Origin of the sequence: Streptomyces sp. NPDC058653 (assembly GCF_042716895.1) — a bacterium.
GTDB lineage: Bacteria > Actinomycetota > Actinomycetes > Streptomycetales > Streptomycetaceae > Streptomyces.
Map to the genome: position 1 here is coordinate 1 of NZ_JBHXRM010000012.1, position 57671 is coordinate 57671.

Genomic DNA, 57671 nt, shown 5'->3' on the forward strand with positions numbered 1-57671 from the left:
AAGGCTTCATCGTTCGACTTGCATGTGTTAAGCACGCCGCCAGCGTTCGTCCTGAGCCAGGATCAAACTCTCCGTGAATGCTCAACCAAACCCCCCACAATGTAAGGGGTTGGTGACACCACGAGAGCGGAACAACCGGGCCGGAATAAGACCCGGTGTTCACAGCGTCCTCGCTGTGTTTCTATCAAAGGAACCCAAACCCAACCCACCATCAAGTGGACCAGGCCCGGGGTATCAACATATCTGGCGTTGACTTTTGGCACGCTGTTGAGTTCTCAAGGAACGGACGCTTCCTTCGGTCCCGTCTCCGGGCCCCTCCGGGCTTTCCCTTCGGTCTTGCTGTCCTGCGTTTCCGACTCTATCAGACTCTTTTTGCGTCTCACTTCTCATGGAGAAGGAGTCTCAATTAAGAGGTCCGATGGCCTTTGGATTGGCCTTTTGCCTTTCGGCGAGGCCGACATTATCAGAAACAACGGGGTCGAACTAAATCGGCCGCTGCGATTCGGAAGATGTGTCGGAGAGCTTCGCGGGAATTCGATTCCCGCTCGAAGCTGAGTAGAGATTAACCGTCGCTCCCGAGCCTGTCCAGCTCCGAGGCAACCCTTCAAATCTACCTCCCCACACAGACCATGTCAACGATCGGCACGGATCCCTGTGGAGTGAAGTGGAGACTAGCAGCTCAGGAACGGGCAACGCACATCAGGCTGCCGTGGGCAGCTGGGCGCTCTGGTCGGCGCTCTCCACGTCGCCCGTGTAGCCCGCGCGGGCCGCTCGGCCGCCGAGCACGTACACGTACGCAAGGAAGGCCAGCTCGGCCAGCACGCCGATGGCGATGCGTGCCCATGTCGGCAGGCCGGAGGGGGTCACGAAGCCCTCGATCACGCCCGACACGAAGAGGATCAGAGCCAGTCCGATCGCCATGCCCACCGCCGCGCGTCCTTGTTGGGCAAGTGCCGTGCGGCGTGTGTACGGGCCGGGGTCGATCAGGGTCCAGCCGAGTCGGAGGCCCGTGCCCGCCGCGACGAAGACAGCCGTCAGTTCGAGCAGGCCGTGGGGCAGGATCAGGCCGAGGAAGGTGTCCAGCCGGCCGGCGGACGACATCAGACCGATGCCGACGCCGAGGTTGAGCATGTTGAGGAAGAGGATCCAGATCACCGGGAAGCAGAGGAAGGCGCCGAGGACGAGGCACATGGCGGCGGCTTGGGCGTTGTTCGTCCATACCTGGGCCGCGAACGACGCTGCGGGGTGACTTGAGTAGTAGGTCTCGTACTCACCGCCGGGTCGGGTCATCTGTCGAAGGTCGTCGGGAGCCCCGATGGCCGACTGGACCTCGGGGTGCGCCGCTATCCACCAGCCGATGACCGAGGCGACGAGCACCGAGAGCAGGGCCGCGGGTATCCACCAGTGCCGGGAGCGGTACATGGCGGCGGGGAAACTGGCCGTAAGGAAGCGGGCGGCGTCACGCCAGCCCGCGCGGCGGGTGCCCGTGACCACCGAGCGAGCCCGCGCGACCAGTTGGGTCAGGCGCGCGATGAGCATGGGGTCAGGGGCGCTGGACTGGATCAGGGAGAGATGGGTCGCCGTGCGTTGGTAGAGAGCGACGAGTTCGTCCGCCTCGGTACCTGTGAGGTGTCGGCCTCGGCGCAGGAGAAATTCCAGACGGTCCCACTCGGGTCGGTGGGCCGTCACGAAGACGTCGAGATCCATGGTCGGCTGCTGCTCCAGGCACTGGGTGCGTACGGTCCGTACTACTGCGGCACGTTGCAGGCCAGCTTGGCAGACTGAGCTGTCCGGGGGCAGAGAAGGTCGGCGAAGGGTGAGCACCGGTGAATGAGCTTGTCACGGGCGACGCGGTCGTACTGGGGCTGCGCCCCGCGCGGCTGCCGAGCCGGGCATTGGCCGTGGTCATCGACCTGGCGGTGGTGTGGGCCGGGTACATCGTGGTGACGATCGTTCTCGCGATCGCGACGGATTCGCTGGACACGGCCGCCGTGGCGGCGCTGGCTGTCGCCAGCTTCCTACTGATACCGGTGGGTGTGCCGATCGCCGTGGAAACCCTCAGCCACGGGCGGTCGTTGGGGAAGCTGGCCTGTGGACTGCGGGTCGTGCGGGACGACGGTGGGCCCATCCGCTTCCGGCACGCGCTGGTGCGCGGGGCGATCGGTGTGGTGGAACTGCTCATGTCCTTCGGGGTCATCGCGTGCGTCGCCTCGCTCGTGTCGGCGCGTGGGCGTCGGGTCGGGGACCTGTTCGCCGGGACCCTGGTCGTACGGGAGCGTGTGCCGACCGATCGGGCTCCTTCCGTACCTCCTCCGCCTCCGTGGCTGGTCGGGCGCTTCTCCGAGCTGGATCTGTCGTCCGTGCCCGACGATCTCTGGCTGGCCGTACGGCAGTACCTGACGCGGATGACGCAGCTCGACCCCGGCGTCGGCTGGTCGATGGCGCAGCGGCTGGCCGGCGATATGGCTGCGCGTACGGGTGTGCCGCTTCCGCACGGCGTGCCCCCGGCGGCGTATCTCGCGGCCGTGGTCAATGAACGGCAGGCGCGGGACGCGCGGCGGGCGTTCGGCTCCCCCTCGGGGACGGCTGGCCGGTCCGCGCCCGGTTCGTCGACCGGCCGTGTCGAACTCGCGATGCCGCCCGTGCGGCGACCCGAGATCGCCGAGCCGCAGGTAGCGCGGCCCGCGGAGATGGTGCAGGAAGCCGCGGAGGCAGGGCGTGAGCCGGGAACCGCCGCTCCCCCGGCTTCCGGGTTCGCGCCACCCTCTTAAGAGGCACAGACAGGCGCAGCAGCTGTTTCCGATCCCCGGGCTTGTGGCGAACTGCTGGGGCGCCGGGTGCGCGGCATGGAGCTGCGTGATGGCCTGGAGACGCCCTGTCCAAGGACGCCGTCTCATTCTGACTATCAAGTCCGTTGGCGTCATGCCTACAAGCTGGCTCGCAGGCACCTCGTCAACACAGGTCCACCAATAGTGCCGGGGAGTGCCGGGGTAGCGCGGCATGAGGTGAACATGCAGGTGAGGGACCTGGTCTCCTACCACAGCCGCGTAGACGTGTTCGGCTTCCTCGTCTGTGAGATCAGCAAGCCCACCGCGTGCCGACGCGGTTCCACCAGTAGATATCCCCGGTTGACCGCTTCCGACTGTCCAGGAGCCCGCTCCTGCTCCCCCGGGGCCGCTCGGTAGCGCCGTCCCGCGCTTGCGTGGGGCGGTGGGGGCCGTTCTCATGGTGTGGGAACGGGTGCTCAATCCTCACGTGCCACCGACGGCTGGAGGCAGAGATGGGCAGCGTGGAAGCGGAATCCTCCGGGAGTCCCGGGACGCCTCCGGTGCAAGCCGGTGAGATGCGACTTGAAGTGGTGCTCCTGCCTGTCTCCGATGTCGACCGGGCCACGCGGTTCTACGGATCGCTCGGCTGGCGACTGGATGCCGACCTGACCGTCGAAGAGGGCAATCGGGTGGTGCAGTTCACCCCGCCGGGTTCCCTGTGCTCGATCGTCTTCGGCGAGGGCGTCACCTCGGCCCCGTCCGGTTCCGCGCAGGGCATGCAGCTCTCCGTGTACGACATCGACGCGGCCCGGTCGGATCTCGTCGCGCGCGGAGTGGACGTGAGCGAGGTGTTCCACGACGTCACGGGCGTCTTCCACCATGCCGGGACCCGGGGACGCGTGGACGGGCCGGCTCCCGAGCACGCGGACTACGGTTCCTTCGCGTCGTTCGGCGACCCGGACGGCAACGGCTGGTTGCTCCAGGAGATCAAGACCCGCCTGGCCGGCCGCTGATACCGAGAGGCCGATGCCTCACGGCGTACGACCGTTTGGACGGGAGGGGTCGAAAAGGCTGTCGACCCAAGCGGATTCCCAGCGGGGGAATGCAGAGGAGGACTCGGCAATGGCTATCCCAGCGAGCAAGCCCGAACTGCTCGGCCAGACCGTCGTTGTCATCGGCGGTAGCGCCGGAATCGGGCTGGAGACGGCCAGGCGTGCCCGGACCGCGGGTGCCGAGCTCATCCTTGTCGGCCGCGATCCCGGCCGGCTGGAGCGCGCGGCCGAAGAACTCGGCACGCCGCGCACGGAGGCGTTCGACGCAACCGATCCCGCGGCCTTGGCGACGTTCTTCGGGGAGCTTCCGACCCCGGTCGACCACGTGATGGTGACAGCCGGTGGCCCCGCCTACGGGCCGCTGCTCGACATGAGCGCGGCAGAGGTACGGGACGCGATCAGCGATCACGCGGTGCTGGAGGTGGAGGTCGGGCGCAACGCCGTCGGGCGGCTGAACCCGGGAGGCAGCCTGGTGTTCATGGGCGGCACCGGAGCACGGCGCGTCGGCCGGGGTCTGGGGGCTGCGTCCGCCGCCACCAACGCACTGCCTCCGTTCACCGCGGCCCTCGCGCTCGAACTCGCCCCCGTACGCGTCAACCTCATCGCCGCCGGCTTCGTCGACACCCCGCTCTCGGCTTCGTTGCTGGGCGACGAGATCGAGGAGCGCCGCGCCGAACTGCGCGCCACGCTGCCGATCGGCCGTGTCGTCGGACCCGCGGACGTCGCGGCGCTGGCTGTCCACCTCATGGTCAACACGGCGTTGACCGGCGGGACTTACGACATCGACGGCGGTCAGCAGTTCGTCTCCTGACGAACACCCCACGGACAACGGAGCCGACTCGGCTGTCAGGGCAGGGCCGACGGCGGGGTTTCCAGGTCTTCGAGCTCGATGCCCGGTGCCGCGAGGACCACGTCGCCGGCGATGTGGACGCTGTGCTGTTCACCGGTGTCCAAGGCGCTGACCTGGTACTCGTCCACGGTGAGCGGTCCATTGTCAGTGGCATGCGCTTCACTTCTCAGTAGCGCCCAGGACTGGTCGAGAGTCCGGGGCGCCAGCACCGGGTCCGTGAAGGCGACAAGACGGACTCGGGTCGCGGGGGAAGCGGGGACGAGGCGCAGAAGACGGGTGGTCGCGATCAGAAACGCGGGGGATGTGCCGGTGAAGGCGTGGGCGCGGACATTGCCTTCGGTGGCTTCGGTGCCGGAGGGGTCGGTGCGGACCCAGGTGACGCCGTCGAGTGCGGCGCCACGGACCTGCCAGCTCGCGGCGTGCAGTTCAAGACGGATGGGACGGCCGAGTTCGTCGAGGGTGAGGTCGACGGAACCGGCGTGGTCGCCGGTGGGAGCGGTGATCTGGGAGACGTAGCGCCAGCCGGACGGGCCGGGCGCGCAGTGGAAGTGTTCTTCACCCAGGGGGGTGTGGTCGTGCGGATCGTGGAGCGAGTAGCGGCCACGGGGCATGTGCGGAAGTCCTTCGGTGTCCTCCGGGGCCGTGGTGGCGTCGTGAGGGCGCGGGGCGGTGCGGCTCGCGTACGCGGGAACCACCGGGGACCGGTGGCCGGCTGGACCAGCGGGGGGAAAGCGGGGCAGGCCCCCAACACGGGGGTGTGGGGGCCTGCCCGTACCGCTGGTGTCAGCGGCGGTGTTTGTGGATCAGTAGCGGTAGTGGTCGGGCTTGTACGGGCCTTCGACCTTCACGCCGATGTACGCGGCCTGCTCGGGGCGGAGCGTCGTGAGCTTCACGCCGAGCGCGTCGAGGTGGAGGCGGGCGACCTTCTCGTCGAGGTGCTTGGGCAGCACGTAGACGTCGGTCGGGTACTCCTCCGGCTTGGTGAAGAGCTCGATCTGGGCCAGCGTCTGGTCCGCGAACGAGTTGGACATCACGAAGGAGGGGTGACCGGTCGCGTTGCCGAGGTTCAGCAGACGGCCCTCGGACAGGACGATCAGCGTCTTGCCGTCGGGGAACGTCCAGGTGTGGACCTGCGGCTTGACCTCGTCCTTGACGATGCCGGGGACCTGCGCGAGGCCGGCCATGTCGATCTCGTTGTCGAAGTGGCCGATGTTCCCGACGATCGCCTGGTGCTTCATCTTGGCCATGTCCGCGGCCATGATGATGTCCTTGTTGCCCGTCGTGGTGACGAAGATGTCGGCGATGCCGACGACGTCGTCCAGCGTCGAGACCTGGTAGCCGTCCATGGCCGCCTGGAGCGCGCAGATCGGGTCGATCTCGGTGATGATCACGCGGGCGCCCTGGCCGCGCAGGGACTCCGCGCAGCCCTTGCCCACGTCGCCGTAACCGAAAACAACGGCGACCTTGCCGCCGATCAGCACGTCGGTGGCGCGGTTGATGCCGTCGATCAGGGAGTGGCGGCAGCCGTACTTGTTGTCGAACTTCGACTTGGTCACGGCGTCGTTGACGTTGATCGCCGGGAAGAGGAGGGTGCCGTCACGGTGCATCTCGTAGAGACGGTGGACACCGGTCGTGGTCTCCTCCGTGACGCCGCGGATCTCGGACGCCAGGCGGGTCCACTTCTGCGGGTTCTCGGTGAGGGTGCGGTTGAGCAGACGGAGGATGTAGCCGTACTCCTCGCTGTCCGCCGTCGCCGGGTCCGGGGCCTCTCCGGCCTTCTCGAACTCGACACCCTTGTGGACGAGGAGGGTGGCGTCGCCGCCGTCGTCCAGGATCATGTTCGGGCCGCCGGTGGAGGAGTTGGGCCAGGTCAGGGCCTGCTCCGTGCACCACCAGTACTCTTCGAGCGTCTCGCCTTTCCAGGCGAAGACCGGGATGCCCTGCGGGCTGTCCGGGGTGCCCTTCGGACCGACGGCCACCGCGGCGGCGGCGTGGTCCTGGGTGGAGAAGATGTTGCAGGAGGCCCAGCGGACGTCGGCGCCGAGCGCGACCAGCGTCTCGATGAGGACGGCGGTCTGCACGGTCATGTGCAGGGAGCCGGTGATGCGGGCGCCGGCGAGGGGCTGCGCCTCGGCGTACTCCTCGCGGATCGACATCAGGCCGGGCATCTCGTGCTCGGCGAGGGTGATCTCCTTGCGGCCGAACTCGGCAAGCGAGAGGTCGGCGACCTTGAAGTCCTGTCGGTTGGCGACAGTGGTCATAGCGAGCTGCTCCTCGTAAAGGGGTCGAGGGTGGGTACGGCTGACTGTGCGGCGGCGGGCATACGAATGCCCGGACGTACGCAACGCAGTCCGTCGGAGGCCCTCTCTCCCTCGGCCGGTCCGCGCCGCAGACCGCCCGACCGCCATCAGCAGCGACGTCTGGCTCTGATGACGAATCTACACCGATCGGCCCAGCCGCCCCACAGCGCACCGGTGCCGGGCCCCCGTACAAGCCACGCCGTGAGTGGTCCCAGAACCCGGGCCTCACGGGCTTTTCGTCGTGCGTCGCGCGGTCGTAGGGGCGCCTCATCCGTAAGGAGGCCCCGGCGCGAGGTGCGCCGGGGCCTCCATACGGATGCGAGCGGGTGATCAGTGGTCCTTGTCCGCCTCGGCGGTCGCCCCGGGAGCAGCCTCGGGGGCCGGGGCGGGAACCGTCTCCGGCGCCGGTTCCGCGTCCGTGCCTCCCGGCGACTTGGCCGGGTTGGTGCCGGCCGCTGCCGCCGCCTCGCTGTAGATGTCCGGCTCCAGGTAGATCACACGGGCGATCGGGACCGCCTCGCGGATCCTCGACTCGGCCGCGTTGATCGCGTGTGCGACCTCGGCGGCGGTGTCGTCGTGCTCGACCGAGATCTTGGCCGCGACCAGCAGTTCCTCGGGGCCGAGGTGGAGCGTACGCATGTGGATGATGCCGGTGACGACTTCGCCGTCGACCATGGCGGCCTTGATCTTCTCCACGTCCTCCAGGCCGGCCGCCTCACCGAGCAGCAGGGACTTCGTCTCGGCCGCCAGGACAATGGCGATCACGATCAACAGGATGCCGATGCAGAGCGTGCCGATGCCGTCCCAGACACCGTCGCCCGTGGCGAGCGCCAGGCTCACACCCAGGAGAGCGAGGATCAGACCGACCAGCGCGCCGAGGTCCTCCAGCAGAACGACGGGGAGCTCGGGAGCCTTGGAGTGCCGGATGAATTCCTTCCATGAGCGCTTGCCGCGCGTCACATTGGATTCGACGATCGCAGTGCGGAACGAGAAGGTCTCGGCGATGATCGCGAACACCAGGACGCCGACCGGCCAGTACCAGGCCTCGATCTCGTGCGGGTGCTTGATCTTCTCGTAGCCCTCGTAGATGGCGAACATGCCGCCGACGGAGAAGAGCACGATGGAGACGAGGAACGCGTAGATGTAGCGCTCACGGCCGTAGCCGAACGGGTGCTCCGGGGTCGCCTCGCGCTTCGCCTTCTTGCCACCGAGGAGCAGGAGCCCCTGGTTGCCGGAGTCGGCGAGCGAGTGGACGCTCTCGGCGAGCATCGACGACGAACCACTGAAAAGGAACGCCACGAACTTGGCTACTGCGATCGCGAGGTTGGCGGCGAGCGCCGCCACGATCGCCTTGGTTCCGCCTGACGCGCTCATGGGTGCGGTGGTTCCCTTCCTCGGTCCCCGGCCCTGGCGCCGCGGTTACGGCGGGACATTGTTGCAGTCGCCGAAGTGGACCGTGCGGGAAGCGTTGATTCAGGCGATAACGGTGGCACGGAAGACCGTGCCCGTACCGGTCAGTTCGGTCTTTTCGCCTGCGGGGACGAAGACCGAACCGCCCGGCGCGAGGTCGAAGTCGTTGGCGCGCGGTGTGCCTTCGGTGCAGAGGAGGATCTGCGGGGTGTCGGCGGTGAGTTCGCGGGGCTCCGCGAGGGGCGCGAGGACGTAGCGGGACAACCGGAATTCATCGATCGGGGTGTCGTACAGCTCCTCGCCGGACGGTGACGCCTCGGGGCGGAGTACGCCGGGTTCGGTCGCCTCGAAGCGTACGACGCGGAGCAGTTCGGGCACGTCGACGTGTTTCGGGGTGAGGCCGCAGCGCAGGACATTGTCCGAGTTGGCCATGATCTCGACGCCCAGTCCGTTCAGATACGCGTGCGGGACGCCGGCGCCGAGGAAGAGGGCTTCGCCGGGCTGGAGTTGTACGTGGTTGAGCAGCATGGCCGCGATGACGCCCGGGTCGCCGGGGTAATGGTGGGCGATCGACGCGAATGGCGAGTACTCGCCGCCGAGGCGTGCCGCGGCTTCGGCGGAGGAATGAACTGTGTGGGACATCTCGTCGGGGTCGGCGGTGAGCACGGCGGTGAGGACCTCGCGCAGCGCACCTTCCTCGGGGTGTGCGTGCAGGAGGTCGACGTACGGCTTGAGGGAGTCGACGTCCAGCCCGGCGAGGAAGTCGGCGGTCTCGACCGGGGCTCGGAAGCCGCAGAGGCCGTCGAAGGGGGTGAGGGCGCAGATCAGTTCGGGCTTGTGGTTGGCGTCCTTGTAGTTGCGGTGCGGCGCGTCGATGGGGACGCCCTGGCGCTCCTCCGCGGCGAAGCCCTCCCTCGCCTGCGCGAGATTGGGATGGACCTGGAGGGAGAGAGGGGCACCCGCAGCAAGGAGTTTGAGGAGGAAGGGGAGACGTGGACCGAATTTCTTGACGGTGGGGGCGCCGAGTTCCGCCTCGGGGGCGGCTGCGATGAGTTCGGAGAGCGGATGTTCAAGGGGGGTGGTGGTGCGGTTGATACGGGACGGGGCCCCCGGGTGGGCGCCCATCCACATCTCGGCCTGGGGCTCGCCGGTGGGGGCGGTGCCGAGCAGCTCCGGGATGGCGGTCGTGGAGCCCCAGGCATAGGGGCGCACAGTGTTGGAGAGGCGGTCCATGGGGTGCTTCCTAGTCGCGTGACGGTGGCGTGCGTTCAGCGTGAGGGTGGGGAGGGGCAGCCGGTCGGGGTCATTCGTGGTTGCCGGAGGCCAGGGCCAGATAGACGGCTGTGAAGTCGGTGATGGCGACGAGTTCCGCGAGGGCTTCGAGTTCGCTGCCCTCCCGCGGCTCCAGTTCGCTGATGGGCGTCTCGTGGCTGATGGCGAGTTCACGGGCGGCCGGCGCGGCGGTGAGTCCGCCGATGGGGCGGTCCCGGAGCAGCACGACGCGGGCCCGCAACGCCTGGGGCTCCTCGACGCGGTCGCGGAAGAAGTCGTCGGGGTCGGCGGCGCCGCCAGCGAAGTCGCCGCCCAGGAGGAGGCCGTGTGCGGGCAGGGCACCCGGAAGCTCGGCCGCGAGCGCGGGGCGGCCGGACAGCTCGGCGAGTACGGCGGCGAAACGACGCCCGGCGGGGGCGGCTGTCGTGCCTTCTGTCCAGATCAGCGGAAGGCTTTCGGCCAGTTCGGCGGCGAGGGTCTTGGCCGGGTTGCTGTACGTCGCGATGGCCGGGCCGCAGCGCTCCGCCGTGCTGTCGAGGCGGTCCGCGACGAGGTGAAGTGCGTCGGCGGAGGCGGTGAGCAGTCCGACGCGGTCGAGAAGTGAGAGAAGGGGGGTGAACAGCGCCCAGAGGGCACCGGGGCTGGCGGCCTGGGTCTCCTCGTACTGCTCCTGCGGTGTCGGCGCCATGGGTACGGCGAGACCACGGGAGCCGCCGACGGACTCGCTGAGCGGGGACTGGCGCGGGGCGACGGCGACGACGGTGCAGCCGCGACGGTAAGCCTGCTCGGCGAGGAGGGCCAGACCGGGTTCGCCGCCGTCGGTCGTGGCGATCAGGAGGAGGTCGACGGAGCCGGCCCAGCCGGGGAGCGCCCAGCGCAGGGCGCCTGCGGCGGGAGCGACGCCCGTGGGGCGCAGCAGTGTGACGGGGGCGGCCGCTCCGGCGAGCGCGCCGAGCAGGTCGGCGACGCCGAGTGCGGCGGTGCCGGAGCCCGCGAACAGTACGGCGCGGGGGCGGCCCTCCGGGTTGAGCTGCCCGATGCCTGCCTCGGCGGCGTGCCGGACGGCGGTACGGACGCGTGCCCCGGCCTCTGCGGCGCCGAGCAGGAGCCCACGGTGGTCGGCGCGGGCCAACGCGTCCGGCGCGTCGAGCAAGGACTCGTCGAGCATGGCGGGTAGGTCTCCGATCGCCGGGCGCCGTGGGTGGCGCGTGAGCACGGGCGTTGGCGGGGGCGTTGAGGCCGGCGCCCTAGGCGGGGCGGCGGGCCTCGTCGACCAGGAGGACGGGGATCTCGTCGCGGACCGGGTAGGCCAGACCGCACTCCTTGCTGGTGCAGATCAGCTCGGGGGTCTCGTCCGCGGTGTGGTCGCTGAGCGGCGCGTGGCAGGCCGGGCAGGCGAGGATCTCCAGGAGGCCGGCTTCGAGCGGCATGTGGTGGGTGTCCCTTCGAACGAGCTGAGGTGCGCGGAGTGATGCGGGGTGGTGCGGATCGAGCCACGTCAGCCTACCGCCGGAGGGTGACGTGGGGCTCGCTCCGGGCGGTGGGGCCGACGCCGAGGCCCGGGGGGTGCGGGGACGGGCAAGGCAGCGGGCCCTCTGCCCGGACCCGCGCCCCCGGGAACCGGAGCAAGCGCAGGGACCCCGGGCCTTCGCCTTCCGGCGCCGGGGTGCCGGGGCCGCCCCGGCGCCCCGACGCCCCGACGCCCCGACGCCGGGAGCTTGGCCACCGGCCGCTCCAGCGCCCCGGGAGTCTGGGTTCCCGGCTCCTCCGGTCACCCCGCAACCGGAGCGTGCGCAGGTCCTATCCGGGACCAACGCCCCCGGGAGCCCTGGCGCTCCGGCATTCCCGGGAGTCGGGCGGATGCAAGTCGAGCCCCGGAGCGCGGGCACCCGCCCTCTCCGGGCACCCCGCAACCCGAGCGTGCGCAGGTCCCGCCCGAGGCCGACGCGCTCCGGGAGCCCTGGCGCTCCGGCGTACCCGGGAGCCGGCCCCGCCCTCTCCCGGGTACCCCGCAACCGGAGCGTGCGCAAGGCCCGCGCCCTCCGGGCGCCTGGCCGCTCCGGCGCGCCCGTAGCCCGGGCGCGCTGAAGATCCCGCTCCCCCGGTCCCGCTCCCCCGGACCCCGGCTGCCTTGTCCGTCGAGGACCTGTCCCCCGGCTGCCGGTGGCCCTCGGCACGCCAAGTGGGCGCAGCGACCCGCCAACCGGTTGCCCCCCCCAGCACGCCAACAGTGCGCCTCGTCCTGGCCGGACGACCGGGCCGCCCGGGCTCAGGCTCGGATCAGGGCCAGTGCCTCGTCTCTGATCTTGGACATCGTGGGTTCGTCGCGGGCCTCCACGTTGAGGCGCAGCAGTGGTTCGGTGTTGGAGGCGCGGAGGTTGAACCACCAGTCGGGGGTGGTCACCGTCAGGCCGTCCAGGTCGTCGAGCGTGACGCCCTCGCGGTCGGCGAAGGCTTCTCGTACGGCCGCCAGGCGGGCCGTCTGGTCGTCCACCGTGGAGTTGATCTCGCCCGAGCCGGAGTACCGGTCGTAGGAGGCGACGAGTGCGGACAGCGGGCCGGGTTGTCCGCCGAGTGCGGCCAAGACGTGGAGGGCGGCGAGCATGCCCGTGTCGGCGTTCCAGAACTCGCGGAAGTAGTAGTGCGCCGAGTGTTCGCCGCCGAAGATCGCGCCGGTGCGGGCCATCTCCTGCTTGATGAAGGAGTGGCCGACGCGCGTACGGACCGGGATACCGCCCCGCTCCCTGACGACCTCGGGGACCGACGAGGAGGTGATCAGGTTGTGGATCACCGTGCCACCGGGGTGTTTGGCGAGTTCACGCTCCGCGACCAGGGCCGTGATCGCCGACGGGGACACGCCCCTCCCCAGCTCGTCGACGACGAAGCAGCGGTCCGCGTCGCCGTCGAACGCCAGGCCCAGGTCCGCCTTTTCGGACAGCACACGGGCCTGGAGGTCCACGATGTTCGCCGGGTCGAGCGGGTTGGCCTCGTGGTTGGGGAACGTGCCGTCCAGCTCGAAGTACATCGGGACCAGCTCGACGGGCAGCCCCGCGAGGACCGTGGGGACGGTGTGACCCCCCATGCCGTTCCCCGCGTCGACCACGACCTTCAGCGGGCGGAGCGCCGAGAGGTCGACCAGGGACAGCAGATGGGCCGCGTACTCGTTCAACGTGTCACTCTGCGTGAGCGTTCCCGGCTTGGCCGCCGGTTCCGGGGGCCCCTCCACAAGCCACGTCTCGACCAGCTCGCGGATCTCCACCAGGCCGGTGTCCTGGCCGACCGGGGCGGCGCCCGCGCGGCACATCTTGATGCCGTTGTACCGCGCCGGGTTGTGCGACGCGGTGAACATCGCGCCCGGGAGGTCGAGCGCCCCGCTCGCGTAGTACAGCTGGTCGGTCGAGCAGAGCCCGATCAGCGTGGCGTCCGCCCCGCGCCGGACGGCGCCCTTGGCGAAACTCGCCGACAGATGGGGCGAGGAGGGCCGCATGTCGTGACCGACGACGATCGCCGTGGCGCCGGTGACCTCCACGAACGCCGCCCCGAACAGCTCGACGAGCCGGTCGTCGAGCTGGTCCGGGTACACGCCACGTACGTCGTACGCCTTCACGATCTGGGCCAAGTCGGCCACGGCCACCCCTCCTGAGGTCTCTGCGGACAGTCAGCACAAACTACCCGCACCGCCGAGGGACCCGGAGGGCGCGACCCCGCGCCGGTCATGGCACCTACGGCAGCATCCACTCCAGTACGAAGGTGCTCTGTCCGACCACGATCAGGCACATCACCAACAGCAGCCCGAGGCTCCACGGCAGGACCTTCCTGAGGAGGTCCCCTTCCTTGCCGGCGAGACCGACCGCGGCGCACGCGATGGTCAAGTTCTGCGGGGAGATCATCTTGCCGAGCACGCCGCCGGAGCTGTTCGCCGCCGCCAGCAGCTCGGGCGAGAGCCCGGATTCGCGCGCGGCCGTCACCTGGAGGGCGCCGAAGAGCGCGTTGGCCGAGGTGTCGGAGCCCGTGACGGCGACACCGAACCACCCGAGCACCGGCGAGAGGAACGCCAGCCCCGCGCCCGCCGCGGCCACGAAGTGACCGATGGTGGCGGCCTGTCCGGAGAGGTTCATGACGTACGCGAGGGCCAGCACCGAGACGACGGTGAGGATCGCGTACCGCAGCTCGTGCACGGTGGCCGCCCATTCCTTGAGCGCGTCCTTGGCCTTGAGCCCGATCACCCCGGCCGTCAGAAGGCCCGCGATCAGGACGAGCGTGCCGCCGGTCGAAATGAGCGGCAGCGAGAAGACGTTGGCCCCGACGGGCTTCCCCTCGGAGTCGGCGACGTCGAGGAAGGGCCAGTCGAAGGACTGCGTCGCCTCCGCCAGCAGGTCCTTGACCGGCGGGATCTGCGCGAGGGAGAAGATCACCACGATCAGTCCGTACGGGGCGTAGGCGCGGACGACCTCGCGGCGGTCGTCCTGGACGTCCAGGTCCTCGCTGCGCGCGCCCGTCAGTACGGAGGTCCGCACGGCCTCGTCGGCCGGCTTGCGCGCGCCCGGCACGGCGAGCAGCGCGGCGGCGCCCACCAGCGCGGCCCCGATGTCGGCGAGTTGGGCGGAGACGTAGTTGGAGGCCACGAACTGCGCGACGCCGAAGGCGAGTCCGCACGCCAGGGCGGGCGCCCAGGTCTCGCGGAGCCCCCGCCGGCCGTCCACGAGCCAGACGAGCACCAGGGGGACGACAACGGCGAGCAGCGGCGTCTGGCGGCCGACGACGGAGGCGACGGAGTCCAGCGGCAGTCCGGTCACCTGGGCCAGGGTCACCACGGGCGTGCCCATCGCGCCGAAGGCCACGGGCGCGGTGTTGGCCACGAGGGCGACGACCGCCGCCTTGACGGGGTCGAAGCCGATCGCCACGAGCATCACCGCGGAAATGGCGACCGGAGCGCCGAAGCCGGCGAGCGCTTCGAGGAGGGCGCCGAAGCAGAAGGCGACGACGAGGGCCTGGATGCGCGGATCGTCGGAGAATCGCCCGAACGAGCGGCGCAGGATGTCGAAGTGCTGGGTGCGGACCGTCATCCGGTACACCCAGAGCGCGTTGACGACGATCCACATGATCGGGAAGAGGCCGAAGACGACGCCCTGCGCGCCGGCGGAGAGGGTCTGGCCGATCGGCATCCCGAAGGCGAGCCAGCCGACCAGGGCGGCGACGGCCAGACCGATCAGTCCGGCGCGATGAGCCTTCATACGGACGGCGCCGAGCAGCACCAGCACGGTGACCAGGGGAAGCGCGGCGACCAGGGCGGACAGGCCGAGTGAATCGGCGACGGGTTCCAGTTGCTGTTCGAACACGACAGGGCCTCCGAATTCCGCGATGCGGAAAGTGATCTCTCACGGCTGGAGGAATGATCGTGTCCACGACAAACGAGGTCAATGGCCCGTGCAGGATCCGTCACGGAAACTCACGGGGAGGGTCCGGCGCGACCGCGAGCCCCGCCCGTACGAGGGTCAGGACCGGGCCCGGACTCCGCGGACGGGTCCGCGACGGGGATCAGACGTCAGGAATCGGGGGAACGCAGCACGCGTAGATGTCCGCGACGCCCGCCCTCCGCCTGATCCGTCCCACGCGGTCCGTTCCCGCCCGGTCCACCGGGCCCGCCGGGGCGCTCCGGCGGGCGCGCCGCCTCACGTACCGCGTTCGCCAGGGCTTCGAGATCGTCGCCGCTGGGCCGGGTCGGCGCGGACGGGTCCGTGAGCCGGACGACCTCCCAGCCGCGGGGCGCGGTGAGTCTCTCACTGTGTTCCGCGCACAGGTCGTAGCAGTGGGGCTCGGCATACGTGGCGAGCGGACCGAGGACCGCGGTCGAATCGGCATAGACGTACGTCAGTGTCGCGACAGCGGAACGGCCGCACGCGGTGCGCGAACAGCGACGTACAGGGCTCACGATGTTGGACGGTACCGCACTCTTGAGCGGGCCGCGACGACTCACCCTTACCTCACCCCACCGTGTCGTGATGCGGCGTTCACCCCTTCCGGCACTCGCGCAACTACCCTGACCTGCACGGGAAGAGGAGTGACCGATCAATCACCGTCAGTGATCCAGTCATTACTTGGGGCAAATCCCGCCAATGAAGGCGAGTTCCACGATCCGGCGGACGTAGCGAAACGAGCCCAAGCTTGGCCGGAATGCTCAATTTGCGACATGACGTCCGGTGGGCCCGTCAGGCACCGTCGCGGCGTCCCCCGGAGAGCTACCCTGCGTCAGTGATGGACAGTCCCGTACCGCAGCAGCCGGCCGAGCCGAGACCGCGTCGCCGAGACCGCCACGGCCGCGGAATGCGAGGCCCCGTGGCGCCGCCGCAGGTCCCGCTCTCGGCGAGCCGCTCGGACTCGTTCCGTGATCTGGTACGCGACTCGGTGGAACGGCTGGAGCGGCGCTGGCCCCAGCTGGCGGAGATCGACTTCCTGGTGCTCGACGTGCCCGGGGCGGACGACGAGTCCGTACCGCTCGGCCGGTCCGTCCCCGAGGCGAAGGACCGGCCCGCGCGCATCGTCGTCTACCGGCGGCCCGTCGAGATCCGTACGAAGAACCGCGAGGAGCGCGCCATGCTCGTCCACGAGGTCGTGGTCGAGCAGGTCGCCGAACTGCTCGGGCTCGCACCGGAATCCGTCGATCCGCGGTACGGCCAGGACTGAGCGCGCCCCGAGGACGCGGGCCGGGAGGACGCGGGCCGGCGGGACTCCGCGTCCCGCCTGTGCCGCGTCACTTCAGTACGGAGAGGTCTTCCCTCGTCGTCGGCACGGACACCATGCCCCGGTCGTCCGGCATCGTCTGCACCGTGAACAGCGGTACGCCGTCCGTCGTCTCCGCCAGCGTGCGCGCGGCGTAGACCGGACCGCCCGACTCGGGTTCGACGGTCAGCGCGTACGAGCCCTTGAGCCCTGCCGGCACCGGCGGGGTCACGGCCAGCGTCGTACCGCCCTTGACCGTGTACGTCTTGACGACCTGCTCACCGCCCCCGCTGCCCGCCGAGGCCGTGACCTTCACCTTCCCCGCCGCGCCCGGCGCGGTGAGCGACAGCGTCGAGCCCTTGGCGCGGTTGTCGGCGACCGTCGCGCGCTCCGTCACGGCCCCTGTCGCGGGGATGAAGGCGACCTCCTGGTCGGTGCCCTTGCCGCGTACGACGCGCAGCGCGGCGACCACCGGGGTCTCGCCCGCGCCCTCCGCGGGTCCGATCCGCACGGAGCCGGCCTCGCCCTTGGTGACGTCCCCGAGGTCGAGCGAGGCCGTCATGCCCGACTTCACGTTGAGCGTCTCGCTCGCGCTGGCCGGGACGATCGTGCCGCTCTTGCCCGCCAGTTGCACCTTCAGCTCGGCGTCGTCCTCACCGGGCGCGAACACCACCAGTCGTACGGAGGTGGCGTCCGCGGGGACTCCGGGGAGCACGGCGGTGGGCGCGGCGTCGGCGGAGGCGGCCAGCCAGTCGCCGCCCACCTTCTCCTCGACGGCGTTCACCACGGCGCCCACGCGGCCGGTGCGGGTGCTGACATGGACGGTGACGTTCGGCTCGGCCTCCGCGGTGAGCGTGGAGAGCAGGACGGGGACGCTGGAGCGTGCCGGGACCGGAATGCCTTCTCCGGTACTGGACTTGAGCGTGCCCTCCTTGCCGTACAGCGCGATGTCGGCGACGGCCGGCGTGTCGTCCGGGTTGGTGAGGTGGACGTAGTCCTGGCGCGTCTTGTCCGTGGAGGCGCCGGGGAACCAGAAGTCGGTGTCGGGCGGGGTGCAGCTCATGCCGAGCAGTGCGCGCGATTCGGCGCCGGTGACCGTGGTGGTCTGCTGGGTGGTCCAGCCGGGCGCGAGAGCGCCTGTGGCGGACCCGACGAGGGCGGGGGCGTCGGCGGCGTTCTTCGTCGCCGAGACGGGCTTGCCTGCCGCCTTGAGCGCGAGGAACGGCTTGACCTTCGCGTCCGCCCCGTCCGTCGCGGGCTTCTCGTCGCCCTTGGCCGGGTCGTCCTTCTTCTCGTCGTCCGTCGTCTCCTCGTCCGGCTTCTTCTCGTCCTCGGCGGGGGCCGTGTCGTCCAAGGGCGCGGCGGGCGGGGCCAGTTCGGCCGCACCGTCCGTGCCTCCGCCCGCCGTGCCTGCCGGGGTGAAGGACGTGTACACCGTCTCGGCCAGCTCCGACGTGCTGGGCGCGGGGCAGAGCAGACTGCTGCGCTCCACGGGAAGCCGCGCGGGCGCCTTCGCCGTCGCGATCGTGTCGTCCCCGTCGGGCGCGGTGACGGCGGCGAAACCGGTGACCGCGGCGAGTGCGGTGGCGGCCGCGAGGAGAGAGAGAGTCGTGCGGTTCACTGGTTGCTGCTCCCGTCGGGACGCTGCTCGTTCTCGTTGCCGTCGGTGTACGGCTGTTGGGTGCCGGTGTAGGGCTGGGACCCTTCCTCGTACGGCTGTTGGACGACGTATCCGTACTGGTCGTACTGGACCGGTGCCTGCTGCTGGTACTGGTCGGCCGGGTACTGCGGGTACACCTGGTATCCGTCGGCGTCGTACTGGGGAGCGCCGTCGTACTGCGCGGCGCCCTCGTACTGAGGAGCGGCTCCGGCGTCGTACTGCTGCGCGCCCTGGTAGGCGGCGCCCTCGTACTGCTGCTGGTCGCCCTGGCCCTGGTACTGCTGTTCGTTCGTGTACGAGCCGTAGTCCGCGCCCTGGTAGGACGTCTGGCCGTCCCACTCTCCGTACGACTGCTGGTGCGGTACGGCCGCGGCGGTGACGTACGGGTCCTCCGCGGGCATCGGCGGTGCGACCCCGCCGACCCCGCCGACCCCGTCGCCCTCGCCGACACCGGCGCTGGCCGCCTCGGTGGCTTCCCCGGGCCCGGCCGCGCCTTCCGCGTTCTCCGGCCCGCCCTCGCCCTCGGCCTCCGCCTGCGCCGCCGCCCGCAGCCTGCGCGCCCGCCGTCCCTCGCCCGACACGGGCTCCGCGGGCACGTCGGCGCCCTCCTCGGGCAGGTCGTCGTCGATCTCCTTGCGCCGCCCCGGCAGGGCGAGCACGAGCAGGACGACGGCGAGCGCGCCCTGCGCCCAGACCCACGCGGTGTGGGTGAACGTGTCCTCGTACGTGAGGTCGAGCCGGCCGCCCTCGGCGGGGAGCTGGAATCCCTGCGCCCAGCCGTCGACGGTCGTCTTCTCCAGGACGCGGCCGTCGAGCGTGGCCTGCCAGCCCTCGGCGGCCCGGTCGGCGATCCGCAGGACCCGCCCGGCCTTGCCGGCCGGGATGTCGGTGTGGGCCTCGACCGTGGACGATCCGACGGGCAGTGGCTCGGCGTCGTTCTCGCCCTCGACGATCGTGGCCCGGGAGATCTGCCGGTCGACGCGCCACAGCGCGCTGCCGTCGAGCTGGCTGAGCCGGCTGAGGCCGGGGGTGGCGTCGAGCACACGGGACATCTGCGCGGGGGCGCCGTCCCGTACGAGGACGTAGCGGATCGCGAAGCCGCTGAGCTGGTCGGTCTGGTCGGCGCCCGAGCCCGCGACGAGGCGTCCGACGACCTTGTCGAGCCCGGGGTCGCTGCCGCCGGACTCGGTCAGTTCGGCGTCACCGATCCGGCCGCCCGAGCCGCGTACCAGGGAGTACGAGACCTCGGCGGGTGACGTGCCGCCGAGGATCAGGGTGCGCGGCTGGTCGCGGGTGATGCTCTCCTCTGCGACGAAGGCCGGCACCTGCACGGGGTCGCGACGCTCCAGCGGGCCCGAGGCACCGCTGATCATCCAGCCGCCCGCCGCGAGCAGCGGGGCGGCCCCGGCCGCGAGCGCGATGACCGCGGCGACGGGCTGGCGCCAGCCGAAGCTCTGGCTGGCGACGCGTTCCTTGGCGCCCTCGGCGCCGATGACGGACGCCGCGATGAGCGCGAGGCCGTAGACGAGGGTGGCGGGTCCCGCCCAGCCGGAGTTGTTGGCGAGGACGGCGAAGACCAGGGCCACGAGGGCGGCCACCCAGGCCGCCCGTACGGCGAACTGCCGTTCGCCCCGCAGCAGTGCGGCCAGTGCCGCCAGCACGACGCCGATCAGCAGGAGCCCGCCGGCGGCCTTCGGGCCACCGGGGCTCAGGCCGAGCAGATCGAGGGCGGTGGCCTGTCCCGTACCGAATTCCAGTCCCGCCTCGCGGAGGAGGTCGGACGGTGACGTCAGCAGCGACAGCGACCAGGGGGCCAGGACCAGCAGCGGGGTGCCGACGACGGCCAGCAGGCGCAGCCCGTACGCGACGAGGTCGTCACGCCGCAGGACGAGGACCACGACGCCCAGGACGAGCGCCATGGGCCAGACGACGGGCGTGAAGGCCATCGCGAAGGTGAGCAGGAAGGTGTACGCCCAGGTGGCGCGCCAGCTGCCGCGCGCGGCGCTCTCGCCGGCGCGGAAGCCGTACGCCGCGACGGCGGCCCGCGCGATCAGCGGCAGCACGATGGCCAGCACGGCGGTGCCGAGGCGCCCGGTGGCGAGCGCGCCGGTGGCGGCGGGCAGGAAGGCGTACGCGATGCTCGCCCAGGCCCGCAGGAGTTTCGACTCGATCAGCGGACGGGAGGCGAAGTACGCGGTGACTCCGGCCAGCGGTACGGAGCAGACGAGCAGCAGGGTCAGCGCGAAGCCGGTCGATCCGAGGAAGAGCGCGGACAGGGCGGCGAGAAGCGCGAGGTACGGAGGCGCGGTCTGGGTGCCGCCCGTGCCGACGGGGTGCCAGCCGTCGGCGTAACGGGACCACAGGTCCCCCACGTCGGGGGGCGCGGGGAGCAGCGCGCCGCCCGCGAGCGCGCCGCCGCCGAGCAGTGCCCGGCAGGCGACGAGGGAGACGAGGAGCAGTACGGCGAAGAGGACGGGGCCCGGCCGGCGCGCGAGGCGCTTCAGCCGCGCGAACTGCTCGACCTCCAGAAAGTCCGCGTCGTCCCCGCCGGGGCCCGACTCCACCGCGCCGTGGCGTGAGCCACCGGCCTCGGTCTCAGAGCCGCCACCGAGGCTTCCAGCTACTTGCTCGGCCGTTGCCCGGACGGTGGCGCCGGGTGGCGGGAAAAGCGCGCGGAGTTCGCTCGGCTCGACGACGCCTTTGCCTCGTCGTTTTCGCGCGCCGATGATTCTGCCGGGCCGCAGGAGCGTGCCGAACAGGCCCATGACCTCGTCGACGGCCTGTCCCGGCGCCTTGCCCACCAGGTAGGCGACGGTGCGCAGGAGTGTGCCGACGACGAGCCGCAGCAGTACGTAGGGGAGGATCCCGCTGCGCGAGTTGACGAGCATGGTGTAGACGGCGCCGGCCTTGTCGACCCGGTGCGGGTTGACGACGGAGCGGCCCGCGCAGTCGACGGTGCGGCGCTCGCGCGCGGCGGCCTCGGCGTGTCTGAGGACGGCGTCGGGCGCGACGAGGACCCGGTGGCCGGCGGCGTGCGCGCGCCAGCACAGGTCGACGTCGTCGCGCATCAGGGGGAGTCTGCGGTCGAAGCCGCCGAGCTCCTCCCACACGTCACGGCGGATGAGCATGCCCGCGCTGGAGACGGAGAGCACGGTGCGGACCTGGTCGTGCTGGCCCTGGTCCTGTTCACGCCGGTCGAGGCCGGTCCAGCGGCGTCCGCTGTTGGCGATGGAGACGCCGACCTCCAGAAGCTGCTTGCGGTCGTACCAGCCGCGCAGCTTGGGGCCGACGATCGCGGCGTGCGAGTCGTTGTCCACGACACGCAGCAGCTCGGCGAGGGCGTCGGGGTCGGGCGCGCAGTCGTCGTGGAGCAGCCACAGCCACTGCACGGGCTCGCCGTGCGGCAGTTCGGGCATGTCGTACGCGTCGTCCTGCCAGGTTCTGGTGACCGGGTCCCAGCCGCTCGGCCGTTTCAGATAGGGCAGATCGTCGGGCGTGAGCACGCCGGCGGTGCGGACCGCCTCCTCGACGGCCGTACCGAAGCTGGTGCGGCGGGCGAGGTGGACGACACGGTCCGGGCCGAGCGATTCGGTGAGCAGCGTGGCCGATTCGTCGGCGCTGCCGGTGTCGGCGGCGATGACGTTCTGTACGGGGCGTTCCTGGCCGATCAGCCCGGTGAGGGCGTCGGGGAGCCAGCGGGCACCGTCGTGGGAGACGAGCACTGCGGTCACGACGTGCCGCGGGTACTCCGGTGCGGTGGCGGGAACGAACGCGGCTGTGGTGGCGGACATCGAGGTAGGGGCCCTCCGGCCGGGGGGTCGCCCCGACGGGGCGTTGGGGCGTCTCGGACGGGGCCCCACACTAACGGTACGAACAGGCGCCGGGTCGCCGAGCGCCTGGACAAACCGGACCATGCGGGAGGGAGCGCCGGGTCCGGCGGCCTCCGGCGGTCACGACAACGGTCCGCCGCCTGCGAAGAGTGCGCAGCCGACGGACCGTTCGGAGAATGTCGCGCGAGGTGTCACGCGGGCTATCGCGTGGGGCGCGAGCGGAGATTGGCTGGAAGTGTTCAAACCGCGGCCTTCTTGAGACGTCGGCGTTCACGCTCGGACAGACCGCCCCAAATACCGAATCTCTCGTCGTTGGCGAGGGCATACTCCAGGCATTCGGAGCGGACCTCACAGGCGAGACAGACCTTCTTCGCCTCGCGGGTGGAGCCGCCCTTCTCGGGGAAGAAGGACTCGGGATCGGTCTGGGCGCACAACGCGCGCTCCTGCCAGCCGAGTTCCTCGTCCGCGTCCTCGACCAGCAGTTGTTCGAACAGCTCGGTCATGTGCGCCCCTCGTCTGTCTTTACGTCCCCGTGCTTGCGGCCGCTACCGTTTTCGGCCGAACGACACGAGTGAAATTACAAGTGTGCGGATACGAGCCAGTCAAGCCGAGATCTGCTATTGGTCCCGGTATTCACTCTGCGGAACCAAGGCTATGCGGAAAGTGTTCAAATCACCAAAAACCTGACACATGCCACTGGCCTGCCCGCATCCACCCCTCCCAGAGGGAGACGCCGGGAGTTTCGTCAGTGTTGCGATTCAGCCACCGAAGCGATCCGAATCACAGTCTGATCACGGGACCTTGACGGTGTTTGCGAGCACGGCTGCTGCGCCATGTCTCCACGTCAGCCGGTGCACAAACCTTTCTCCGAACTCAGTAACCGGATGAGGTGAAACATTGGCGCCAAATCGGTCACTGAGTTGACAGCCGGGAAGCCTTCCCGCCACCTTTGAACGCATGCCGATCACCTCAGCGCCGTACGCGGTCCACACCCGTGGGTTCCGCAGCGCTGTCCAGGCGCGCTGTTGCTGTTCCTGTTGTCCCTGCTGTTGAGCCACTGACGCTCCGGCCGGACATGTAGTTCACGCGGTTCGCACACTTCTTCCGCGTATCCGCGGGTCCCGTATCACCGCTCCCGCTCCCCGCTCACCTCCCGTCAGCTCGTTCGGGCCTTCTGCCGAGGAACCTCCACACCCATGAACAGCGACAGTGACCTTCACATCGCAGGCGACATCCTTGAGGTGCCGCACCTTCTCCAGCCCGCCCGTGAGCATCCGGGCACCGTGGCCGAGTTCGCCGGTCTGGCCCGCGCCATCGCCGCCGACCGCTCCCGGTGGGCGGCGCTCGTCGAGTACGACGCCGTGAGCCGTTGGTACCACCGGCTCGGCGCCGGTCCCGGTTACGAGGTCTGGCTGCTCTCCTGGGTGCCGGGCCAGCGCAGCGGGCTCCACGACCACGGCCGCTCGTCCGGGGTCCTGACGGTCCTGGAGGGCGAACTGACGGAGCGTACGGAGCGGGCGACCCGGAGCCTCGGCGGCGGCGCGCAGCGGGTCTTCGCCCCCGGATACGTCCACGAGGTCGTCAACGACTCGATCGAACCCGCGGTCAGTCTGCACATCTACTTCCCGGGTCTGACCGAAATGCCGATGCACTCCGCGCGCTGCGCCCCGGCGGCCCAGGATGTCGTACCCGCCTGACAAACTGCGGAGCATGCGCATTGTGGTTCTGGCCGGCGGTATCGGTGGTGCCCGTTTCCTGCGTGGCCTCAAGCAGGCCGCGCCGGACGCGGACATCACGGTGATCGGCAACACCGGTGACGACATCCATCTGTTCGGGCTCAAGGTCTGCCCGGACCTCGACACGGTGATGTACACCCTCGGGGGTGGCATCAATGAAGAGCAGGGCTGGGGACGCGAGGGCGAGACGTTCCAGGTCAAGGAGGAGCTCGCGGCGTACGGCGTGGGGCCCGAGTGGTTCGGCCTCGGCGACCGCGACTTCGCCACCCATATCGTCCGTACGCAGATGCTGGGGGCCGGCTATCCGCTGAGCGCGGTCACCGAGGCGCTCTGCGCGCGCTGGAAGCCCGGCGTACGGCTCCTGCCGATGTCCGACGACCGCGTCGAGACGCATGTCGCCGTCGATGTGCCGGACAGTCCGACCGGTGAGCGCAAGGCCGTGCACTTCCAGGAGTACTGGGTGAAGATGCGCGCCTCGGTGGAGGCGCACGCGGTCGTGCCCGTCGGCGCGGACCAGGCCAAGCCCGCGCCGGGCGTGCTGGAGGCCCTCGCCGCGGCCGACGTGATCCTCTTCCCGCCGTCCAACCCGGTCGTCAGCATCGGCACGATCCTGGCGGTGCCGGGGATCCGCGAGGGGATCGCCGACGCCGGGGTGCCGGTCGTGGGGCTCTCGCCGATCGTCGGGGACGCGCCCGTGCGTGGCATGGCCGACAAGGTCCTCGCGGCGATCGGCGTCGAGTCGACGGCCACCGCCGTGGCGCAGCACTACGGTTCGGGGCTGCTGGACGGCTGGCTGGTCGACACGGTCGACGCGGCGTCGGTCGCGGAGATCGAGGGCGCGGGAATCCGCAGCAGGGCCGTACCGCTGATGATGACCGATCTGGACGCGACGGCCGCGATGGCGCGTGAGGCGCTGGCGCTGGCCGAGGAGGTGCGGGCGTGACGTCGTACGGAGACGGGCCGTCCGGAGGCGGGCGGTCCGGAGACGGGCCGTCCGGAGGCGGTGACGTGGGAGCGGCGTCCTTCGGTGTCCGGGCGCTCGACGGGCTGCCGGAGGTCCGGGCGGGCGACGACCTGGCGAAGCTGATCGTCGCGGCCGGGCCCGGTCTGGCCGACGGGGACATCCTTCTCGTCACGTCGAAGATCGTGTCCAAGGCCGAGGGCAGGATCGTCGAGGCGCGGGACCGCGAGGCGGCGATCGACGCGGAGACCGTCCGCGTCGTCGCGCGGCGCGGACCGCTGCGGATCGTGGAGAACCGGCAGGGTCTGGTGATGGCCGCGGCCGGCGTCGACGCGTCCAACACCCCCTCGGGGACAGTGCTGTTGCTGCCCGAGGACCCCGACGCGTCCGCTCGCGCCGTCCGGGACGGGCTGCGGGACGCGCTGGGCGTGGACGTCGGGGTGATCGTCACCGACACCTTCGGCCGGCCCTGGCGCAACGGGCTGACGGATGTCGCCATCGGCGCGGCGGGCGTGCGGGTCCTGGACGATCTGCGCGGCGGTACGGACGCGCACGGCAATCCGCTGAGCGCGACGGTCGTGGCTCTCGCCGACGAACTGGCCGCCGCCGGCGACCTCGTGAAGGGCAAGGCCGCCGGGCTGCCGGTCGCGGTGGTGAGGGGCCTGGCCCACCTGGTGGGCGAACCGGCCGAGGGCGCGCGGGCGATGGTGCGGGTCGCGGCCGACGACATGTTCCGGCTGGGGACGTCGGAGGCGGTACGGGAAGCGGTCACCCAGCGGCGTACGGTCCGGGAGTTCACCGACGAGCCCGTCGATCCGGGCGCGGTGCGGCGGGCGGTGGCCGCGGCGTTGACGGCGCCGGCGCCGCATCACACGACGCCGTGGCGGTTCGTACTGCTGGAGTCGCCCGAGTCGCGGACCCGGCTCCTCGACGCGATGAAGGAGGCGTGGATCGCGGACCTGCGCGGCGACGGCAAGTCGGAGGAGTCCGTGGCCAGACGGGTGCGGCGCGGGGACGTGCTGCGCGCGGCGCCGTATCTGGTGGTGCCGTGCCTGGTCGCGGACGGCGCGCACACGTACGGCGACGAGCGGCGGGACACGGCGGAGCGCGAGATGTTCGTGGTCGCGACGGGCGCCGGTGTGCAGAACTTCCTTGTGGCGCTGGCCGGTGAGCGGCTCGGTTCCGCGTGGGTGTCGTCGACGATGTTCTGCCGCGACGTCGTACGGGACGTGCTCGAACTGCCCGCGAGCTGGGACCCGATGGGCGCGGTGGCGATCGGGCACGCGGCGGCGGAGCCGAAGCGGCGGGCCGCGCGGGCGGCGGAGGACTTCATCGAGGTGCGCTGAGCGGCTGCCCCGCAGCTCCGCCCCTGCCGGCTACAGACCCTGCCGACTACTCCAGACCCTGTCGGCTACAGGTGGGCGATTCTGCCGACGGGCATGCGGGGGGCGCGGCGGGGCGGGGTACGGCCGGTGAGGAGGATCAGCCGTACGGCACGGTGTCGCTGTCCGGCGTACGGCTCCAGCAGTTCGAGCATCCCGGCGTCGTCGGTGTCGGGGCGGCCGGCGAGCGCGTAGCCGATGATGCCCGGCAGATGGAGGTCGCCGACCGTGACCGCGTCCGGGGCGCCGTTCGACCGCTGAATGACCTCGGCGGCGGTCCAGGGGCCGATGCCGGGGATCAACTGGAGGCGGGCGGCGGCGGGTTCGGGCTCCATCGTGGCCGCCTCCTCCAGCCGGCGGGCGACGCGGACGGCGCGCGCGACGGTGTCGGAGCGTTTGGCGTCGACACCCGCCTTGTGCCACTCCCAGGACGGGATCATGGCCCAGGTGCGGAGGTCGGGCATCACGTACATCCGGCTGTCGCGGCGGCCGTCGGGGGAGTCGCCGTACGGGCCGGGGGCGGGCTCGCCGTACTTCCGTACGAGATGGCGCCAGGAGCGGTTCGCCTCGATCGTCGTGACCTTCTGTTCCAGGACCGAGGGGATCAGCGACTCCATCACGCGGCCGGTGCGGCACAGGCGCAGGCCGGGGCGGCGGCGCTGGGCGGCGGCGAGGAGTCTGTGGCGGGGGACGAAGGCGTCGGGGTCGTCCGACGCGCCGAGCATCTCCGGGAGGCGCTCCAGCAGCCAGTCCGCGCCGTCGCCCCACGCCTCGGCTCGTACGCCGCCGTCACCGGCCCTGACGCGGAGGGTGCCGGGCCCTTCGGGTGTCCGGGTGGCACGGACGGCGGAACCGTCGGGAAAGATACGGAAGGTGGGGTCGGCGGGCCCGCGACGCAGCGGCCCGAGGACGAGCCCCAGCTCGAAGTGGCCCCGGGGCGCCCAGAGGCGGGTTTTGGGGGGTGCGGTGTCGCGGCTCGGCCGTGGGGCGGGCAGGGCGGGGGTGGTACGGGGGCGGGGGGCGAAGCGGCCTGCCACGGGGGTCCTTGGGGGTCGGGGTCTCTGAAGAGGGTAGGCGGTCCCACCCGCGCCCCTTCCCCCAACCCCGCCCCTCCCCGAATCCGGGGGCGCCGCCCCCGGACCCCCGTGGCCGGGGAGACGAAGGGCGGGCTGCGCCGCCGGGGGCCGGCCGAAACCGGGGCGAAGCCCCGAACCCCGTGCCGGGGAGCGTGTGACGCGCCGCCCGCGTACCCGGCGCACAGTTGGAACCGGGGCACAGCCCCGGACCCGGCTGCCGGGAAAGCCCGGACGCGAGCCGCGCCGCCCCCGGAACCCCGTGCCGGAGGGGGCAGGCCGCGCCGCACGCGTCCCGGGCGCCCAGCTCAAACCGGGGCTCGGCCCCGGGCCCCGCAGGCTTCGCGGCCCCCGTTGGCCGCGACGCCAAAGGTCACCGAATCCGGGTGGGACGTGCGGTACGTGCGCGTAAGCAGGTCCGCCCCCAGACCCCCGGGAGACCCCGTTACTCGTCCGAGGAGAAGCGGATCGAGTGGGGTGGGAGCGTGGTGTCGCACCAGACGCGGGCTCCCGCTTGGAGTTCGTTGTCCGGGCCCACCGTCGCGCCGTCTCCGATCACCGTGCCCGACAGTGTCGTACGGGCTCCCACCCGCGCTCCCACGCCCACCAGCGAGTCCGTGATCACCGCCCCGGGGCCGATCACCGCGTGCGGGAGGATCGCGCTGCCCGAGATGCGGGTGCCCTCCGCGATGCTCGCGCCTTCGCCGATCACCGTGCCCGCCGTGAGCTTCGCGTCCGGGGCGACCGTGGCCGTCGGGAGGATCAGGCGGTCGCCGCAGCGGCCGGGGACGGCCGGCGAGGGGGCGACGCCCAGGACCAGGTCCGCCGAGCCCCGGATGAAGGCCTGCGGGGTGCCCAGGTCCAGCCAGTACGTGGAGTCGACCATGCCGTGCAGATGCGCCCCCGACTCCAGCAGACCCGGGAACGTCTCGCGTTCCACCGACACCGGGCGGCCCGTCGGGATCGAGTCGATCACCGAGCGGCGGAAGACGTACGCCCCCGCGTTGATCTGATCGGTGACGATCTCCTCCGGTGTCTGCGGCTTCTCCAGGAACGCCGTGACCCGGCCGCTCCCGTCCGTCGGCACCAGCCCGAACGCCCTCGGGTCCTCGACCCGTGTCAGGTGCAGCGAGACGTCCGCCCCCGACGACTCGTGGGTGGCGACCAGCGCGCCGATGTCCAGGCCCGTCAGAATGTCGCCGTTGAAGATGAGCACCGGGTCGTCCGGCCCGGAGTCCAGGCGGGAGGCGACGTTGCGGATCGCGCCGCCGGTGCCGAGCGGCTCGCGTTCGGTGACGTACTCCAGACGGAGGCCGAGGGACGAGCCGTCACCGAAGTACGGCTCGAACACCTCGGCCAGATACGACGTCGCGAGGACGATGTGCTCGACCCCGGCCGCCCGCGCCCGTCCCAACTGGTGTGCGAGGAACGGGACGCCGGCCGCCGGGACCATCGGTTTGGGCGTACGCACCGTGAGCGGCCGGAGCCGGGTGCCCTTGCCGCCGACCAGGAGGATCGCTTCAGTCACCTTGTTCGTCTCTGCTTCCTGCTGGGGTCGGCGGTCCCCCGTGCAGGGGATGACGAGCCAGTCTAGGAGCGCCCCTGGTACTTCGCGGCGGATACCCGGACCGTGCCCAGCTTGCCGTACAGCCTGTTGCCCGGGCAGTCGGTCACGAACCCGTCCCGGTGACCCGAGACCGCGTTCATGCTGACCTTCCTGCCCTTCTTGTACTTGTTGCCCCCGCCCGAGATCAGCGTCACCTTGCCCTTGGGGTTGACCCCGGACAGGCCGAGCTTCCACGCGCTGAGCTTGGCGATCGCCCTGGTGACGGCCGCCGGCGGGTTGACGGTCGAGTACGACCCGAGGACGGCGATGCCCGTGCTGTTCGTGTTGAAACCGAGGGTGTGCGCGCCCATGACCGGCTTCGTCACGCCTCCGGCGCGCCCCTCGTAGATGTTTCCGCACTTGTCGACGGCGAAGTTGTAGCCGATGTCCCGCCAGCCGCTGCTCGTCACGTGGTAGCGGTAGATACCGCGGATGACGGAGGGCGCCTGCTTGCAGGTGTAGTTGTTGCCCGTCGCGCTGTGGTGGACGAAGGCCGCCTTCACCGTCTTCGTGTAGCCGAACTCGCGTTCGCGGAGCTTCTCGTTCGCGCCCCACCCCTGGCGGGAGACGATCTTCGGGCGCGGTGCCTGGTACGGCTTGGCGGCGGGTGCGGTGCCGGGGTCGGCCCCGGTGCCGGTGCCGTTGCCGGGTCCGGTGCCGCCGCCGGGTCCCGTGCCCGGTGCGGGATCGGCTCCCGTACCGCTCTCTCCGCCCGCCGGCGTGGCCGGATCGTCGGAGTCGGAGTCGGCCGCGACCGTCTCGCCGCGCGACGCGTCGGCCTCCGTCACCGGCAGTTGCTCGGGCGCCTCCCCCGGGTCGACCAGTTCCAGGCTCAGCCCGTGCGGCAGCGGCGGGCGGCCGGGGCGGGCCTCCGGGCCGGCGTCCGGGTCCTCGTACGCCTGGACCCGGACCTGGACGCCGTCCGACGCGCCGACCCACAGCGGCGCCGTGGAGCCCCGCACCGTGCCGGACTCGCGTTCCGACGTACCGCGGTCCGCGCCGTGCTCGGCGTTGTGCGTCTCCAGGCGCTGCCAGCGGGACCAGGTACCCGTCCCGGCGGAGCGGTTTCTGACCTGGACCGAGCCGTGGAGTTCCTCGTCGGCGTCGTCCCAGACGACACCGACGAGCGAGAAGGGGTGGACGTCCCGCTTGGACAGCCCCTGCTCGGTGGCGACACCGGAGGAGCGTTCGGAGCTGAGCGGGACCAGGGGCAGGGACTCGGTGGAGCCCGGCACGGGTGAGCCCGCCCGGGCGTCCTGGGGAGCCGCCACCGCCCCGGAGGTGAGGGAGAGGGGGAGGACGAGTGCCGCGGCACAGGCGACGCCGATCGAGGAAGACAGGAATACACGCATGTGCCGATCGTGCGGCCGGGGAGCCGGAGCCGCCTTCCGGGAGCAGCCGCGGAAACTGACGGGCCATCGGACCAACCGGTGGACGGCGTCACCGGTACGGCGGTGTGCGCCGGACCGCCCCGCGTACCCTTGCCCGCGTGAACGCCAGCGACCGCACCCCCGCCGACCTGCTGCGATCCGCCCTCGCCACGGATCCGGCCCGCCCCTTGATCACCTTCTACGACGATGCCACCGGTGAACGCGTGGAATTGTCGGTGGCCACCTTCGCCAATTGGGTGTCCAAGACCGCCAACCTCCTCCAGGGCGACCTCGCCGCCGTGCCCGGCGACCGGCTCGCGCTGCTGCTGCCCGCGCACTGGCAGACCGCGGTCTGGCTGCTCGCCTGTTCGTCGGTCGGGGTGCGCGTCGAGATCGGCGGCGACCCGGCCGGCGCCGACCTCGTCGTCACCGGTCCCGACACGCTGGACGCGGCCCGCGCCTGCCGTGGCGAACGGCTCGCCCTCGCGCTGCGTCCGCTCGGCGGCCGCTTCCCGAAGACACCCGAGGGTTTCTCCGACTACGCGGTCGAGGTGCCCGGCCAGGGCGACCGTTTCGCGCCGTTCGAGCCGGTCGACCCGGACGCGCCCGCGCTCTCCGTCGGCGGTACGGAACTGACGGCGGCCCAGATCGTCGAACGCGCCCGCGCGGACGCCGGGGCCCTCGGGCTGACGGCGCCGGGCGCCCGGCTGCTGTCCGGGGGGCCGTACGACACCTGGGACGGACTGTCGGCCGGTCTGTACGCACCGCTCGCCGCGGGCGCCTCGGTGGTGCTCTGCCGCAACCTCGACCGGCTGTCGGCGGAGGGGCTGGTCAAGCGGATCGAGAGCGAGCGGGTCACGGGCACGGCGGACGGCGAGGGGTGAGCGTTCGGGATAGCGTCCGGTCGGCGACACGGTGACTTGACGGCCCGACGGGTTCCGGCGCGGAACGCCGCCAGCGGTAGATGATCGTCGGTAGTTCTAGTTCAGTACACAACCAAGTGTGCGATTCAGCCGTCTACCCCTGAAACCGGCGGCGCCGTACGCCGCCGACGCCATGAAGGATGGACTTCGCCGTGACCGACAGCGCTGGCACGCCGCCCGAACGGGACCCCCGGGCAGACGACGAGCCGCCGACCGCGTCTCCCGGGTCGGACGGCCACGCGAACACGGACGCAGGCTCGAACGCGAACACGAACGCCGACGCGGGCTTGGACGCGAACACAAGCTCGGGCTCGAACGCGGACGCGGGCTCGGACGACGAGCCGACGGGAAAGTCGCAGGAGAGCGGAGAGGTCGGGGAAGGCGCGAGCGACGAGCCCGGTGACGCCGGACCCGACGGGCCCGCGCCCGTCACCGGCGAAGCCGCCGCCGTCGCGGCCGGCCCCGTCGGGAGCCACCTGCTGAAGGACGAGGACCCCGGCGACCCGGACCCCGACGCCGCCACCCCGCGCAAACGGCACTGGCTCCGCTGGACCGCCCTCGGCACCTCCGTCGTGGTCCTCGCCGCCGCCGGTGCCGGCTGGTGGTTCTACCAGAAGCTCGACAGCAACATCACCACCGACACCACCGCCGCCTCCGAGCTGCGGACGTACGAGAGGGAACGTCCCCGGCCCATCGCCGTCGACGCCAAGAACATCCTCCTCATCGGCTCCGACACCCGCGCGGGCGCGGGCAACGGCAAGTACGGCCGCGACGACGGCGGCTCGCAGCGCTCGGACACCACGATCCTGCTGCACCTGGCGGCCGACCGGCAGAGCGCGACCGCCGTCTCCCTCCCGCGCGACCTGATGGTCGAGATCCCGCGCTGTCTCACCTCGGACGGCAGGCGCTCCAGAGCCCAGTCCGCGCAGTTCAACTGGGCGTTCCAGGTCGGCGGTACGGCGTGTTCGATCCGTACGGTCGAGAAGCTCACCGGCATCCGTATCGACCACTACATGGTGATCGACTTCAGTGGCTTCAAGGAGATGGTGGACGCCGTCGACGGTGTCGAGGTCTGCCTCAAGCAGCCCGTCGACGACGTCGACGCGCATCTGAAGCTGCCGGCGGGCAAGCAGACCCTCAGCGGCGAGGAGGCCCTCGGTTTCGTACGGGCGCGCAAGACCATCGGCGACGGCAGCGACACCGAACGGATGGAGCGCCAGCAGCAGTTCCTCGGGTCGCTCGTCAAGAAGGTGCAGAGCAACGGTGTTCTGCTCAATCCCACCCGGCTCTATCCGGTGCTGGACGCGGCGACCAAATCGGTGACGACCGATCCGGGTCTGAACACGCTCAAGGATCTGTACGACCTGGCACGTGGACTGCGGAATGTACCGACGGAAAAGGTGCAGTTCATGACGGTCCCGCGCCAGCCCTATGTGAATGACCCGAATCGTGACGAACTCGTACAGCCGGACGCGGGTCGGCTTTTCTCGCAGCTGCGCAAGGACGAGCCCGTCTCCATCGCCCCCGCCGGGGAGAAGGAGAGCACAGAGCGTGACGGAGGAAGTTCGAAGACGGATGAAAAGGCGGACGACACGGGGTCGTCGAACGCCACTCCCACACCGAGTTTCCCGGGCACAAATGCCGCCGCCGGCCTGTGCGAGTAAAAGCAGAACCAAGGAGACGTCGGCAGTCTATGACGATTGGGCAGATTGCCCCCTTGTAAGAGGAGTCGAATTTGTCACCGGCGTCGCTCGACGCTGAACTGGGCGGATAGTGTGACTCGATCCGGTTTCATCGGACCGTGAGGTCGCGCACCGCCGGATCGAAAGACCGAGCGCCTTTGGGGGAAGAGGCGCTTCGCGTGGCACCGACGGAGGACTCAAGCAACCGTGGATGCGCATAGCCGTGGCGAGTCGGGCGGGATCGACCCCGCCGACCAGTGGGTACTCAACCCGCAGACCGGCAATTACGAATTGCGACTGAACCACTCCGAAGGGCAGTCGCCCGCCCCTTCCCCCGACGCGGGTAGCGGGCACGACGCTCCTCGCCGGTCCAGAAACGCACCGCCCACGGACGACGGTTCGCCGCGCGGCCGCGCACCCAGGGACCGCCGGGCGCCGGGCGCCCCGGGCGCGGGCGCCGGAGCCGCCGCGGCGGCCGGTGCCGCCGGGACGTCCGACAGCGCGGGCTCGCGCATCCCCCGCGCCCGTAACTCCGCCAACGCCAACGGCACTTCGGGCGGCTCGCGCCGCGACGTACCCGGCCAGCGCGGCCGTCGCGCCGCGAACAACGCCGACAGCGGGGCCGGCGCCGCGGGCCGCCGCAAACGCAAGGCGCCGCCGAAGTCGCGTAAGAAGAAGGTCCTCGGCTGGACCGGCGGCGTCACCGCTTTCGTCCTGATCGGCGGAGCGGGCGCGGCCTTCTACGCGTACCAGCAACTCAACGGCAACATCAACACGATCGACGTCGAGGGCGCGGGCAGCGGCGGCTTCAAGAAGGACCAGGCCGTCAACATCCTGGTCATCGGCACGGACAAGCGCACCGGGGCCGGCAACGAGAGTTACGGGGACAAGGACAGCGTCGGCCACGCCGACACCACCATCCTCTTCCATGTCTCCAAGGACCGGACGAACGCGACCGCGCTCTCCATCCCCCGCGACCTGATCACCGACATCCCGGACTGCGAGACGAAGACCGAGGACGGTACGAAGGTCATCCCGGGCGAGCAGGGCGTCCGGTTCAACACCAGCCTCGGCCAGTCCGAGCGCGACCCGGGCTGCACCATGCGTACGGTCAAGGAGCTGACCGGCCTGACCGTCGATCACTTCATGATGGCCGACTTCAACGCGGTGAAGACGCTGACGTCCGCGGTCGGCGGCGTGGAGGTGTGCGTCGGCAAGGACGTCGACGACCCCGACTCGCATCTGAAGCTGACCAAGGGCAAGCACGTCATCGAGGGCGAGCAGGCCCTCGCGTTCGTCCGTACACGGCACAGTTTCGGCAACGAGAGCGACCTGGACCGGATCCAGACCCAGCAGCAGTTCCTGGGCTCGCTGATCCGGAAGATGAAGTCCAGCGAGACGCTGACCAGCCCGACCAAGCTGTGGGACCTGGCGACGGCGGCGACCAAGGCGCTCACGGTCGACACGGGCATCGGCAGCATCGAGAAGCTGCGTGACCTCGGCGGCGAGCTGGCCAAGGTCAATCCGAAGAACATCTCCTTCACCACCCTGCCCGTCATAGACAACCCGGCCGAGGTCGTGAAGGCGACGGTCGTGGTGAACGAGGCGCAGGCGAGGCCGCTCTTCGCGATGATGCAGAACGACACCTCCCTCACCGAGGTGAAGGAGAAGGAGAAGGCCGCCAAGAGCAAGCAGGCGGCGCTCCTGAAGGGAACCAGGGCCGACCCCGCCGATGTCAGGGTCGATGTGTTCAACGGTGGCGGCCCCCAGGGGTCCGCCCAGGAGACCCTCGCCTGGCTGCAGAACGAGGAAGGCGTGAACAAGTCCACCAACAAGGGCAACGCGCCGAAGAACCTGGCCAAGACGGAGCTGCGGTACGCGCCGAACCAGGCCGATCAGGCCCGCCGTCTCGCGGACATGATGGGCCTTCCCGCCGAAGCGATGAAGCCCGGTACGGAGGACGCCGTGGGGCTGGAGGCGATGACCCTGACGCTCGGCGCGGACTTCAAGGGGGCGGGCATTCCCATCGTCGGTCCGGCAAAGGCGCCGGAAGGCGTGCAGAAGGTGGAAGCGGACAAGCAAGTGTGCGCCAAGTGAGCCCGGCTCCGGTACGCCCGGAGCCCCGACTCGTGCGGAGCGCCTGAACGACAGGGGTAGGGGGGTACGGAGTGGGGCAGAGCACGCGCAGAAACGGGACGCGGCAACGCGTCCCGCACGCCCGCGAGTTGGGCTGGGACGACAGTCTGTACGAGGACGGCCCGGGTGACGGGCCCGGTCCCGACGGTTCGGCGGGCGGGGCGAGCGGCGGCAAGGGGCCCGGTGACGATTCCGGCTCCCCCGCGGACGACAGCGCCGCGGCCGACGGCGGCGACGGGTCGGGCTCCGGGTCCGGCAAGAAGCGAAAGGGCGGTCCGCGCCGCGACGGCCCACGCCCGCGCAACCGCCGGGGCAGGCGCCGAATACTTCTCTGGGTCTCCGGCGCCCTCGCCCTGCTCATCCTCGGCACGGCCGGCGCCGGATACCTCTACTACCGTCATCTCGACGGCAAGCTCAAGAAGGAAGACCTGACGCTCGGCGACAAGCCGATGGCCGACCACACGGCCAACTCCGCGGGCCAGACGCCGCTCAACATCCTGCTGATCGGCTCGGACGCCCGCGACTCCAAGGAGAACCAGAAGCTCGGCGGCGCCAAGGAGACCTTCGGCGGCGCGCCTCTGGCCGACGTACAGATGCTGCTCCATGTCTCGGCCGACCGCAGCAACATGTCGGTCGTCAGCATGCCGCGCGACACCATGCTCAAGATGCCCAAGTGCACGGACCCGGACACCGGCGAGGTCTACCCGGCGAGCACCGTCAACGTACAGACCAACGAGAGCCTGGGGCGCGGGGGTCCCGGCTGCACCGTGGCCACCTGGTACGAGCTGACCGGCATCACCATCGACCACTTCATGATGATCGACTTCGCGGGTGTGGTGTCGATGGCCGACGCCATCGGCGGCGTACCGGTCTGCGTCCAGGAGAACGTCCACTCACGCAACGCCGAGGGCAAGGGCTCCGGGCTGAAGCTGGAGAAGGGCGAGAACGTCATCCAGGGCGAGCAGGCCCTCCAGTGGCTGCGTACCCGTTACGGCTTCGAGGACGGCAGCGACCTCGCCCGTACGCACGCCCAGCACATGTACATGAACTCGATGGTCCGGGAGCTGCGCAAGGGCGCCAAGCTGACCGACCCCGGGAAGCTGATGAGCCTCGCCGAGGCGGCCACCGACGCGCTGACCGTCGACACCGGGCTCGGCGGCGTCAAGAAGCTGTACGACCTGGCGGAGGAGCTCAAGAAAGTACCCACGAACCGCATCACGATGGCGACGATGCCCAACGTGTACGGCGAGGGTGCCGAGTCCGGGCGGGTGTATCCGAAGCCGGGCGACGCCGAGCAGCTGTTCACCATGGTCCGCGACGACGTGCCGCTCGACGGCAAGGCGTCCAAGCGCAAGCCCCGGCCCGAGACCACGGACCCGGCGGCGGCTCCGGCCGACACCGGTGTGCTCGTCCGCAACGGCACGGGCAGCGCCACCCAGGCACCGACGTCGCGGCGGGCCACGGCGGTGGCGGGGCTGCTCGTCGGCGAGGGCTACACCAAGGCCGTGTCGGACGCGACGCCCGATCCCTCCGAGCGCACCGAAGTCCTCTTCCCCAGCGCCGACCTGGAGGGCGACGCGCAGGCGGTCGCCAAGTCCCTCGGGATTCCGGTCTCTTCGGTGAAGAAGTCGACGGACGTGTCGGGGGTGACGCTGGTCGTGGGGGCCGACTGGCGTACGGGTGACACGTACCCGAAGTCGGCGGCGCCGGACGAGAACAAGACGCCGGACACGGCGCGGGCGCTCAACGGGGCCGACGAGAGCGAGTGCATGGAGATCCAGCCCGGCTTCACCTGGTAGCGGGCGAGTGAGTGACGAGGAGCCCCGGGCGCGCTGCCCGGGGCTCCTCGTCGTGCATGTCGTCCGGCCGATTCGCTCAGGCGGTCTGGCGCACGGCCGGGCGGCGGCTCGCGATGACCTTCCTGGCGAGCGAGCGCGGGCTCGTGAGGAAGCCCACCCCCCACGACATGTGCATCGTGGCGAGCGCGAGCGGGATCCGGAGCCGCGCCTTGAGCGGCAGACCCCTGCCCGCCGGTATCGAGCCGGCGACGATCGCGGCGAGATAGCCGCCGGGGACGATCAGCGCCCAGGGGGTGAACGCCAGGCCGACGACGATGCCGAGGGCGTTGGCGCAGACCGCGGCCGGCGGCGCGAGGTAGCGCAGATTGATCGAGCCGGAGTGGAAACGGGCGACGACATGGCGCCAACGGCCGTAGTCCTTGTACTGCTTGGCGAGCGCCCTGACGGACGGCCGGGGCCGGTACTGGACGCGCAGCTCGGGCGAGAACCAGATCTGGCCGCCGGCCTCACGGATCCGGAAGTTCAGCTCCCAGTCCTGGGCGCGGATGAACTCCTCGTTGTAGCCGCCCTGTTGCTCCAGGGCGGCCCGGCGGAAGACGCCGAGGTACACCGTCTCGGCGGGGCCCGCCTCGCCGCCCGTGTGGAAGGCCGCGTTGCCGACACCGATCTTGGAGGTCATCGCCGCCGCGACGGCGTGCTCCCAGTCGTTCTCGCCCTCGGCGTGCATGATGCCGCCGACGTTCTGCGCGCCGGTCTCCTCCAGGAGCCGTACGGCGGTCGCGATGTAGTTCGGCGAGAGCATGCCGTGGCCGTCGACGCGAACGACGACGGGGTGCTTGGAGGCCTTGATGGCCGCGTTGAGCGCCGCAGGCGTACGGCCGGTGGGATTGGGCACGGTAAACACCCGGGCGCGGGGGCTGTCCGCCGTCTCGCGTACGAGTTCGGCGGCGATCTCGTCGGTACGGTCCGTGGACGGGCCGAGCGCGATGACCACTTCCATCTCGCCCTCGTACTCCTGGTCCAGGATGTGCCGGACGGAGTTCCGCAGATGCCGTTCCTCGTTGAGCACCGGCATGATCACGGAGACGGCGGGGGGCTGGGCAGGCATGTGATCCTTCGGGCGTCCGGGAGACGGGTTCTGGCACGCCACGTTACCGCGAACGGGGGACCCCGACGCGCGTCGGGCGGGCTCAGCGCAAGGCTGCTGATCGTATGGGCCTACGTTGCGTCCCCTGGCCGCCCTTCGCCCCGCCACCCGGCGGTCCCCAGTCGTTCCCGTCACCCGCGGAGGTGTCCCCCGTGCCCCCACCACCCCGCTCCCCCCGGCCCCGGCCCGCCGGCCGGCCCAGTCCGGCGCGGACCGGCGTCCGGAACGCGCGCGGTGCGGGCGCCGCCCGTGGTGCGCGCGGCCGACGGCGGAACGGACAGCGGCCGGGCCGGCCCCGCTGGGGGATGCGGGTGGCCACGACGCTCTCGGTGCTGGTGCTCGGCGCGGGCGGCATCGGGCACGCCGTGGTGACGAGCGTGGACACGGGGATCGGCCGGGTGGATCCGTTCAAGGACATGAAGAACCGCCCCGACGGGGGCCACGGCATGAACATCCTCCTGGTCGGCACCGACGGCCGCGACAAGATCACCAAGGAGGAGCGGCACAAGTACCGGCTCGGTGGCGCTCCCTGCCGCTGCACCGACACGATCATGCTCGTGCACATCTCGGAGGACCGTGAGCGCGCGAGCGTGGTGAGCCTGCCGCGCGACAGTTACGCGGAGCTGCCCTCGCACACCGACGGGAACACCGGCGAGAAGCACGCCCCCCACCCGGTGAAGCTGAACGCGGCGTACGCGGAGGGCGGCCCGCATCTGACGGTGAGGACCGTCGAGAGCATGACCGGGGTGAAGATCAACCACTATCTGGAGATCGACTTCACCAGCTTCATGAAAACGGTCGACGCGCTCGGCGGGGTGGAGATCTGCACCGCCAAGCCGCTGAAGGACTCGCACACCGGCCTCGATCTGAACGCCGGGACGCACAAGCTGGACGGCGGCAGGGCGCTCCAGTACGTACGGTCCCGTTATCTGGACGGCTCGTCCGACCTCGGCAGGATGCAGCGCCAGCAGCGCTTCATGGCCGCGCTGATCAAGCAGGCCACCAGTAGCGGTGTACTGCTGAACCCGGTGAGGTTCCAGGGTGTGACCTCGACCATGCTCGACTCGGTCCGGGCGGACAAGGGCTTCGGTACGCCGGAGATGCTCGCGCTCGGCAAGGCGATGCGCGACTTCACCCCGGCGTCGTCGGAGTTCATGTCGGTGCCGGTCACCGAGGGGGGCTTCCCGGTCAAGGGCATCGGGTCGACGCTGAAGTGGGACCCGGTGAAGTCGAAGAGGCTCTTCCGGGCGCTGCGTGAGGACAAGCCGCTGACGCCGCCCGCCGCCGCCCGGCCGGCCGTGCCGGGGGTGCCGACGCAGCCGGCCTCGATGGTCGAGGTGTCGCCGCAGCAGATCAGGGTGCAGGTCTACAACGCGACGCGCCAGGACGGGCTGGGCCAGCGCGTCGACGGCGCCCTGCGCGCGACGGGTTTCGGTACGACGCGGGCCCCGCTGAATCACACGGGACCGGAGGTGACGCGTACGCAGGTGCTGTTCGACCCGCGCTGGGACCGCTCGGCGAAGTCCCTGGCCGCCGCCCTGCCCGGCTGTGAGCTGAAGCCGGTGCCGCGGCAGGGCGCGACGCTGAGGGTGATGGCGGGGAAGGACTACAAGCGGGTGCGGCCGGTGCGGGCGGAGGACGTGCACCAGGGAGAGTTCGGGGCGGTGAAGGGCGACCAGGTGGTGTGCCCGTGACGAGCGCCGCGTAGGGGCCCGCCGCTTGTACGCCCCCGTCGGCTCGGGCCGCTCAGTCGTCGATGCCGTCGGCGGCGCGCTTCTCGCGCAGCTCCTTGATCGCACGCCGCCGGGCGAGCCGGTGCGTGCGCCGGATCTGCGCCTCCTGGTAGCGCCGCTTGTCGCGCTCGGTCTCGGGGATCACCTGCGGTACGGGCCGGGGCCTGCCGTCCGCGTCGACGGCCGCGAAGACGAGATACGCGCTGCCGACCTGCTGGGCGGGGGTCGACTCGTTCCAGCGCTCGGCCAGGACCCGTACGCCGACCTCCATGGACGACCGGCCGGTCCAGTTGACCTGGGCCTTCACATGGACCAGGTCCCCGACCCGTACCGGCTCCAGGAAGACCATCTCGTCCATGGACGCGGTGACCGCGGGCCCTCCCGAGTGCCGGCCGGCGACCGCGCCCGCGGCGTCGTCGACGAGCTTCATGATCACACCGCCGTGCACCGTGCCGAGGAGGTTGGTGTCACCGCCGGTCATGATGTGGCTGAGCGTGGTGCGGGACGCCGAGGTGGGCTTTCCCGGAATATCTGTCTCGGGGCGGACGGCCTGGTCTGTCATGCCCTCCACCCTATGCGGGGGTCCGTCACGGCCCGCATTGCATCAGCTTGGCAACAGGGATGCTGTGATTTTCCCCCACCCCTGTATGCGCGACACCTCCGAGCCGCACACTGGTCGGCATGAACGATTGGCCTGACGGATGGAACGGCGACCGCGCTGACCGTGGCGGCGAGCGTTACGGACGCGGCAGCGCGGGCGGTCAGCCCGAAGGCGTACGCGCGATGCCGCACGTACAGCGGCGCGCCGTCCCCCAGCAGCCGTCGCAGGGGTACGACGGGGGCTACGACCCGCCCCCGTACAACAGCGACTACAACACCGGCCAGGTCTACGGCACCCCGGCCGACCGCGGCCAGGGCGGGCCGCCCGGTATCCCCCCGCAGGCGGGCTACAACAACGGCGGCGGGTATCCGCCCGACCACGCACCGGACTGGCGGCGCCGTATCAAGATCACCGCGATATCCCTGGTCGTCACCGTTCTCGTCGTCTCCGTGGGCACCTACTTCTGGGCCGACTCCAAGCTCAAGCGCGAGGTCGACCTCTCGAAGGTCATCGAGCGCCCGGAGGCCGGCGACGGCACGAACTATCTGATCGTCGGCTCGGACTCCCGTGAGGGCATGTCCGACGAGGAGAAGAAGGAACTCCACACGGGCAGCGCGGAGGGCAAGCGCACCGACTCGATGATGATCCTGCACGACGGCTCGAACGGCCCGACGCTGATCTCGCTGCCGCGTGACTCGAACGTGGTGATCCCCTCCTTCCGCGGCTCGGAGTCCGGGAAGATGTTCCCGAACCAGGGCCGGGAGACGAAGCTCAACGCGGCGTACGCGGAGGACGGGCCCGAACTGCTCGTCCGTACCGTCGAGTTCAACACCGGTCTGCACATCGACCACTACGTCGAGATCGGCTTCGCGGGTTTCGCCAACATCGTGGACGCGATCGGCGGTGTCGAACTCGACATCCCGAAGGCCTTCAAGGACAAGAAGTCGGGCGCCGACTTCAAGGCGGGCAAGCAGACGCTGGACGGCGAGCAGTCCCTGGCGTACGTCCGCACCCGCTACGCCTTCGCGGGCAGCGACCTGGACCGTACGAAGAACCAGCAGAAGTTCCTGGCGGCCCTGGCCTCCCAGACGGCCACGCCCGGCACGATCCTCAACCCGTTCAAGCTCTACCCGACGATGGGCGCGGGCCTGGACACCCTGATCGTCGACAAGGACATGTCGCTCTGGTCGCTGAGCCAGATGTTCTTCGCGATGAAGGGCGTCACGGGCGGCGACGGCAAGTCGATGAACATGCCGATCTCGGGCAGCACGGGCGGCAACCTGGTCTGGGACAAGGCCAAGGTCAAGCAGCTCGTGGAGCAGCTGAACAACGACGAGAAGGTCACGGTCACCTCGAACTGAGGCCACGAACGCCCCACGGAACGCCCCGACCCGCGCGAGCGGGCCGGGGCGTTCTCGTCGCGCGAGGGGATCAGGGAAGGTTGCGCGCCATGACGATGCGCTGGATCTGGTTCGGGCAGACCCGGCGCGGGTCACGCGGTTTCCCGTTCCGTCAACCGTGATCGCTTGACCGGTGCGCCCAGCTCTCGGGAGCATCAACCCAGATGCGGGGTACTTGCAGCGGCACGGGAGAGGGGAAACCCAGACCATGAAGGTCACCAAGCTGGTCAGCACGTGCGACATCAAGGACTGCCCGACGATCTACGCCACGGATCGCGGCACCTTCCTGGTACAGGGCGAGACGCCGACCGACCATGGGCTTCAGATTCCCGCCCACGAAACCCTGGTGGAGATCCCTGTGGAACTGATCCAAAAGGCCATCCGTGACAACCTCGTCTAGGACCCTCGGCGATCTCTTCGACGCATTCGAGCACGAGGCATTCCGGCTGGAGACCCTGGACGACTACAGCAGGTCCGGGAGCATCGACGCCTACCAGGCATTCCTGGCCGGGGAGCCACAGCCGGGCGACTACAACGCGGGATGGGTCAAAGAACTGCGTTCGCACACCGAGAAGGGAAAGCGGGTGTATCGGGTCCATATCCTGTCCCGCCCGCTGACGGACTATCTTCGGTTCGAACTCGGCTGGGGCTACCACAAAAACGTGAGCGGGGGTGAAGAGTTCTTCGTCCTCGACATCACCGACAAGCCCAACCCTTTGGAGAATGTTCCGGATTTCTGGTTCTTCGACTCCGATTCCGTGGCTGTGATGAACTACGACGGAAGCGGAAAATACCTGGGTTCGGAAGTGCTGCCGCCGGAGCGAACAGCGGAATTCACGCGGTACCGCGATGCAGCTCTCGCGCACGCGGAACCGTTCACCGAATGGTGGGCCAAGTACGGGACGTGAACAGAGCACAGCTCGGAGCCGCGCTGCGGGCGCTGCGACTGGCGTCCGGCAAGGAAGCCAAAGCGGTGGCCCGCAGCGCACTCATGTCTCCGTCCAAGCTGTCCAAGATCGAGAATGCGAAGCTGGCACCCAGCGCGACGGACGTAGAGCGCGTCCTGACCGCCATCGGCGTCTCGGACGAGGTCAAGGCGGAGTACGCGGAAGCCGCACGCGCGTCAGCGACGGAGGCGACGGCGTGGCGCCTGCTCAAGCGGATCGGGGTCCACAAGGGCCAGCAGGCCGCCAAGGCTCTGGAAGCCCAGATGTCTGTACTGCGGCTGTTTCAACCCGCGCTCGTTCCGGGCCTGCTCCAGACTCCCGAGTACATCCGGGCCATTCTGCGACGCCACGAACTGAGTGAAGACGCACTCACGCGAACAATCAATGGGCGACTCGAACGGCAAGCGGTTCTCTACGACAACGCAAAGTCACTTCGATTCATCATCACCGAACCTGTCCTGCGCTGGCGCATCGTGCGACCTCAGATGATGGCCGCTCAGCTTGATCGAATCGTCTCTATTTCACGCCTCTCCCACGTGGACATCCGGATAGTCCCTCTGCGGGTTCAGCAGCACGACATCGCCAATCACGCCTTCGTCATCCGTGACGACCGCATGGTGACCGTTGAAACCGTCCATGCCGAGGTCGTCGTTACGGACCCGCGAGATGTGAGTCTCTACGTTGACAAATTCGAAGGATTCGAGCGAGCAGCGCTGGCCGGCGACGAAATGCGGGATCTGATCGAAGGTATCCGCAACGACTTTTTGCGGGAACAGGAAACAGGCTAGAGGCGCGATCGAGGCCCGCCGAAGATGGGGGCCATGGTGAGTGACAGCAGGGCACATAGGGCCGGAGCGCCTGATCATCTGGGCAGCAGCGAGGCCCGACATTTCCTCTCCCGTGTTTCCGGAGCGCTCGGCGTCGGCGGCGTGCTCATGGTGCAGAAGAGCGACCCGGGCCCCGAAGGCGCTGACCTGGCCCCCGGTTCGGCCTTGCGCTGGCCCCGCTGCGAATGCGGGAGCCCGAAGTGTCCCGACTCCGAGGCCCCGCCGAGTCCGCCGCCCGAAGGACTGAGCAGCAGAGTTGCCGAGGCCAACGCGCGAAGCCGTAGGGGCGGGCTGTGAGCAGCAGTGGAATCCCAGAACTCCCGCCCTGGAACGGGCGGCGGCGGTCAGCCATGACCGCGATTAGTTGAGCAGGAAGGTGCAGTGATGCAGAACGGAACCGACCTGTACGCGCTCGACATCAACGGGGCCTCGTTCGTGCAGGCGTGCGGCGGCCCCTGCACCGAGGGGTGCGTGACCCTGGCCCGGATCGGCGACGACGCCTGGGCCCTCGGTGACAGCAAGCGGCCCGACGCTCAGCCGCTGCGGTTCACCACGGAGGAACTGGACGCGGCCGGGATCGACCCGGCGCGCTTCGGCCTGAACGTCTGATCCTCCCCTCACGCCAGCCGGGCCGGGGCCGTCCCCGTCCCTGGGTCCGGTCCGGCTGGTACCTCTCGGAACGGGATCGACTCGTGCACCACCACGGCTATCTATGGACCGGCCCGAAGGAGCGCTTCGACCAGGAGGCGCTGCGACGACCCCCGCATGCTGAGCCGCCCCCTGCCGGAAGCAAGGAAGAACTGATCCAGCGGTACCGCGACGTAGCCGCAGAGTTCCCCACGTCGGATCTGCCGCCGCTGGAAACGGCTTTCTGGCTGATCAAGCCCCATTCCTTGGTTTGTGGCACGTGGGAGGAGGCGAAGGAAGCCGCGTCATGGCTCGGTGAGCAGCTGGCCGAGTACGCGCCTCGGCTCGCGTCGGACAGTGACCGGGACACCGCGCGCCTGGCCCGGCTGGTGAACGCTGCGGCCGAGCAACTGCGCTCCGGTACTGATGTGTCGTACGGCTTCTACCTGGAACGTCCCTCGTATCTGTCCCTGGCAGTGGTGACCTGTTCCCCGAATCGCGCGAACGCTGAACTGGCCTGCCCGGTGCCGCCCGGCGCGGACGACCCGACGGAGGCATCAGCGGTCGCCTGATACGCGTACGACAACAGCCCCCGGCGCGACGCCGGGGGCTGTGTTGTTTGTGCGGTCAGTGGCTGTCTTCAACCCGGCATCTGCCCAGGATTCCCCCGGCATGACGCCCAGGAACGGCCCTGATCGGGCCGTAACGGGCAGAGAGCCGAGAGTGCCCCCTCCGGGCCTTCGAAACAGCTTCTGACCTGCAAAAGCCCTGCTAGGGGAGGTTGCGCGCCATGACGATGCGCTGGATCTGGTTCGTGCCCTCGTAGATCTGGGTGATCTTGGCGTCGCGCATCATCCGTTCCACCGGGTAGTCGCGCGTGTAGCCGTAGCCGCCGAGGAGCTGGACCGCGTCCGTCGTGATCTCCATCGCCACGTCGGAGGCGAAGCACTTGGCGGCGGCGCCGAAGAAGGTCAGGTGCTCCTTGTCGCCCCCGTCGGAGACGCGCTGGGAGCGGGCCGCCGCCGAGTAGGTGAGCTGGCGGGCCGCCTCCAGCTTCATCGCCATGTCGGCGAGCATGAACTGGACGCCCTGGAAGTCTCCGATGGGCTTGCCGAACTGCTTGCGCTCCTGGACGTAGCCCGTCGCGTAGTCGAGCGCGCCCTGGGCGATGCCGAGGGCCTGGGCCGCGATCGTGATGCGGGTGTGGTCCAGGGTCTTCATCGCCGTCGCGAAGCCCGTGCCCTCGGCGCCGATGAGCCGGTCGGCCGGGATGCGGACGTTGTCGAGGTAGACCTCGCGGGTCGGGGAGCCCTTGATGCCGAGCTTCTTCTCCGGGGCACCGAAGGAGACACCCTCGTCGCCCTTCTCGACGACGAACGCCGAGATGCCCTTCGTACGGAGGGCGGGGTCGGTGACGGCCATCACCGTGTAGTACTCGGACACGCCCGCGTTGGTGATCCAGCGCTTCACACCGTTGAGGACGTAGCTGTCGCCGTCCCTTACGGCCTTGGTCTTCATGCCGCCGGCGTCGGAGCCCGCGTCCGGCTCGGAGAGGCAGTACGAGAACATCGCCTCGCCCCTGGCCAGCGGGCCGAGGTACTTCTTCTTCAGGTCCTCGCCGCCGGAGAGGACGACGGGCAGCGAGCCGAGCTTGTTCACGGCCGGGATCAGGGAGGACGACGCGCACGCGCGGGCGACCTCCTCGATGACGATCACCGTGGCCAGGGCGTCCGCCCCGGCGCCGCCGTACTCCTCGGGGACATGGACCGCGTGCAGATCCGCGGAGACCAGCGCGTCCAGCGCCTCCTGGGGGAAGCGGGCTTCCTCGTCCACGGCGGCGGCGAACGGCGCGATCTTCGCCTCGGAGAGAGCGCGCACCGCCTCCCGGAGCATGTCGTGCTCCTCCGACGGGCGGTACAGGTCGAAATCAGCCGATCCGGCCACGGTCTCCCACTCCCCTGCATGCTAACTACCGTTAAGTAACACTAATTTTAGAGGTCCGGGACGCCGCGATGTACGTGAGTTTCCCGACAGCTTCCGCACCTTGCCCGCGGGCGACCGAAAAGGCGTCCGGAGCACGGGGCTATGCTCGGCCGCGCACTGACGGTGCGATCGCGGCCGCGATCGCACGCCGGGCGCACCGGAACCCGACCGCACTCCCAGGAGCACCCCATGGCCCTCAAGATCACTGTGATCGGTACCGGCTACCTCGGCGCCACGCACGCCGCGGCCATGGCGGAACTGGGCTTCGACGTCCTGGGGCTCGACGTCGTCCCCGAGAAGATCGAGATGCTGTCCGCGGGCCGGGTCCCGATGTACGAGCCCGGTCTGGAGGAGCTGCTGCGGCGCCATGTCGAGGGCATCGAGGGGTCGAGCGGCCGGCTGCGCTTCACCACCTCCTGGGAGGAGATCGGCGCCTTCGGCGACGTCCACTTCGTCTGTGTGAACACCCCGCAGAAGCACGGCGAGTACGCGTGCGACATGAGCTACGTGGAGAGCGCCTTCGACTCGCTGGCCCCGCAGCTGCGCCGGGCGGCGCTCGTGGTCGGCAAGTCGACCGTGCCCGTCGGCAGCGCCGAGCGGCTCGCGGGGCGGCTCACCGAGCTGGCGCCGGCGGGCGACGAGGTCGAGCTGGCCTGGAATCCGGAGTTCCTGCGGGAGGGCTTCGCCGTACAGGACACGCTCCACCCGGACCGGATCGTGGTCGGCGCCCGGAGCGAGCGCGCCGAGAAGCTGCTGCGCGAGGTGTATGCGACCCCGGTCGGCGAGGGATCGCCGTTCGTCGTGACGGACTTCCCCACCGCCGAGCTGGTGAAGACCGCCGCGAACTCCTTCCTCGCCACCAAGATCTCCTTCATCAACGCGATGGCCGAGGTCTGCGAGGCGGCCGGCGGCGACGTCGCGAAGCTGGCGGAGGCCATCGGCTACGACGAGCGCATCGGCAGCAAGTTCCTCCGGGCCGGGATCGGTTTCGGCGGCGGCTGTCTGCCCAAGGACATCCGGGCGTTCATGGCGCGGGCGGGCGAGCTGGGCGCCGACCAGGCGCTGACGTTCCTGCGCGAGGTCGACTCGATCAACATGAGGCGCCGTGGTCACATGGTGGAGCTGGCGCGCGAGGCCGTCGGGGGCGACTCGTCGTTCCTCGGGAAGCGGGTCGCGGTCCTCGGCGCGACGTTCAAGCCGGACTCGGACGACGTACGCGACTCCCCCGCGCTCAACGTCGCCGGGCAGATCCATCTCCAGGGCGGCCAGGTCACCGTGTACGACCCGAAGGGCATGGACAACGCGCGCGGGCTCTTCCCGACGCTCGGTTACGCCGGGTCCGCGCTGGAGGCGGTGCGCGGCGCGGATGTCGTCCTGCATCTGACCGAGTGGCGCGAGTTCCGGGAGCTGGACCCGGCCGAGCTCGGCGAGGCCGTGTCACGGCGTCTGATCCTCGACGGGCGCAACGCGCTGGACCCGGTGGTCTGGCGCGGGGCCGGCTGGACGTACCGGGCGATGGGACGGCCGAGGGCCTGACCCAACCGGCGCGGCGGAGGAGACCGACCGTGCCGGGGTCCGCGCCGGGGCCGACTACCGGCGTACGTCGTCCAGTTCCTCGATCGTCGCGGTCGACGGCGGGCGCCGCTGCTGGGCGGCGCGTGCCAGGAACTCGGTGTCGCGCAGCACGCGTGCCGCGTTGCCCCAGGTGAGATCGGTGATGGCGGTGTCGGTCCAGCCGCGGTCGAGCAGTTCGGTGATCAACAGCGGGTAGCACGAGGTGTCTTCGAGGCCGACGGTGTGCGGTGTCCCCGACTCGCGGCCGTACGTCCCGGAGAGGCCGACGCACTCCGGGCCCGCCACCTCCCGTACGCGCTCGACATGGTCCGCGACGTCGGAGAGCGACGGGCCCTTCCCGTCGTCGGCGATCCGATCCCGGGCGAGCCTCTCGCCCGGGAACCGATCGTGCGCGAGCCGCTCGCCCGTGAGCTGCTCGGCCGCGAAACTCACCATGCAGACGCCGTTGTTGGCGCCGAGCAGCGTGAGGATGTCGTCCGGTACGCCGCCGTCGCCGGGCCACTCGCCGACGGCGCGGGCGACGGAGTGGGAGAACATCGCCGGTGCCTTGGTGACGGCGAAGGTGGCGCGCATCGTCTCGTCGGAGGTGCCGGACAGATCGATGATGACGCCGAGCCGGTTCATCTCGCGTACGACCTCGTGGCCGAAGCGGCTGAGCCCGTCCTCGGCCCAGCGCGCGCCCGCGAGGGAGAGGGCACGCACACCGAGGAAGTGGAAGGCGCGCAGGGTGGCGAGCGAGTCGCCCATGGCCGGTCCCGACGCGGGACCGAGGAGCGAGGCGACCCGACCGCAGTTGCGGGCGTCGGCCAGGTCCCCGGCGCCGAGCGCGAGGCGCAGGCTCTCCGGGTAGGACGAGATCAGGTCCCGTACGAGGTCGATCAGCTCCAGCGTGCTGCCGACGGCGCGGCCTTCGCGGACCGCCTCCGCGTCGGCCTCGACGGACCAGAACTGCCCGCCCAGCGCGCCCGCCTTGATCCTCGGCATGTCGGTGTCGAGGAAGGTGTCGCCCTGTTCGAGGTCGTGGCCGTGGCTGGTGCCCCGGCGGCGCAGCAGGGTGGGGGCGAGGCTGTTGTGGCCGTCGACGACGGGGTGCGAGGCCAGCAGTACGCGGGCACGCTCGGCGGACGACGCGGGTGTGGCCAGGGAGGCGGTGTCGGTCGTCACCGTCCCGGCCGACGGGTCCTCCTGCGGCCCGTCGAGATCACCGGCCGCGGCAGTCGTGTCCGTGTCGGTGTCGTAGGGGTCGTCCTGCAGATCTGCCATGACGAGGCTCCGTGGGTGCGACGGCAGTACGGCCACCGTGCCACGGGCGGACGGACGGGTCGCGGCGGACGCGGCGTTCGGGGGTACGCCAGCGGGCGCGGGCGACCGGCAACGGCCCGCGCCCCGCGTAGGGAATCGCGTACGAATCGCTTACGGAATCGCGTACGGGACCCTCAGCCGTCCAGTTCCTCGATGGTCGCCGTCGACGGCCCGCGCTCCGCGCGCAGCGCCCGGGCCACGTCCTCCGAGGCGCGCAGCACCCGTACCGCGTTGTGCCAGGTCAGCTTGGCCAGGTCCTCGGGGGACCAGCGGCGGGCGAGGAGTTCCGCGACGAGGTTCGGGTAGCCGGCGACGTCCTGGAGGCCGTCCGGCGTGAACGCCGTGCCGTCGAAGTCCCCGCCGATCCCGATGTGGTCGATGCCCGCGACCTCGCGCATATGGTCCAGATGGTCGGCGACCGTCGCCGCCGTGGCCGTCGGGCGCGGGTTGGCCGCCTCGAAGGCCCGGTGGATCTCCATCCCCGACTCGGTGGTGTCGAGGGGGTGCGCGCCGTGCTCGCGCATGTTCTCGTCGGCGGCCCGCGTCCAGGCGATCGCCTCGGGAAGGATGAACTTCGGTACGAAGGTGGCCATCGCGACGCCGCCGTTGGCCGGCAGCAGTTCCAGCACGTCGTCCGGGATGTTGCGCGGGTGGTCGCAGACCGCCCGCGAGGAGGAGTGCGAGAAGAGGACGGGCGCGGCGCTGGTGGCGAGCGCGTCGCGCATCGTGGTGGCGGCGACGTGCGAGAGGTCGACCAGCATCCCGGTGCGGTTCATCTCGCGTACGACCTCGTGGCCGAAGGGCGAGAGCCCGCCCACGCCCGGCTCGTCGGTCGCCGAGTCGGCCCACGCGAGGTTGTCGTTGTGCGTGAGCGTCATGTACCGCACCCCGAGCGCGTACAGGGCGCGCAGCGTGGCGAGGGAGTTGTTGATGGAGTGGCCGCCCTCGGCGCCCATCAGGGAGGCGATCCGGCCGGTGCGCCGGGCGTTCTCCATGTCGTCGGCGGTGCGGGCCCCGGCGAAGTCGTCGGGGTAGCGGGCGATCATGCGCCCGACGACGTCGATCTGCTCCAGGGTCGCGCTGACGGCCGAGTCGCCGGCCATGTCGGAGCGCACGTACACCGACCAGAACTGCGCCCCCACCCCGCCCGCCCGCAGCCGGGGGATGTCGGTGTGCAGATACGCCGACTGGTCGTCGGCGAGGTCGCGGCGGTCGAGGTCGTAGGCGACCTGCTCGCGCAGCGCCCACGGAAGGTCGTTGTGCCCGTCGACCACGGGGAAGTCCTCGAGCAGTTCGCGGGCCCGCTCCAGATAGTCCTCGGTGTTCATGGGGCCCTCACTTCCCGAAGCCGAAGCTGTCGTGACCGCTGACCTTGGCTCGCAGGAGTCTGCCCTTGTCCGTCGCCTGTTCGTTGAGGCTCCGCTGGAAGTCCTCCATACGGCTCCGCAGCGCGGGGTCGTGCGCCGCGAGGATCCGCGCGGCCAGCAGACCGGCGTTACGGGCTCCTCCTACGGAGACGGTGGCGACCGGCACGCCCGCGGGCATCTGCACGATCGACAGCAGCGAGTCCAGGCCGTCGAGGTACTTCAGCGGTACGGGGACGCCGATGACCGGCAGCGGTGTGACGGAGGCCAGCATGCCCGGCAGATGGGCGGCGCCGCCGGCGCCCGCGATGATCGCCCTGAGTCCGCGTCCGGCCGCCTCCTCGCCGTACGCGACCATCTCGCGCGGCATCCGGTGGGCGGAGACGACGTCGACCTCGTAGCCGATCCCGAACTCGTCGAGCGCCCGTGCGGCGCCCTCCATGACGGGCCAGTCGGAGTCCGACCCCATGACGACGCCGATCTGGGGAGAGCTCATGCGGTGATCGTCCCTCGGAGGTAACCGGCGGCGTGGCGGGCGCGCTCCAGCACGTCGTCCAGGTCGTCACCGTAGGTGTTGACGTGGCCCACCTTGCGGCCGGGCTTCACGTCCTTGCCGTACATGTGGATCTTGAGCTGGGGGTCATGGGCCATGCAGTGCAGATACGCCGCGTACATGTCGGGGTAGTCGCCGCCCAGCACGTTGCACATGACCGTCCACGGCGCACGCGGGCGCGGGTCGCCGAGCGGCAGGTCGAGCACGGCCCGTACGTGGTTGGCGAACTGCGAGGTGATCGCGCCGTCCTGCGTCCAGTGACCCGAGTTGTGCGGGCGCATGGCCAGCTCGTTGACAAGGATGCGGCCGTCGGCCGTCTCGAACAGCTCGACGGCGAGATGACCGACGACGCCCAGCTCGGCGGCGATCCGCAGCGCGAGCCGCTGCGCCTCGCCGGACAGTTCGTCCGAGAGGCCGGGCGCGGGCGCGATGACGGTGTCGCAGACGCCGTCGACCTGCCGGGACTCCACGACGGGGTACGCGACGGCCTGGCCGTGCGGCGAGCGCACGATGTTGGCGGCGAGCTCCCGGACGAAGTCGACCTTCTCCTCGGCGAGGACGGGGACACCGGCGCGGAAGGGCCTCTCGGCGTCGTCCTCCGATCGGGCGACCCAGACGCCCTTTCCGTCGTAGCCGCCGCGCACCGTCTTCAGGACGACGGGGAAGCCGCCGACCTCAGCGGCGAAGGCCGCGACATCGGCGGGGTCGGTGACCACGCGGTGGCGCGGGCTCGGGGCGCCCAGCTCGGTGAGCCTGGCGCGCATCACGCCCTTGTCCTGCGCGTGCACGAGAGCGTCGGGCCCGGGGCGTACGGGGATGCCGTCCGCCTCCAGGGCGCGCAGATGCTCGATCGGTACGTGCTCGTGGTCGAAGGTGATCACGTCACAGCCGCGCGCGAAGGCGCGCAGGGTCTCCAGATCGGTGTGGTCGCCGACGACCACATCGGCGACCACCTGGGCCGCGGAGTCCTGCGGGGTCTCGCTGAGGAGCTTGAATCTGAGGCCGAGGGGGATGCCCGCCTCGTGGGTCATACGGGCGAGCTGACCGCCGCCGACCATGCCGACTACCGGGAACGTCACACTCCCAGGGTATCCGTCGCCGGGTCCGGCACGGTCCGGTGGTTACAGTGGGCCGGTCGGGCGCCGCCGTGGCGCCTCGAACGACTTCACCGGCGGGAGCGCTCGCCGGACGAACACGCCGACCGGACGAGGCTGAGCGAGAAGATGACTGCCGCGCCTTCGCAGCGACCATCCCTGCGGGAGCGGTTGTCCCTGCTCGCCCGTGAGATCGCCAAGTTCGGCGCGGTCGGCGGGGTGGGGCTACTGGTCAATCTGGCCGTCTTCAACCTCGTACGGCACACCACCGAGCTCCAGGTGGTGCGGGCCAGCATCCTGGCCACCGTCGTGGCGATCGCCTGCAACTACGTGGGCTTCCGCTACTTCGCCTACCGGGACCGGGACAAGAGCCGCCGGACGAAGGAGCTGACGCTCTTCCTGCTGTTCAGCGCGGTCGGACTGGTCATCGAGAACGGTGTGCTCTACACCGCGACGTACGGCTTCGGCTGGGACGGGCCGCTGCAGAGCAACGTGTTCAAGTTCATCGGGATCGGCGTGGCGACGCTGTTCCGCTTCTGGTCCTACCGCACCTGGGTGTTCCGCCGGCTCCGGCCCGAGCCGGTCGCCGTGCCCGAGCGGGTGCCGGAGACGGAGCGGGTGCCGGAGGCGGAGCCCGGCACGGTCACCTGACGGTCTTCTTCGGCTCCTTGCGGATACGCACCTCGCGGCTGAGGAAGAGCGCGAAGACCGGCGGCTGCTGCTGGAGCAGTTCGAGCCGTCCGCCGTCCGCCTCCGCCAGGTCACGGGCGACCGCGAGGCCGATGCCCGTCGAGTTGTGCCCGCTGATCGCCCGCTCGAAGATCCGTGACCCGAGGTCGGCCGGGACACCGGGGCCCTCGTCCGTCACCTCGATCACGGCCTGGTTGCCGGTGATCCGGCTGCGCAGGGCGACCGTGCCGCCGCCGTGCATCAGGGAGTTCTCGATCAGCGCGGCGAGGACCTGCGCGACGGCGCCCGGGGTGCCGACGGCCCGCATGTGCTGGGTGCCGGAGCAGACGATGGCCCGGCCGGCGCTGCGGTAGGCCGGGCGCCACTCCTCGATCTGCTGCTGCACGACGTCGTCGAGGTCGAAGACGATGGCGGAGCCGGTGCGGGCGTCGCGCGAGTTGGTGAGCAGCCGCTCCACCACGTCCGTCAGCCGCTCGACCTGGGTGAGGGCGATCGTCGCCTCGTCCTTGACGGTGTCCGGGTCGTCGGTGGTGGAGATCTCCTCCAGCCGCATGGAGAGCGCGGTCAGGGGCGTACGGAGCTGGTGGGAGGCGTCGGCGGCCAGCCGGCGCTCGGCGGTCAGCATCCGCGCGATCCGCTCGGCGCTGGCGTCGAGGACATCGGCGACCCGGTCCAGCTCGGGGACGCCGTACCGCTTGTGGCGGGGGCGCGGGTCGCCGGAGCCGAGCCGTTCGGCGGTCTCGGCGAGGTCGGTGAGCGGTGACGCGAGCTTGTTGGCCTGGCGTACGGCGAGCAGGACGGCGGCGATCACGGCGAGCAGTGCCACCGCGCCGATGATCATCAGGGTGCGGCCGAGTTCCTCGGTGACCGAGGCGCGGGACTCCTCGACGGTGACGGTCTCGCCCTGCTCGCCCTCGGCGCTGCCCCTGATGGCGCCGTCCTCGGGGCGGTCGCCGATCTCGACGGTCGGGCGGCCGGGGATCTCGACCTTGGCGTACCGCCCGCCCTCGATCTGCTCCCGCAGGATCGCCTCGGTGACGCGCTCACCACCGAGCAGCCGGCTGTCGACGATGCTGACCAGCCGGACGGCCTCCAGGTCCACCCGCTCCTGGGCGCTGTTGGTGATGGTCCGGGTCTCGACGATGACGAGCGAGACCCCAAAGACGGCGATCACGACGAGCACCACGGCGAGCGTGGAGTTGATCAGACGACGGCGCACTGTGCCCTACTTCTGTTCGGCCCTTGCCTCTGTCCGCCGGGTCTCCGCGGACCGGGCCGGACCGCCGGCGTCAGCTCTTCTCGAAACGGAAACCGACACCCCGTACGGTCGCGATGTACCGCGGGTTCGCCGCGTCGTCGCCCAGCTTCTTGCGCAGCCACGAGATGTGCATGTCCAGGGTCTTGGTGGAGGACCACCAGGTGGTGTCCCAGACCTCGCGCATCAGCTGGTCGCGGGTGACGACCCGGCCCGCGTCCCTGACCAGGACCCGCAGCAGGTCGAACTCCTTCGCGGTGAGCTGGAGCTCCTCCTCGCCCATCCAGGCCCGGTGCGACTCGACGTCGATGCGGACGCCGTGCGTGGTGGGCGAGGCGGCCGGTTCGCTCGCGCCGCGCCGGAGCAGGGCCCGGACCCGGGCAAGCAGTTCGGCCAGCCGGAAGGGCTTGGTCACGTAGTCGTCCGCGCCGGCGTCCAGGCCGACCACCGTGTCCACCTCGTCGGCGCGGGCGGTCAGCACCAGCAGCGGCACCGAGTGGCCCTCGGAGCGCAGTCTCCGGGCGACTTCGAGACCGTCCATGCCGGGGAGCCCCAGGTCGAGTACGACCAGGTCCACTCCGCCCTGGAGGCCGGCTTCGAGCGCGGTGGGACCGTCTTCGCGTACCTCCACCTCGTAGCCCTCCCTGCGCAGGGCGCGGGCCAGCGGCTCCGAGATGGACGCGTCGTCCTCGGCGAGCAGTACACGGGTCATGGGTTGATGGTAGTCCGCGTGGAGGAGCCTCCGGGCAGTGATCGCCGATGCCTGTGGCTCTGGGATGCGATTGGGCCACCCGCCTTCGAAAGTGACCCAAGGTGTGACAGAGACCTGCGATTCCCCCCTCAGGGCCTACCTTGCGCCCCTCCGTCGTCACGCACGGTGGCGTGACGTCCCGTAGGACCGACCCGTAGGACCAATTGGGGTTCTTTAGCCGCTCGCACGCCGAAGATCCCCTTTTCATGAGCCCGGTCGGGCAAGGATCGCCCCATGGCGTCCAGCCTCACCAAGGACTCCCCCGAACCGACCGGCGGCCGCCCCAGGGCCCCCGGCCCCCACGGCGTTCCCGAGAAGACGTTCTTCGGCCACCCGCGCGGTCTGGCCACGCTCTTCATGACGGAGATGTGGGAACGCTTCAGCTTCTACGGCATGAAGGCCCTGCTCACGATCTATCTGATCTCCGGCGGGCCCGACGCGTCGAAGGGGCTCCAGGAGGGCGGTCTGGGGCTGACCGTCGCCACCACCACGGCGGTCTACTCGATCTATCTGTCGATGGTCTATCTGCTGGCGATGCCCGGCGGCTGGCTGGGCGACCGGGTCTGGGGCCCGCGCAGGACCGTGACGATCGCGGCCTGCACCATCATGGCCGGCCATCTGACGCTCGCCCTGCCGGGCTCGGGCACCTTCTTCGCCGGTCTGGCGCTGGTGGCTCTCGGCTCGGGGCTGCTGAAGTCCAACATCTCCACGATGGTCGGCCATCTCTACGACGGCACCGACGACCCGCGCCGCGACGGCGGCTTCACCATCTTCTACATGGGCATCAACACCGGCGCCTTCTTCGCGCCGCTGATCATCGGCACCGTCGGTGAGAAGTACAGCTGGCACCTCGGCTTCGCGCTCGCCGCGCTCGGCATGGGCATCGGGCTGTTCGTGTTCCTGCTCGGTACGAAGCATCTGGCCCCGCGGAGCAGTCAGGTCCCGACGCCGCTCTCCCGCGAGGAGCGGGCGAGGTGGCTGACGAAGGGGCTGACCTGGCTGCTGATCGGCTCCGCCTTCTACGGGCTCGCCGTCCTCACCGGCCACTTCACCATCAACTGGGCGATGGTGCCGCTGACGCTGGCGGGCATCGTCATCCCGGCCGGGGTGCTGGTCCGGATGAAGCGCGACACGGATCTGTCGCCCGACGAGCAGACGAAGATGTCCGGCTACATCTGGTTCTTCGTGGCGGCGGCCGTCTTCTGGATGATCTACGACCAGGGCGGCTCGACGATCCAGGCGTTCGGTACGACGAAGGCCGCCGACCATGTCTTCGGGATCGGCTTCCCCACGTCCTGGTACCAGTCGCTGAACCCGGTCTTCATCATGGCGCTGGCCCCCGTGACGGCCTGGCTCTGGCTCTGGCTGAACCGGCGGGGGCAGGAGCCCAGCACGGTCGTGAAGTTCGCCGCGGGCCTGGCCTTCGTCGGCGTCTCGTTCTTCTTCTTCCTGATCCCGCTGGTCCTCGCGGCAGACGGCACCCTGGTCAGCCCGGTGTGGCTGGTGGGCATCTATCTGATCCAGACGGTGGGCGAGCTGTGTGTCTCACCGGTCGGTCTGTCGGTGACGACGAAGATGGCGCCGGCCAAATACGCCGGTCGGATGATGGGCGTCTGGTTCCTCGCGGTCACCGCGGGCGACTCGGTGACGGGGATGCTCTCGATCGCCGGGGTGGATCTGAGCCGTACGGGGGTGGTCGCCGGGGAGGCGGCGCTGGCCACGCTCGCGGGCTTCGCGGTCTTCATGTACCGCAGGACGGTGCGTGCGCAGATGGGCGACGTGCGCTGAGGGGCTGGCGGGGGGACATGTGCCTCCCCCCGGGCCCTCCGGCGCTCCGGGGCCACGGGACGGGCTCTCGGGGCCGCGTCCCGGCGTTCTCCCCGCCGGGCGCCGGCTGTCCCGCCGCTGCGCTGCGCTGCCGCGTCGCTAGGACGGGGCCGCGAGGATCGCCCAGACCGTCTTGCCGGGCGCTCCCGGCGTACGGGAGACGCCCCAGTCCAGACAGAGCCGCTGCACGATGAACATGCCGTGCCCGCCCGGGCGCCCGGCGCGGTGCGGCGTACGGGGCGCGGGCTGGCCCGTGCCCCGGTCGGTGACCTCCAGGCGCAGCATCTTCGTGTCGGTCGAGACGCGCAGCTCTTCGGGGCCCTCGGCGTGCAGACAGGCGTTGGTTACCAGCTCGGAGACGACGAGCAGCACGTCCTCGGCCGCGGCGCGGCGGTCGGCGGTCTCGGCCGGCAGCCAGCCCCAGTCGTAGAGCGCCTGACGGGTGAAGTCGCGGGCCATCGGGACGATGCCGCTGGCGCTGCCCAACGCCAGGGTGCGTACCCGGCTTTCGGACCCGGCGGAGTGGGTACCCGCGCCGTCCGGCTCGGAGCCGAAGTCGCCCGGCGGAAACTGCCGGGTGGTGCTCATCAGCGCTTCACCTCACCGATTCACCGGTTCGCGAATTAGTCGTTACATCGGTACAGAGAGTGCCTGGTCTGTCCCGACCGGTCCGGGGTCTCTTCTGCCCGCCGTAATCGTGACAACACCCACAAGACCTACGTGGGTGACGTGACACTTGCAACATCTCGCGCGCCCGGGGCCCCCGTACGGCCCCCGGGTCAGTCCGCAAGAGCCGCTTCCAGCGAATCGTGCACGGTGAAGACCGCGTCGGCGCCGGTGATTTCGAAAACCCTGGCGACCACGGGCAGCATCGCGGCCAGATGGACCGCTCCGCCCGCGGCCTCGGCCTTGAGACGGGCCCCGAGCAGGACGTTCAGTCCCGTCGAGTCACAGAATTCGAGCTGCGAGCAGTCGATCACCAGCCGTACCCGGCCTTGGTCGAGTGCTTCGTCCAGGGGTGCGCGCAACAGCTCCGCGGTGTGGTGATCCAACTCACCCGCGGCTGTCACGACCTCACTCCGGCCCTCGGTCCGAACTTCGACCCGAAGCCGGCCCCGGTTCGTGCTGCCGACCGTCTGGCGGTCCATGCCCGTCCGTCCCTCTTCTGCCGTGTCGTGCGCCGTCGTCAGATGTTTCAGAAGTTGTCGCATGTCGCGCTGTGATCGTGTCCGTCTTCGCGTCATGAGGCGTCGACGTCCGACGAAACATTACGCCTTTCAAACGGGCTGCGGTAGCCAATCTCCCCCACAAGGCGGACATATGTACGAATTGACACTTGCGTGTCTCCGCGCTGAACCGATAGGGCTAGTAACGACAAGAACCAGACCGACACGACCGGCTATGGAGGCGCCGCAAACCGCAGCAGCGCGTATTGGCATCGGCAGCCATATGCCGAGAACGTATG

General features: G+C 70.4%; 48 protein-coding genes and 1 rRNA gene. 21 read left to right on the plus strand and 28 right to left on the minus strand.

Annotated elements, in window-relative coordinates; genetic code table 11:
- Positions 1-78, minus strand: a 16S ribosomal RNA gene (locus tag ACFWU9_RS12920); the annotation flags it as partial.
- A gap of 621 nt (positions 79-699) precedes the next feature.
- Positions 700-1707 carry a stage II sporulation protein M gene (locus ACFWU9_RS12925; protein WP_384317314.1) on the minus strand — a complete coding sequence of 336 codons (1008 nt, stop codon included), beginning with the start codon at positions 1705-1707 and terminating at the stop codon, positions 700-702.
- 119 nt (positions 1708-1826) lie between these two features.
- Between ACFWU9_RS12925 and ACFWU9_RS12930 the strand changes: the two genes are divergently transcribed.
- The 3 genes from ACFWU9_RS12930 (at position 1827) to ACFWU9_RS12940 (ending at position 4631) form a co-directional block, all read left to right on the plus strand.
- On the plus strand, positions 1827-2771 hold the full coding sequence (locus ACFWU9_RS12930; RefSeq protein ID WP_384317317.1) for an RDD family protein: 945 nt from the start codon (positions 1827-1829) through the stop codon (positions 2769-2771).
- Between the two features lie 572 nt (positions 2772-3343).
- Positions 3344-3781, plus strand: a complete 438-nt coding sequence (locus ACFWU9_RS12935) for a VOC family protein (RefSeq protein WP_384317319.1) — start codon at positions 3344-3346, stop codon at positions 3779-3781.
- 109 nt (positions 3782-3890) lie between these two features.
- The gene (locus ACFWU9_RS12940; RefSeq protein ID WP_384317321.1) at positions 3891-4631 is read left to right on the plus strand and encodes an SDR family oxidoreductase; all 741 of its coding nucleotides are present in this window, start codon (positions 3891-3893) and stop codon (positions 4629-4631) included.
- Positions 4632-4666: 35 nt separating this feature from the next.
- Here the strand turns inward: ACFWU9_RS12940 and ACFWU9_RS12945 are convergent, their stop codons facing one another.
- From ACFWU9_RS12945 to ACFWU9_RS12985, 9 genes are all read right to left on the minus strand, one after another.
- Positions 4667-5281, minus strand: coding sequence for a hypothetical protein (locus ACFWU9_RS12945; RefSeq protein ID WP_384317323.1), 615 nt, complete (start codon positions 5279-5281; stop codon positions 4667-4669).
- Between the two features lie 192 nt (positions 5282-5473).
- Positions 5474-6931: an adenosylhomocysteinase gene (gene ahcY / locus ACFWU9_RS12950; RefSeq protein WP_384317326.1), complete on the minus strand. Its 1458-nt coding sequence runs from the start codon at positions 6929-6931 to the stop codon at positions 5474-5476.
- A gap of 369 nt (positions 6932-7300) precedes the next feature.
- Positions 7301-8344 (minus strand): cation diffusion facilitator family transporter, encoded by a 1044-nt coding sequence (locus ACFWU9_RS12955; RefSeq protein WP_384317328.1) that lies wholly within the window; start codon positions 8342-8344, stop codon positions 7301-7303.
- A 99-nt stretch (positions 8345-8443) separates the two neighbouring features.
- Positions 8444-9613 (minus strand): mannose-6-phosphate isomerase, class I, encoded by a 1170-nt coding sequence (manA, locus tag ACFWU9_RS12960; protein ID WP_384317331.1) that lies wholly within the window; start codon positions 9611-9613, stop codon positions 8444-8446.
- Between the two features lie 70 nt (positions 9614-9683).
- On the minus strand, positions 9684-10820 hold the full coding sequence (locus ACFWU9_RS12965; RefSeq protein ID WP_384317333.1) for an SIS domain-containing protein: 1137 nt from the start codon (positions 10818-10820) through the stop codon (positions 9684-9686).
- Between the two features lie 79 nt (positions 10821-10899).
- On the minus strand, positions 10900-11082 hold the full coding sequence (locus ACFWU9_RS12970) for a Trm112 family protein (RefSeq protein WP_384317336.1): 183 nt from the start codon (positions 11080-11082) through the stop codon (positions 10900-10902).
- Positions 11083-11921: 839 nt separating this feature from the next.
- Positions 11922-13280 (minus strand): phosphomannomutase/phosphoglucomutase, encoded by a 1359-nt coding sequence (locus ACFWU9_RS12975; protein WP_384317339.1) that lies wholly within the window; start codon positions 13278-13280, stop codon positions 11922-11924.
- 94 nt (positions 13281-13374) lie between these two features.
- A complete protein-coding gene (locus ACFWU9_RS12980) occupies positions 13375-14991 on the minus strand; it encodes an L-lactate permease (protein ID WP_384317342.1) in 1617 nt (538 codons plus the stop codon).
- Positions 14992-15197: 206 nt separating this feature from the next.
- Entirely contained in the window at positions 15198-15629 is a 432-nt protein-coding gene (locus tag ACFWU9_RS12985) for a DUF3499 domain-containing protein (protein WP_384317344.1), read from the minus strand.
- A gap of 278 nt (positions 15630-15907) precedes the next feature.
- On the opposite strand from ACFWU9_RS12985, the gene ACFWU9_RS12990 reads away from it, so the two are divergent.
- A complete protein-coding gene (locus ACFWU9_RS12990) occupies positions 15908-16336 on the plus strand; it encodes a metallopeptidase family protein (protein ID WP_384317652.1) in 429 nt (142 codons plus the stop codon).
- A 67-nt stretch (positions 16337-16403) separates the two neighbouring features.
- Here ACFWU9_RS12990 and ACFWU9_RS12995 read toward each other — a convergent pair whose 3' ends face one another.
- The 3 genes from ACFWU9_RS12995 to ACFWU9_RS13005 all read right to left on the minus strand — a co-directional run bounded on the left by ACFWU9_RS12995 (position 16404) and on the right by ACFWU9_RS13005 (position 22365).
- On the minus strand, positions 16404-17993 hold the full coding sequence (locus tag ACFWU9_RS12995) for a DUF5719 family protein (protein ID WP_384317346.1): 1590 nt from the start codon (positions 17991-17993) through the stop codon (positions 16404-16406).
- The gene (locus ACFWU9_RS13000) at positions 17990-21823 is read right to left on the minus strand and encodes a glycosyltransferase (RefSeq protein ID WP_384317348.1); all 3834 of its coding nucleotides are present in this window, start codon (positions 21821-21823) and stop codon (positions 17990-17992) included. Before ACFWU9_RS13000 ends, ACFWU9_RS12995 begins: the two co-directional genes overlap by 4 nt.
- A 278-nt stretch (positions 21824-22101) precedes the next feature.
- Positions 22102-22365: a WhiB family transcriptional regulator gene (locus ACFWU9_RS13005; protein ID WP_023541320.1), complete on the minus strand. Its 264-nt coding sequence runs from the start codon at positions 22363-22365 to the stop codon at positions 22102-22104.
- A gap of 693 nt (positions 22366-23058) precedes the next feature.
- Between ACFWU9_RS13005 and ACFWU9_RS13010 the strand changes: the two genes are divergently transcribed.
- The 3 genes from ACFWU9_RS13010 (at position 23059) to ACFWU9_RS13020 (ending at position 25905) form a co-directional block, all read left to right on the plus strand.
- Complete coding sequence (locus ACFWU9_RS13010) at positions 23059-23559, plus strand: cysteine dioxygenase (RefSeq protein WP_384317350.1); 501 nt, start codon at positions 23059-23061, stop codon at positions 23557-23559.
- Positions 23560-23572: 13 nt separating this feature from the next.
- Positions 23573-24541 (plus strand): 2-phospho-L-lactate transferase, encoded by a 969-nt coding sequence (gene cofD / locus ACFWU9_RS13015; protein WP_384317353.1) that lies wholly within the window; start codon positions 23573-23575, stop codon positions 24539-24541.
- A 65-nt stretch (positions 24542-24606) separates the two neighbouring features.
- Entirely contained in the window at positions 24607-25905 is a 1299-nt protein-coding gene (locus tag ACFWU9_RS13020; RefSeq protein ID WP_384317654.1) for a coenzyme F420-0:L-glutamate ligase, read from the plus strand.
- A 65-nt stretch (positions 25906-25970) separates the two neighbouring features.
- On the opposite strand, the gene ACFWU9_RS13025 is transcribed toward ACFWU9_RS13020, so the two are convergent.
- From ACFWU9_RS13025 to ACFWU9_RS13035, 3 genes are all read right to left on the minus strand, one after another.
- Positions 25971-26978: a DNA-3-methyladenine glycosylase family protein gene (locus tag ACFWU9_RS13025; RefSeq protein ID WP_384317355.1), complete on the minus strand. Its 1008-nt coding sequence runs from the start codon at positions 26976-26978 to the stop codon at positions 25971-25973.
- Positions 26979-27459: 481 nt separating this feature from the next.
- Positions 27460-28542 (minus strand): sugar phosphate nucleotidyltransferase, encoded by a 1083-nt coding sequence (locus tag ACFWU9_RS13030; RefSeq protein ID WP_384317357.1) that lies wholly within the window; start codon positions 28540-28542, stop codon positions 27460-27462.
- Between the two features lie 62 nt (positions 28543-28604).
- Positions 28605-29972 (minus strand): peptidoglycan recognition protein, encoded by a 1368-nt coding sequence (locus ACFWU9_RS13035; protein WP_384317360.1) that lies wholly within the window; start codon positions 29970-29972, stop codon positions 28605-28607.
- Between the two features lie 137 nt (positions 29973-30109).
- On the opposite strand from ACFWU9_RS13035, the gene ACFWU9_RS13040 reads away from it, so the two are divergent.
- From ACFWU9_RS13040 to ACFWU9_RS13055, 4 genes are all read left to right on the plus strand, one after another.
- Positions 30110-30874, plus strand: a complete 765-nt coding sequence (locus tag ACFWU9_RS13040; RefSeq protein WP_384317362.1) for a TIGR03089 family protein — start codon at positions 30110-30112, stop codon at positions 30872-30874.
- A 179-nt stretch (positions 30875-31053) separates the two neighbouring features.
- Positions 31054-32577, plus strand: a complete 1524-nt coding sequence (locus ACFWU9_RS13045) for an LCP family protein (RefSeq protein WP_384317364.1) — start codon at positions 31054-31056, stop codon at positions 32575-32577.
- A gap of 225 nt (positions 32578-32802) precedes the next feature.
- A complete protein-coding gene (locus tag ACFWU9_RS13050; protein ID WP_384317366.1) occupies positions 32803-34692 on the plus strand; it encodes an LCP family protein in 1890 nt (629 codons plus the stop codon).
- Between the two features lie 71 nt (positions 34693-34763).
- The gene (locus ACFWU9_RS13055; RefSeq protein WP_384317369.1) at positions 34764-36530 is read left to right on the plus strand and encodes an LCP family protein; all 1767 of its coding nucleotides are present in this window, start codon (positions 34764-34766) and stop codon (positions 36528-36530) included.
- Positions 36531-36606: 76 nt separating this feature from the next.
- On the opposite strand, the gene ACFWU9_RS13060 is transcribed toward ACFWU9_RS13055, so the two are convergent.
- Positions 36607-37638, minus strand: a complete 1032-nt coding sequence (locus tag ACFWU9_RS13060) for a glycosyltransferase family 2 protein (protein WP_384317372.1) — start codon at positions 37636-37638, stop codon at positions 36607-36609.
- A 344-nt stretch (positions 37639-37982) separates the two neighbouring features.
- Here ACFWU9_RS13060 and ACFWU9_RS13065 point away from each other — a divergent pair, with 344 nt between their 5' ends.
- Complete coding sequence (locus ACFWU9_RS13065; RefSeq protein ID WP_384317374.1) at positions 37983-39371, plus strand: LCP family protein; 1389 nt, start codon at positions 37983-37985, stop codon at positions 39369-39371.
- A 52-nt stretch (positions 39372-39423) separates the two neighbouring features.
- Here the strand turns inward: ACFWU9_RS13065 and ACFWU9_RS13070 are convergent, their stop codons facing one another.
- Entirely contained in the window at positions 39424-39972 is a 549-nt protein-coding gene (locus tag ACFWU9_RS13070) for an acyl-CoA thioesterase (RefSeq protein WP_384317377.1), read from the minus strand.
- A 119-nt stretch (positions 39973-40091) separates the two neighbouring features.
- Between ACFWU9_RS13070 and ACFWU9_RS13075 the strand changes: the two genes are divergently transcribed.
- The 6 genes from ACFWU9_RS13075 to ACFWU9_RS13100 all read left to right on the plus strand — a co-directional run bounded on the left by ACFWU9_RS13075 (position 40092) and on the right by ACFWU9_RS13100 (position 44384).
- Positions 40092-41372, plus strand: a complete 1281-nt coding sequence (locus tag ACFWU9_RS13075) for an LCP family protein (protein ID WP_384317379.1) — start codon at positions 40092-40094, stop codon at positions 41370-41372.
- Between the two features lie 247 nt (positions 41373-41619).
- The gene (locus tag ACFWU9_RS13080) at positions 41620-41811 is read left to right on the plus strand and encodes a hypothetical protein (protein WP_384317382.1); all 192 of its coding nucleotides are present in this window, start codon (positions 41620-41622) and stop codon (positions 41809-41811) included.
- Positions 41795-42319 (plus strand): DUF6879 family protein, encoded by a 525-nt coding sequence (locus tag ACFWU9_RS13085; RefSeq protein WP_384317385.1) that lies wholly within the window; start codon positions 41795-41797, stop codon positions 42317-42319. The genes ACFWU9_RS13080 and ACFWU9_RS13085 overlap by 17 nt, the downstream gene beginning before the upstream one ends.
- On the plus strand, positions 42316-43146 hold the full coding sequence (locus ACFWU9_RS13090; protein WP_384317386.1) for a helix-turn-helix domain-containing protein: 831 nt from the start codon (positions 42316-42318) through the stop codon (positions 43144-43146). Before ACFWU9_RS13085 ends, ACFWU9_RS13090 begins: the two co-directional genes overlap by 4 nt.
- Positions 43147-43569: 423 nt before the next feature.
- Positions 43570-43794: a DUF397 domain-containing protein gene (locus ACFWU9_RS13095; protein ID WP_384317389.1), complete on the plus strand. Its 225-nt coding sequence runs from the start codon at positions 43570-43572 to the stop codon at positions 43792-43794.
- Positions 43795-43877: 83 nt separating this feature from the next.
- Entirely contained in the window at positions 43878-44384 is a 507-nt protein-coding gene (locus tag ACFWU9_RS13100) for a hypothetical protein (RefSeq protein ID WP_384317392.1), read from the plus strand.
- Between the two features lie 199 nt (positions 44385-44583).
- Here ACFWU9_RS13100 and ACFWU9_RS13105 read toward each other — a convergent pair whose 3' ends face one another.
- On the minus strand, positions 44584-45756 hold the full coding sequence (locus ACFWU9_RS13105) for an acyl-CoA dehydrogenase family protein (RefSeq protein ID WP_384317395.1): 1173 nt from the start codon (positions 45754-45756) through the stop codon (positions 44584-44586).
- Positions 45757-45984: 228 nt separating this feature from the next.
- On the opposite strand from ACFWU9_RS13105, the gene ACFWU9_RS13110 reads away from it, so the two are divergent.
- Positions 45985-47331, plus strand: a complete 1347-nt coding sequence (locus tag ACFWU9_RS13110; RefSeq protein WP_384317397.1) for a UDP-glucose dehydrogenase family protein — start codon at positions 45985-45987, stop codon at positions 47329-47331.
- A 54-nt stretch (positions 47332-47385) separates the two neighbouring features.
- Here the strand turns inward: ACFWU9_RS13110 and ACFWU9_RS13115 are convergent, their stop codons facing one another.
- From ACFWU9_RS13115 to ACFWU9_RS13130, 4 genes are all read right to left on the minus strand, one after another.
- The gene (locus ACFWU9_RS13115) at positions 47386-48633 is read right to left on the minus strand and encodes a membrane dipeptidase (RefSeq protein WP_384317400.1); all 1248 of its coding nucleotides are present in this window, start codon (positions 48631-48633) and stop codon (positions 47386-47388) included.
- Between the two features lie 173 nt (positions 48634-48806).
- Positions 48807-50000 carry a dipeptidase gene (locus tag ACFWU9_RS13120; RefSeq protein WP_384317403.1) on the minus strand — a complete coding sequence of 398 codons (1194 nt, stop codon included), beginning with the start codon at positions 49998-50000 and terminating at the stop codon, positions 48807-48809.
- 7 nt (positions 50001-50007) lie between these two features.
- Positions 50008-50532, minus strand: coding sequence for a 5-(carboxyamino)imidazole ribonucleotide mutase (gene purE / locus ACFWU9_RS13125; RefSeq protein WP_384317406.1), 525 nt, complete (start codon positions 50530-50532; stop codon positions 50008-50010).
- Positions 50529-51668, minus strand: coding sequence for a 5-(carboxyamino)imidazole ribonucleotide synthase (locus ACFWU9_RS13130; protein ID WP_384317409.1), 1140 nt, complete (start codon positions 51666-51668; stop codon positions 50529-50531). Before ACFWU9_RS13130 ends, purE begins: the two co-directional genes overlap by 4 nt.
- A 144-nt stretch (positions 51669-51812) precedes the next feature.
- Between ACFWU9_RS13130 and ACFWU9_RS13135 the strand changes: the two genes are divergently transcribed.
- Complete coding sequence (locus tag ACFWU9_RS13135; protein WP_384317412.1) at positions 51813-52334, plus strand: GtrA family protein; 522 nt, start codon at positions 51813-51815, stop codon at positions 52332-52334.
- Here ACFWU9_RS13135 and ACFWU9_RS13140 read toward each other — a convergent pair.
- Together ACFWU9_RS13140 and ACFWU9_RS13145 are read right to left on the minus strand one after the other, a co-directional pair.
- Positions 52327-53592, minus strand: coding sequence for an ATP-binding protein (locus ACFWU9_RS13140; protein ID WP_384317414.1), 1266 nt, complete (start codon positions 53590-53592; stop codon positions 52327-52329). The genes ACFWU9_RS13135 and ACFWU9_RS13140 overlap by 8 nt on opposite strands.
- 70 nt (positions 53593-53662) lie before the next feature.
- The gene (locus ACFWU9_RS13145) at positions 53663-54340 is read right to left on the minus strand and encodes a response regulator transcription factor (protein WP_189109494.1); all 678 of its coding nucleotides are present in this window, start codon (positions 54338-54340) and stop codon (positions 53663-53665) included.
- A gap of 273 nt (positions 54341-54613) precedes the next feature.
- Between ACFWU9_RS13145 and ACFWU9_RS13150 the strand changes: the two genes are divergently transcribed.
- On the plus strand, positions 54614-56167 hold the full coding sequence (locus ACFWU9_RS13150) for a peptide MFS transporter (RefSeq protein WP_384317417.1): 1554 nt from the start codon (positions 54614-54616) through the stop codon (positions 56165-56167).
- 138 nt (positions 56168-56305) lie between these two features.
- Here the strand turns inward: ACFWU9_RS13150 and ACFWU9_RS13155 are convergent, their stop codons facing one another.
- Entirely contained in the window at positions 56306-56794 is a 489-nt protein-coding gene (locus ACFWU9_RS13155) for an ATP-binding protein (protein WP_384317420.1), read from the minus strand.
- A gap of 191 nt (positions 56795-56985) precedes the next feature.
- A complete protein-coding gene (locus ACFWU9_RS13160; protein ID WP_189109497.1) occupies positions 56986-57354 on the minus strand; it encodes an STAS domain-containing protein in 369 nt (122 codons plus the stop codon).
- Positions 57355-57671: the final 317 nt, after the last annotated feature.

What these genes read in the sequence shown, in the direction of transcription:
- ACFWU9_RS12925 (WP_384317314.1), bottom strand. Translation starts at nt 1,707, where the DNA reads ATGGATCTCGACGTCTTCGTGACGGCCCACCGACCCGAGTGGGACCGT.
- ACFWU9_RS12935 (WP_384317319.1), top strand. Translation starts at nt 3,344, where the DNA reads ATGCGACTTGAAGTGGTGCTCCTGCCTGTCTCCGATGTCGACCGGGCC.
- ACFWU9_RS12940 (WP_384317321.1), top strand. Translation starts at nt 3,891, where the DNA reads ATGGCTATCCCAGCGAGCAAGCCCGAACTGCTCGGCCAGACCGTCGTT.
- ACFWU9_RS12945 (WP_384317323.1), bottom strand. Translation starts at nt 5,281, where the DNA reads ATGCCCCGTGGCCGCTACTCGCTCCACGATCCGCACGACCACACCCCC.
- ahcY (WP_384317326.1), bottom strand. Translation starts at nt 6,931, where the DNA reads ATGACCACTGTCGCCAACCGACAGGACTTCAAGGTCGCCGACCTCTCG.
- ACFWU9_RS12955 (WP_384317328.1), bottom strand. Translation starts at nt 8,344, where the DNA reads ATGAGCGCGTCAGGCGGAACCAAGGCGATCGTGGCGGCGCTCGCCGCC.
- manA (WP_384317331.1), bottom strand. Translation starts at nt 9,613, where the DNA reads ATGGACCGCCTCTCCAACACTGTGCGCCCCTATGCCTGGGGCTCCACG.
- ACFWU9_RS12965 (WP_384317333.1), bottom strand. Translation starts at nt 10,820, where the DNA reads ATGCTCGACGAGTCCTTGCTCGACGCGCCGGACGCGTTGGCCCGCGCC.
- ACFWU9_RS12970 (WP_384317336.1), bottom strand. Translation starts at nt 11,082, where the DNA reads ATGCCGCTCGAAGCCGGCCTCCTGGAGATCCTCGCCTGCCCGGCCTGC.
- ACFWU9_RS12990 (WP_384317652.1), top strand. Translation starts at nt 15,908, where the DNA reads ATGGACAGTCCCGTACCGCAGCAGCCGGCCGAGCCGAGACCGCGTCGC.
- ACFWU9_RS13000 (WP_384317348.1), bottom strand. Translation starts at nt 21,823, where the DNA reads ATGTCCGCCACCACAGCCGCGTTCGTTCCCGCCACCGCACCGGAGTAC.
- ACFWU9_RS13005 (WP_023541320.1), bottom strand. Translation starts at nt 22,365, where the DNA reads ATGACCGAGCTGTTCGAACAACTGCTGGTCGAGGACGCGGACGAGGAA.
- ACFWU9_RS13010 (WP_384317350.1), top strand. Translation starts at nt 23,059, where the DNA reads ATGAACAGCGACAGTGACCTTCACATCGCAGGCGACATCCTTGAGGTG.
- cofD (WP_384317353.1), top strand. Translation starts at nt 23,573, where the DNA reads ATGCGCATTGTGGTTCTGGCCGGCGGTATCGGTGGTGCCCGTTTCCTG.
- ACFWU9_RS13035 (WP_384317360.1), bottom strand. Translation starts at nt 29,972, where the DNA reads ATGCGTGTATTCCTGTCTTCCTCGATCGGCGTCGCCTGTGCCGCGGCA.
- ACFWU9_RS13045 (WP_384317364.1), top strand. Translation starts at nt 31,054, where the DNA reads ATGGACTTCGCCGTGACCGACAGCGCTGGCACGCCGCCCGAACGGGAC.
- ACFWU9_RS13060 (WP_384317372.1), bottom strand. Translation starts at nt 37,638, where the DNA reads ATGCCTGCCCAGCCCCCCGCCGTCTCCGTGATCATGCCGGTGCTCAAC.
- ACFWU9_RS13065 (WP_384317374.1), top strand. Translation starts at nt 37,983, where the DNA reads ATGCGGGTGGCCACGACGCTCTCGGTGCTGGTGCTCGGCGCGGGCGGC.
- ACFWU9_RS13070 (WP_384317377.1), bottom strand. Translation starts at nt 39,972, where the DNA reads ATGACAGACCAGGCCGTCCGCCCCGAGACAGATATTCCGGGAAAGCCC.
- ACFWU9_RS13075 (WP_384317379.1), top strand. Translation starts at nt 40,092, where the DNA reads ATGAACGATTGGCCTGACGGATGGAACGGCGACCGCGCTGACCGTGGC.
- ACFWU9_RS13080 (WP_384317382.1), top strand. Translation starts at nt 41,620, where the DNA reads ATGAAGGTCACCAAGCTGGTCAGCACGTGCGACATCAAGGACTGCCCG.
- ACFWU9_RS13095 (WP_384317389.1), top strand. Translation starts at nt 43,570, where the DNA reads ATGCAGAACGGAACCGACCTGTACGCGCTCGACATCAACGGGGCCTCG.
- ACFWU9_RS13110 (WP_384317397.1), top strand. Translation starts at nt 45,985, where the DNA reads ATGGCCCTCAAGATCACTGTGATCGGTACCGGCTACCTCGGCGCCACG.
- ACFWU9_RS13115 (WP_384317400.1), bottom strand. Translation starts at nt 48,633, where the DNA reads ATGGCAGATCTGCAGGACGACCCCTACGACACCGACACGGACACGACT.
- ACFWU9_RS13120 (WP_384317403.1), bottom strand. Translation starts at nt 50,000, where the DNA reads ATGAACACCGAGGACTATCTGGAGCGGGCCCGCGAACTGCTCGAGGAC.
- purE (WP_384317406.1), bottom strand. Translation starts at nt 50,532, where the DNA reads ATGAGCTCTCCCCAGATCGGCGTCGTCATGGGGTCGGACTCCGACTGG.
- ACFWU9_RS13135 (WP_384317412.1), top strand. Translation starts at nt 51,813, where the DNA reads ATGACTGCCGCGCCTTCGCAGCGACCATCCCTGCGGGAGCGGTTGTCC.
- ACFWU9_RS13145 (WP_189109494.1), bottom strand. Translation starts at nt 54,340, where the DNA reads ATGACCCGTGTACTGCTCGCCGAGGACGACGCGTCCATCTCGGAGCCG.
- ACFWU9_RS13150 (WP_384317417.1), top strand. Translation starts at nt 54,614, where the DNA reads ATGGCGTCCAGCCTCACCAAGGACTCCCCCGAACCGACCGGCGGCCGC.
- ACFWU9_RS13155 (WP_384317420.1), bottom strand. Translation starts at nt 56,794, where the DNA reads ATGAGCACCACCCGGCAGTTTCCGCCGGGCGACTTCGGCTCCGAGCCG.
- ACFWU9_RS13160 (WP_189109497.1), bottom strand. Translation starts at nt 57,354, where the DNA reads ATGGACCGCCAGACGGTCGGCAGCACGAACCGGGGCCGGCTTCGGGTC.